The sequence below is a fragment of the Paenibacillus wulumuqiensis genome (assembly GCF_000971965.1).
GTDB lineage: Bacteria > Bacillota > Bacilli > Paenibacillales > Paenibacillaceae > Saccharibacillus > Saccharibacillus wulumuqiensis.
Genome location: NZ_LAQP01000001.1, coordinates 519,043 through 576,713, shown reverse-complemented (window position 1 = coordinate 576,713; position 57,671 = coordinate 519,043). Strand labels below are relative to the sequence as shown.

The 57,671-nt window shown below is 48.5% G+C and carries 45 protein-coding genes and 1 pseudogene (2 of these 46 only partly in view); 33 read left to right on the top strand and 13 right to left on the bottom strand.

Features of this window, described 5'->3' with window-relative positions; translation table 11 throughout:
- Both WH45_RS10610 and trhO read right to left on the bottom strand, forming a co-directional pair.
- On the bottom strand, window positions 1-314 hold the 5' portion of the coding sequence (locus WH45_RS10610; protein ID WP_046214314.1) for a CcdC protein domain-containing protein. The gene continues 169 nt to the left of window position 1, outside the view; 314 of the gene's 483 nt are visible here — the first part of the coding sequence; its start codon is at window positions 312-314; its stop codon lies off the left edge, out of view.
- 314 nt (window positions 315-628) lie between these two features.
- Window positions 629-1,522, bottom strand: a complete 894-nt coding sequence (gene trhO, locus WH45_RS10605) for an oxygen-dependent tRNA uridine(34) hydroxylase TrhO (protein ID WP_046214313.1) — start codon at window positions 1,520-1,522, stop codon at window positions 629-631.
- Between the two features lie 199 nt (window positions 1,523-1,721).
- Between trhO and murB the strand changes: the two genes are divergently transcribed.
- Window positions 1,722-2,744: a UDP-N-acetylmuramate dehydrogenase gene (murB, locus tag WH45_RS10600; RefSeq protein ID WP_046214312.1), complete on the top strand. Its 1,023-nt coding sequence runs from the start codon at window positions 1,722-1,724 to the stop codon at window positions 2,742-2,744.
- Between the two features lie 243 nt (window positions 2,745-2,987).
- Here the strand turns inward: murB and rsgA are convergent, their stop codons facing one another.
- Window positions 2,988-4,052 (bottom strand): ribosome small subunit-dependent GTPase A, encoded by a 1,065-nt coding sequence (gene rsgA / locus WH45_RS10595; RefSeq protein WP_046214311.1) that lies wholly within the window; start codon window positions 4,050-4,052, stop codon window positions 2,988-2,990.
- Between the two features lie 556 nt (window positions 4,053-4,608).
- Between rsgA and WH45_RS10590 the strand changes: the two genes are divergently transcribed.
- A complete protein-coding gene (locus WH45_RS10590) occupies window positions 4,609-6,960 on the top strand; it encodes an AraC family transcriptional regulator (RefSeq protein ID WP_046214310.1) in 2,352 nt (783 codons plus the stop codon).
- 275 nt (window positions 6,961-7,235) lie between these two features.
- Here WH45_RS10590 and WH45_RS10585 read toward each other — a convergent pair whose 3' ends face one another.
- Genes WH45_RS10585 through WH45_RS10575 form a run of 3 tightly spaced genes read right to left on the bottom strand, consistent with a single transcriptional unit; the run spans window position 7,236 to window position 10,849 of the window.
- Window positions 7,236-8,891 (bottom strand): type 2 periplasmic-binding domain-containing protein, encoded by a 1,656-nt coding sequence (locus WH45_RS10585; protein WP_235338341.1) that lies wholly within the window; start codon window positions 8,889-8,891, stop codon window positions 7,236-7,238.
- Between the two features lie 58 nt (window positions 8,892-8,949).
- A complete protein-coding gene (locus tag WH45_RS10580) occupies window positions 8,950-9,861 on the bottom strand; it encodes a carbohydrate ABC transporter permease (RefSeq protein WP_046214309.1) in 912 nt (303 codons plus the stop codon).
- 46 nt (window positions 9,862-9,907) lie between these two features.
- The gene (locus tag WH45_RS10575; protein WP_235338361.1) at window positions 9,908-10,849 is read right to left on the bottom strand and encodes an ABC transporter permease; all 942 of its coding nucleotides are present in this window, start codon (window positions 10,847-10,849) and stop codon (window positions 9,908-9,910) included.
- A gap of 599 nt (window positions 10,850-11,448) precedes the next feature.
- On the opposite strand from WH45_RS10575, the gene WH45_RS10570 reads away from it, so the two are divergent.
- From WH45_RS10570 to WH45_RS10530, 9 genes and pseudogenes are all read left to right on the top strand, one after another.
- Entirely contained in the window at window positions 11,449-11,964 is a 516-nt protein-coding gene (locus tag WH45_RS10570) for a general stress protein (protein WP_046214630.1), read from the top strand.
- Window positions 11,965-12,097: 133 nt separating this feature from the next.
- Complete coding sequence (locus WH45_RS10565; RefSeq protein ID WP_235338340.1) at window positions 12,098-13,330, top strand: YsnF/AvaK domain-containing protein; 1,233 nt, start codon at window positions 12,098-12,100, stop codon at window positions 13,328-13,330.
- A 413-nt stretch (window positions 13,331-13,743) separates the two neighbouring features.
- Window positions 13,744-14,667: a PLP-dependent cysteine synthase family protein gene (locus WH45_RS10560; protein WP_046214308.1), complete on the top strand. Its 924-nt coding sequence runs from the start codon at window positions 13,744-13,746 to the stop codon at window positions 14,665-14,667.
- A gap of 4 nt (window positions 14,668-14,671) precedes the next feature.
- Window positions 14,672-15,808, top strand: a complete 1,137-nt coding sequence (locus WH45_RS10555; RefSeq protein ID WP_046214307.1) for a bifunctional cystathionine gamma-lyase/homocysteine desulfhydrase — start codon at window positions 14,672-14,674, stop codon at window positions 15,806-15,808.
- A 241-nt stretch (window positions 15,809-16,049) separates the two neighbouring features.
- Window positions 16,050-16,757: pseudogene (locus WH45_RS10550) on the top strand (ABC transporter ATP-binding protein); the annotation flags it as partial.
- Between the two features lie 62 nt (window positions 16,758-16,819).
- Window positions 16,820-18,337: an ABC transporter permease/substrate-binding protein gene (locus WH45_RS10545; RefSeq protein ID WP_046214305.1), complete on the top strand. Its 1,518-nt coding sequence runs from the start codon at window positions 16,820-16,822 to the stop codon at window positions 18,335-18,337.
- Between the two features lie 452 nt (window positions 18,338-18,789).
- A complete protein-coding gene (locus WH45_RS10540; RefSeq protein ID WP_046214304.1) occupies window positions 18,790-20,790 on the top strand; it encodes an ATP-dependent DNA helicase in 2,001 nt (666 codons plus the stop codon).
- Between the two features lie 336 nt (window positions 20,791-21,126).
- Window positions 21,127-21,987 (top strand): DL-endopeptidase inhibitor IseA family protein, encoded by an 861-nt coding sequence (locus WH45_RS10535; RefSeq protein ID WP_046214303.1) that lies wholly within the window; start codon window positions 21,127-21,129, stop codon window positions 21,985-21,987.
- Window positions 21,988-22,147: 160 nt separating this feature from the next.
- Window positions 22,148-23,242, top strand: a complete 1,095-nt coding sequence (locus tag WH45_RS10530; protein WP_052723715.1) for an SDR family oxidoreductase — start codon at window positions 22,148-22,150, stop codon at window positions 23,240-23,242.
- A 239-nt stretch (window positions 23,243-23,481) separates the two neighbouring features.
- On the opposite strand, the gene WH45_RS10525 is transcribed toward WH45_RS10530, so the two are convergent.
- Window positions 23,482-24,441: a helix-turn-helix domain-containing protein gene (locus tag WH45_RS10525; protein WP_052723714.1), complete on the bottom strand. Its 960-nt coding sequence runs from the start codon at window positions 24,439-24,441 to the stop codon at window positions 23,482-23,484.
- A gap of 199 nt (window positions 24,442-24,640) precedes the next feature.
- Here WH45_RS10525 and WH45_RS10520 point away from each other — a divergent pair, with 199 nt between their 5' ends.
- The 3 genes from WH45_RS10520 (at window position 24,641) to WH45_RS10510 (ending at window position 28,089) form a co-directional block, all read left to right on the top strand.
- Window positions 24,641-25,678 (top strand): quercetin 2,3-dioxygenase, encoded by a 1,038-nt coding sequence (locus WH45_RS10520; protein ID WP_046214301.1) that lies wholly within the window; start codon window positions 24,641-24,643, stop codon window positions 25,676-25,678.
- A gap of 81 nt (window positions 25,679-25,759) precedes the next feature.
- Window positions 25,760-27,094: an MFS transporter gene (locus tag WH45_RS10515; protein ID WP_046214300.1), complete on the top strand. Its 1,335-nt coding sequence runs from the start codon at window positions 25,760-25,762 to the stop codon at window positions 27,092-27,094.
- Window positions 27,095-27,474: 380 nt separating this feature from the next.
- Window positions 27,475-28,089: a hypothetical protein gene (locus WH45_RS10510; RefSeq protein WP_046214299.1), complete on the top strand. Its 615-nt coding sequence runs from the start codon at window positions 27,475-27,477 to the stop codon at window positions 28,087-28,089.
- A 304-nt stretch (window positions 28,090-28,393) separates the two neighbouring features.
- Here the strand turns inward: WH45_RS10510 and WH45_RS10505 are convergent, their stop codons facing one another.
- Window positions 28,394-29,626: a family 16 glycosylhydrolase gene (locus WH45_RS10505; protein ID WP_052723713.1), complete on the bottom strand. Its 1,233-nt coding sequence runs from the start codon at window positions 29,624-29,626 to the stop codon at window positions 28,394-28,396.
- Between the two features lie 293 nt (window positions 29,627-29,919).
- Here WH45_RS10505 and rhaD point away from each other — a divergent pair, with 293 nt between their 5' ends.
- The 3 genes from rhaD (at window position 29,920) to WH45_RS10490 (ending at window position 35,655) form a co-directional block, all read left to right on the top strand.
- Window positions 29,920-30,774, top strand: coding sequence for a rhamnulose-1-phosphate aldolase (gene rhaD / locus WH45_RS10500; protein WP_046214626.1), 855 nt, complete (start codon window positions 29,920-29,922; stop codon window positions 30,772-30,774).
- Window positions 30,775-31,067: 293 nt separating this feature from the next.
- Entirely contained in the window at window positions 31,068-32,654 is a 1,587-nt protein-coding gene (mbcS, locus tag WH45_RS10495; RefSeq protein ID WP_046214298.1) for an acyl-CoA synthetase MbcS, read from the top strand.
- A gap of 610 nt (window positions 32,655-33,264) precedes the next feature.
- Complete coding sequence (locus WH45_RS10490; RefSeq protein ID WP_046214297.1) at window positions 33,265-35,655, top strand: putative bifunctional diguanylate cyclase/phosphodiesterase; 2,391 nt, start codon at window positions 33,265-33,267, stop codon at window positions 35,653-35,655.
- Window positions 35,656-35,783: 128 nt separating this feature from the next.
- On the opposite strand, the gene WH45_RS10485 is transcribed toward WH45_RS10490, so the two are convergent.
- Window positions 35,784-36,992: an AGE family epimerase/isomerase gene (locus WH45_RS10485; protein WP_046214296.1), complete on the bottom strand. Its 1,209-nt coding sequence runs from the start codon at window positions 36,990-36,992 to the stop codon at window positions 35,784-35,786.
- Window positions 36,993-37,248: 256 nt separating this feature from the next.
- Between WH45_RS10485 and WH45_RS10480 the strand changes: the two genes are divergently transcribed.
- The 5 genes from WH45_RS10480 to WH45_RS10465 all read left to right on the top strand — a co-directional run bounded on the left by WH45_RS10480 (window position 37,249) and on the right by WH45_RS10465 (window position 41,340).
- Window positions 37,249-38,238, top strand: a complete 990-nt coding sequence (locus tag WH45_RS10480; protein ID WP_046214295.1) for an aldo/keto reductase — start codon at window positions 37,249-37,251, stop codon at window positions 38,236-38,238.
- Window positions 38,239-38,251: 13 nt separating this feature from the next.
- Window positions 38,252-38,392, top strand: coding sequence for a hypothetical protein (locus tag WH45_RS23585; protein ID WP_156075156.1), 141 nt, complete (start codon window positions 38,252-38,254; stop codon window positions 38,390-38,392).
- A gap of 145 nt (window positions 38,393-38,537) precedes the next feature.
- Window positions 38,538-39,470: a LysR family transcriptional regulator gene (locus WH45_RS10475; protein ID WP_046214294.1), complete on the top strand. Its 933-nt coding sequence runs from the start codon at window positions 38,538-38,540 to the stop codon at window positions 39,468-39,470.
- Between the two features lie 15 nt (window positions 39,471-39,485).
- Window positions 39,486-40,616 carry a 5-methyltetrahydropteroyltriglutamate--homocysteine S-methyltransferase gene (locus WH45_RS10470; protein ID WP_046214293.1) on the top strand — a complete coding sequence of 377 codons (1,131 nt, stop codon included), beginning with the start codon at window positions 39,486-39,488 and terminating at the stop codon, window positions 40,614-40,616.
- A gap of 196 nt (window positions 40,617-40,812) precedes the next feature.
- Window positions 40,813-41,340 (top strand): hypothetical protein, encoded by a 528-nt coding sequence (locus WH45_RS10465; RefSeq protein WP_152663537.1) that lies wholly within the window; start codon window positions 40,813-40,815, stop codon window positions 41,338-41,340.
- 128 nt (window positions 41,341-41,468) lie between these two features.
- Here the strand turns inward: WH45_RS10465 and WH45_RS10460 are convergent, their stop codons facing one another.
- Entirely contained in the window at window positions 41,469-42,422 is a 954-nt protein-coding gene (locus WH45_RS10460) for an alpha/beta hydrolase (RefSeq protein WP_046214291.1), read from the bottom strand.
- A gap of 411 nt (window positions 42,423-42,833) precedes the next feature.
- On the opposite strand from WH45_RS10460, the gene WH45_RS10455 reads away from it, so the two are divergent.
- The 5 genes from WH45_RS10455 to WH45_RS10435 all read left to right on the top strand — a co-directional run bounded on the left by WH45_RS10455 (window position 42,834) and on the right by WH45_RS10435 (window position 48,739).
- Entirely contained in the window at window positions 42,834-43,841 is a 1,008-nt protein-coding gene (locus tag WH45_RS10455; protein WP_268748568.1) for a tyrosine-type recombinase/integrase, read from the top strand.
- A gap of 364 nt (window positions 43,842-44,205) precedes the next feature.
- A complete protein-coding gene (locus WH45_RS10450) occupies window positions 44,206-45,606 on the top strand; it encodes an amino acid permease (RefSeq protein ID WP_046214290.1) in 1,401 nt (466 codons plus the stop codon).
- A 279-nt stretch (window positions 45,607-45,885) separates the two neighbouring features.
- Complete coding sequence (locus tag WH45_RS10445; protein ID WP_046214624.1) at window positions 45,886-46,599, top strand: GntR family transcriptional regulator; 714 nt, start codon at window positions 45,886-45,888, stop codon at window positions 46,597-46,599.
- A complete protein-coding gene (locus WH45_RS10440) occupies window positions 46,596-47,537 on the top strand; it encodes a DMT family transporter (RefSeq protein WP_046214289.1) in 942 nt (313 codons plus the stop codon). Before WH45_RS10445 ends, WH45_RS10440 begins: the two co-directional genes overlap by 4 nt.
- A gap of 101 nt (window positions 47,538-47,638) precedes the next feature.
- Window positions 47,639-48,739: a DUF3900 domain-containing protein gene (locus WH45_RS10435; protein WP_046214288.1), complete on the top strand. Its 1,101-nt coding sequence runs from the start codon at window positions 47,639-47,641 to the stop codon at window positions 48,737-48,739.
- A 239-nt stretch (window positions 48,740-48,978) separates the two neighbouring features.
- On the opposite strand, the gene WH45_RS10430 is transcribed toward WH45_RS10435, so the two are convergent.
- A complete protein-coding gene (locus WH45_RS10430; RefSeq protein ID WP_046214287.1) occupies window positions 48,979-49,908 on the bottom strand; it encodes an L-lactate dehydrogenase in 930 nt (309 codons plus the stop codon).
- A gap of 341 nt (window positions 49,909-50,249) precedes the next feature.
- Between WH45_RS10430 and WH45_RS10425 the strand changes: the two genes are divergently transcribed.
- From WH45_RS10425 to WH45_RS10420, 3 genes are all read left to right on the top strand, one after another.
- A complete protein-coding gene (locus WH45_RS10425; protein ID WP_152663536.1) occupies window positions 50,250-51,461 on the top strand; it encodes a WD40/YVTN/BNR-like repeat-containing protein in 1,212 nt (403 codons plus the stop codon).
- 212 nt (window positions 51,462-51,673) lie between these two features.
- Window positions 51,674-51,850: a hypothetical protein gene (locus WH45_RS23750; protein ID WP_017812139.1), complete on the top strand. Its 177-nt coding sequence runs from the start codon at window positions 51,674-51,676 to the stop codon at window positions 51,848-51,850.
- Between the two features lie 316 nt (window positions 51,851-52,166).
- On the top strand, window positions 52,167-52,913 hold the full coding sequence (locus WH45_RS10420) for an SDR family NAD(P)-dependent oxidoreductase (protein ID WP_046214285.1): 747 nt from the start codon (window positions 52,167-52,169) through the stop codon (window positions 52,911-52,913).
- Window positions 52,914-53,034: 121 nt separating this feature from the next.
- Here WH45_RS10420 and WH45_RS10415 read toward each other — a convergent pair whose 3' ends face one another.
- Window positions 53,035-54,234: an MFS transporter gene (locus tag WH45_RS10415; RefSeq protein WP_046214284.1), complete on the bottom strand. Its 1,200-nt coding sequence runs from the start codon at window positions 54,232-54,234 to the stop codon at window positions 53,035-53,037.
- A 202-nt stretch (window positions 54,235-54,436) separates the two neighbouring features.
- On the opposite strand from WH45_RS10415, the gene WH45_RS10410 reads away from it, so the two are divergent.
- A complete protein-coding gene (locus tag WH45_RS10410) occupies window positions 54,437-54,991 on the top strand; it encodes a PadR family transcriptional regulator (RefSeq protein WP_046214623.1) in 555 nt (184 codons plus the stop codon).
- 339 nt (window positions 54,992-55,330) lie between these two features.
- On the opposite strand, the gene WH45_RS10405 is transcribed toward WH45_RS10410, so the two are convergent.
- On the bottom strand, window positions 55,331-56,527 hold the full coding sequence (locus tag WH45_RS10405) for an LLM class flavin-dependent oxidoreductase (RefSeq protein ID WP_046214283.1): 1,197 nt from the start codon (window positions 56,525-56,527) through the stop codon (window positions 55,331-55,333).
- 490 nt (window positions 56,528-57,017) lie between these two features.
- Here WH45_RS10405 and WH45_RS10400 point away from each other — a divergent pair, with 490 nt between their 5' ends.
- Window positions 57,018-57,482: a MerR family transcriptional regulator gene (locus tag WH45_RS10400; protein WP_152663535.1), complete on the top strand. Its 465-nt coding sequence runs from the start codon at window positions 57,018-57,020 to the stop codon at window positions 57,480-57,482.
- Window positions 57,483-57,611: 129 nt separating this feature from the next.
- Window positions 57,612-57,671, top strand: the 5' end (the start) of a protein-coding gene (locus WH45_RS10395) for an SDR family NAD(P)-dependent oxidoreductase (RefSeq protein ID WP_046214281.1). Its footprint extends 912 nt past the window's final position; only the first 60 of its 972 coding nucleotides appear in the window; it begins with the start codon at window positions 57,612-57,614; its stop codon lies beyond the right edge, outside the window.

The following is a 57,671-nucleotide window of genomic DNA, read 5'->3' as shown; positions in this document are numbered from 1 at the left end:
ACAATCAGCACAAGAACAATGATCATGCTGGTAATAGAAGATTGCGTTACAATTTTACCATTTATAGGGTCCTGATGAACAGTGTGGTATCGGGAACGGAGCCAACCGATCATGGCCCCGATGCTAATGCTGACAAATAGGATGATTTCCATTACCAGCCCCCCTGACAGCATGGGCTGAATCTGGGGAGAGACCGTATACAGGAGGATAGCCGGCAGCAGGAACAACTGGATGGGACGAACTTCCTTGATTCTGGCCATAGGATCACTCGCTTTCTGTAGATGGGAGAGGAAGCTTATTAGCCGTTTGTACATATACTTCTCCCGCCAATCATGAGGTTACTTCCAGTATAGTTATTTGCAGCAATTCCTTCATCAGTGTGCCGATGGATTTGGCGGCAGGCATTCTCCATCTCCAGATGGAGAGCAGACACTGTAATATTCAGGATACGGGGCTGTAGTAGAGAAGATTTTTCCTGTGCGGGCATTTCTGAAGGGGAGAGGTATGGCAAAGCTGCAGACCATGACATAATAAAAAGGAACAAACACTGCCTGACAGCAGGAGTTTGTTCCTTTTTTGTACTTTACAGCGAATCGATGGAGATCATCCATCGATCACGTGGGTGGTGTTACTGGGCTGCTACAGCCTGAACCTGCTCACGGCAGGCATCCGAGCAGAAGTGCTCATGCTCGTCTTCACAGCTGTCGCACACGATATGCTGCAGATTGCAGACCGGGCAGTTGATATAATGGTCGGTTGGCTCTTCGCAGTGGAAGCATTTGCCGACGATTACATCTTCATCGGTATGGTTGATCGGCACCGAGATGCGCTCATCAAATACATAGCATTTACCGTCAAACAGACGTCCCTGTACTTCAGGGTCTTTGCTGTATGTTACGATACCGCCGTCCAGCTGGGCGACGTCGTTGAAGCCTTCCTTCATCAGGAAGCCGGACAGTTTCTCACAGCGTACGCCGCCTGTGCAGTAGGTAAGAATCTTTTTGTCCTTGTACTCGCTCAGGTTCTCCCGAATCCATTCCGGGAACTCTCTGGATGATTCCACGCCAGGACGGATCGCACCGCGGAAATGACCGATATCATATTCGTAGTCATTGCGTCCGTCAATAACGATGACATCTTCCTGCTGCAGCTGCTCGTAGAATTCTTTTGGCGAGAGGTGCTTGCCGGTGATCTCGTTCGGGTTCACATCATCTTCGAGACGGAACGTTACGAGCTCTTTTTTGTGACGCACAAACATTTTTTTGAAGGCATGGCCTTCAGATTCATCAATTTTGAATACCATATCGGCAAAACGGGCATCCGCGCGCAGATCGTTCATGTATTTCTCGGTCTGCTCCCATGTACCGGAAAGGGTACCATTGATACCTTCTGGCGCAATCAGAATCCGGCCTTTGATACCAAGATCTTTGCAGTACTGCAAATGCTCGGCAGTCAGTGTCTCGGGATCTTCAATATTGACAAATTTATAAAACAGTAAAATCCGGTATGGATCGTTGGACATATTCATCACCTATTATCTTATTAAAATTATCGCAATTTAAAATTTTACGCCTCTTTACATCCTTAGTCAATGAATATGTATAAAAAGATGCTGAAAATGAGAAAAATATTATTTTTTTATGCTTGGGTTTTCAGTAAATGCTATCTATAATAGATAAGATGTTACTTACATGAATGCCAGCGCAAGCAGAGGAGTTACGATGAATTTGAATACATTACATTTTGATCAATTATGCAGCATGAATACGAGTCTGGCTCCATATTCAACATATGAAATTGGAGGAACAGCCAGACACCTGGCTCTGCCTGCCACTACCGAAGAGATTATCGCTCTGCTGGAAGGAAGTCAGCACAAAGGACTGGATGTAAAATGGTTCGGCATGGGATCGAATATTCTGTTCCCGGATCAGCCGCAGGACGAGACCCTGTTCCTCTCCATGAAAAAACATGTGGAATTGAAATTCTCCCAGGGCAAGCTGTTCGTCTCGGCTGGAGTGCCGATGACCTGGTTGTCGCTGATCGGAGTCTATACGGGAATACAGGGAATGGAATTCACCTACCTGCTGCCGGGTACGATGGGCGCGGGCATTTATATGAATGCCAAATACTTTAACCATGAAATCAGTGATCTGCTGGATAAAGTGTATTATATCGACGCCCGGCATCCGGAGCGTGGTCTGCAGACGATCGGTGTAGAGCAGTGCAATTACGCCTACAAGCAGTCTATTTTCCAGCAGAATCCGTGGATTATCGTTGGAGCGGATCTGAATATTGGGGAATATACGCTTCCCGAGCAGCATTCATGGGACGCGATTATGCGGGAGATGGTCACAGCGAGTACGGCGTCTTCCAGTCTGCCGCAGTATTTCCAGTATTACCGGAACTGGATTCCGCGTCTGGAAGAGCAGGGATATGAAGTGCCGGAGATGTTCCGGATCGTGATCGAAGACAGAGGAGGCAAGCGGCATTTTGATCATGCTTGCTGCGGCTCGGTGTTCAAAAACAATTATGATTTCGGTCAGCCGACCGGCAAGCTGGTCGATCAGCTCGGACTGCGCGGTACGATGCATGGACAGGCCCGCATCTCGCCGTATCACGGTAACTTTATCCAGAATACCGGCGGAGCGACAGCGGCGGATATTCTGTATCTGATCCAGATGGTACAGGATGCGATCAACAACCGGTTTGGCTTTGTGCCGGAGCCGGAAGTTGTTATTTTGTAATTGAGTATTACAGCTCTGGCGGAACATATGATGTAATGCCGGAAGGAAATATAAAAGCAAATCAAAAAAGGTACTACAGCGCTGTCTGACGAATATCGTCGGTGGACAGGTTGCAGTACCTTTTTTTACATGCACGATACAGGGAGCAGAGTATGGGAAGATCTGATATGTTTCTGCGTCCCAGCGGCTTTTCGATTGTTCATTTTGCGACTATAGCAGTCTTATATTGTCTGCAGCAGAAGGTTATACTTTTTTCTTGGGCTTTGCCCGATGCTGCTTGCTGATCGTTTTCCACTGCTGTTTGTCCTGGCGCATCAGCAGAATATTGTTTTTGCGCTCATTATAGGCCAGTTCTTTGCGGAGCTTTTCCCAGTTGGCATAATGCTTGCGTGCCAGCGTACCATCCTGCAGCGCGATCTGTACGGCGCAGCCCGGTTCGTTACGATGAGAACAATCTCCGAATCGGCACTCCTGGGCAATCGTCTCGATATCCTGAAAAGTCTCTTCCAGTCCTGCTGCGGCATTGCCGATACCGAGTCCGCGCATCCCGGGCGTATCGATGACGATAATACCGCTTGGCAGCAGATGCATCTCCCGGTGAGTCGTAGTATGTCTGCCGCGGGCATCATCTTCACGAATACCACTCGTCTTCATCCGTTCTTCGCCTGCCAGTGCATTGACAAGAGAAGACTTGCCGACACCGGATGAACCGAGCAGTACAATCGTCTCGCCGGGTGACAGCAGACTACGCAGTTCATCGAGTCCTGTTCCGCTGATGCTGTCCACCGCGAATACCGGTACACCGAACGCTGCTGCATTCAGCTGATCCATATAATAGGACAGTCGGTCAGACAGATCCGCCTTGGTCAGCACAATGACCGGATTGGCACCACTGTTCCAGGCAACGGTCAAATAACGCTCCAGACGGTTGATATTAAAATCGTCATTGGCCGAGTTGACCAGAAAGCAGTAATCAAAATTCGCTGCCACGACCTGCGGTGGCATATCCGGGTCAGGATCATCGCGCAGGAAAATGCTTTTGCGTTCCATTACATGGTGGATCAGCGAAGTATCTGACGGATGGCTCTCCAGTGCGACAAAGTCTCCAATCGCCGGCCAGTCCGTACGGATAGCATCGCGGAATGAGGAAGACTTGGTCTTGGCGAGATGTTCACCGTCAGCCGAGGCGACGCGCATCACATGCTTGAACACAGCTGTTACCCGGCCGGGAATAAGCTGCTCGGGCAGCTCCAGCGCCGCAAATTGTGCAGCAAAAAAATCATTATATCCATATTCTTTTAAATTCAATGTAAGTTAGCTCCTTTGGGTATACGGGAGCCAATGATCGATTATCCGTTCACTACTCCCGATTTGAAGTTGGTCATATACGGCTTGTAGCTGCGAAAAAACTGATAAGTCACCATAATTCATCATCCTTTCTATTCGGGATTTCTCATTCAGTATAGCAGATATGGGAGAAAAAGGAACCCAACAATACGGAGAATGAATATTGCATGCAGCAGATCGTCTACAGATGAATACAAAAGCAACAAATTTTTACGATACTTCTTACGCAGGAATACCGAAAGATGTAAACCCTGCGTAAAGCAAGGGTGATCAAAAAGAACTATATTTGTCATAAATATAAAGTTAAGCCTTTTCAGGTAGCGAAAATAAGCTACAATTGATGTATTCATGCTTTGGATATTAACGTTTTGTAAATCAGTACTCTCTCTCTCGATTAATAACCACTGCTAATCCATACTCGCTTGCAAACTTCTTATCATTTCATCATTTCTACGTTGTTACGTGTTCCATAATCCATACATGCTGTATAAGATCAGTGCAGCCAAGGAGGAGACGGATGAAATTAAAACGTAAAGGTTCACGCTTACTGCGAAGTTATGTAGTTTCCTACCTGTTGATTTTTTGGATTCCCCTTATTGTGATTACCCTTCTGATCTACCATAGTGCAGTGAACAGTCTGCGCAGTGAAATTGAGCAGTCTAATGTGAATCAGCTCAATCATGTCCGGACGACGATTGATGGACGGATGACCGAGCTGCGGGATATTGCCATTCGTATGAGCTATGATAATAATCTGACTCCCTATATGGTCAGACATCCCTATTACAGCAGCGAAGCGATCAAGACGCTGGACCGTTACCGGGCGAACAGTTCGATTATCGATGATCTGTTTTTGTATTTTCACGATGACTCGATCATTTACTCTTCTCAGGGACTGAGCAGTCTGAATGTGGTATTTGACAAGACCTATAAATTTGACGGATGGAGTACAGCCGCTATCCAGCGTGATTTGAACAAGATTCGTTATCCGATGACGCGTCCTGCCGAGCAGGTTAATGTGAATTCGCGGCCATCTTCGATGCTGGTACATATGGTGCCGGTCAAGCCGACAGATGCGTACCCTTATGCAACAGTCGTGTATCTGATCGACGAATCCCGGCTGACCGGGATGATGGATTCCATTCTGAGCGACTTCAAGGGCAACAGTTATATTTTTGATAACCATGGACAGGTACTGACGTCGAATAATCATGATAAGGCAGTCAGTGCAGATGAGCTCGGTACGCTGGCCGGTCTTACACCGGGCATTCATAATATGGAGCTGAATGGGAAGCAGCAGTCTGTCGTTGCCGTGCATTCGGAGGAGAATGGCTGGACGTACATTACAACGATGCCGAGCGACCAGTTCTTCAGCCGGATTTTCCATATTCAGACACTGATTGTACTTATATTTGCCATGATTGCACTGGCAGGCATACCGGTGGCGCTGCTGCTCGCGAGACGTCAATATGGGCCGCTGCGTGATCTGGTGGAATTTGCCCAGTCCAATGACAGGGATTCCTCCATTCAGCCGCCGGTATCGGCTTCACACAATGAATGGGCCTGGATTCGGCAGACATTGCATGATTATCGCGATCGGATGGATATGCAGGAGCCGTATGTACGGCATCAGTGCCTGCTGATGCTGATGAAGCATGGGCAGCCCGAAGATGCAGAGACGCTGCGGCTGATTGATACGCTCGGTCTGCGCGGAGAAGGGCGGCAGTATTTTGTAATGATCATCTCGGGAGATTCGCTCGTTGCGAATAACGCATCTTCTTCTGCGGAGCAGCATGCCAATGTGGAGCTGCTGGATGAGATGATCAGCCCGTATCCAAATCTGCCCGAGCTTCTGGCTGAATTGGAACTGGATGCGCTGCAAGCGCATATTTATGGTGTCGAATATTCCTCGAGCAACCGGCTGGCACTGGCCGTATGCTGGAGACCGGGAGAGGTAGAGGACTACGATACTCAGATGACCGGGATTGTCGAGGCGGTGCGCGGTATTGTATATGATCATTATCGCTCCCTGCCGACTGTTGGTGTCGGTACAAGCTATGCACAGCTGACCGAGATCAACCAGTCCTTTATCGAGGCAGCGACAGCGATGGAATATCGGGTTATCAGCGAGCAGGCCAGTGTCACTTATTTCTGCCAGCTGCATGAAGAGACAGGCGGAAGTAGCGGAGAGCAGTACTGGATCAGTCCGGAATCCCTGCTCAAGCTGTCCCAGAGTCTCAAGCAGGGCAATATACAGGTGGCTTCGCATATGATCCACAGCATTACTGCGAGCGTACACGATCATTCGCTGGCACTGCCTCTGATGCGCTGCATATTGTTCGATCTGCTGAATACGGTACTGCGCGCCGCTTCGGAAGCGGGACTGCTGAACAGTCTGCGCGATATGCCGCAGCTGTCCGGCTTCGAGACGGCCGAGGAGCTGGAACAGCGTCTGCAGCTGCTGGCCGTGCGGATCTGTGAATGCGCCGAGCACAAGCAGGAGACCGAGCAGGTCTCCATGATGGATCAGGTGGTCACTTATGTAAATGAACATTATTGCGATTATGCACTCAGTCTGGAAGGACTGGCCCAGCAGTTTTCCATTTCCAGCTCGTATCTGAGCCGTACGTTCAAGGAGAAGACCGGGCAGACGTTCTCCCAGTATATCTGGCAGCTGCGCCGTGATGAGGTCATTCGTCAGATTACGGGTACGGCTGATCCGCTCAAGGATATTATTGTACGCGTCGGTTATCTGGATACCGCCAACTTTATCCGCAAATTCAAAAAAGAAATGGGATGCACGCCAGGGCAGTATCGCAAGCTTCATTCGGAAGAAGAGGCTACTGATCGCAAAGATTCCATCTCCTGATCCAATTACGAATGAATGCGGTTACATTTGAGCTGAGAATAGAGATCAACAGCAAATGAACAAAAAATGAACAGCAAATAAACCGTTCCGGCAGATTCGGGACGGTTTATTTGCTGTCATTCTAAAACGCTAATATTATCATTCTAAAACGTTAATACTGTCGTTCTACGATAATGCTGCTGTGTTTCTAATACTGCACTTTCTCATTCATGCCATGCATTTCCTCATCCATCCTGATACCACTGCTGGCCAAATTGGAGCACCATCCAGCAGGTTTAGCTGGATTTCCAGCGGTCATACGCGGTCTGGTAAATCTCGATCATGCGGTCACTACCCATTTGCTTGACCGTAGCCAGATAGTTGTCCCAACCGCTGAGCGGCTCCTGACCGGTAACAAATTTGGCTTCCATCTGCTGCACATACGTATCCATATCCGAGCGCAGGCTGGAGATCTCGGCCTGTTCTTCCGGTGTCAGATACAGAATCGGGAATGGAGGCTGTGGATCATAGGCCAGGATTTTCTCTTCATTTTGCTTATCGACCCAGACATCGAATTCTTCTTTGAGTCCCTTTTGCAGATCAGTGCTCAGCAGGGTAGGAGCAGGTGTACCGTAGTTGGGTGTCAGCGTACCGCGATAATCTTCACGGCTGTTGAATTTGTCGGGAAGAGGCAGCCACTTTTTGGTATGATCCTCTGCATTGACGGTCTCGTACATCAGACCTTCAGGTCCTTTGTCAAACAGCATCGCACCTTCATAACCATACATATAATCCACCCAGCGGATCGAGGCTTCCGGCGCCGGATTGCTTTCTGTAATGGCAAATGAACCTGTGGATAATCCCGGATGAATAGCGACAGCCGGTTGATCTACACTATCGCTTTTGACAGGAACAAACATCGGATCATTGGTGGTTGGTTCTCCGCCATGTGTAAAGTAGGCATGCCAGTCCTGGAACAATCCGACCTGATTATTGGCACCTTTGGCTTTTTTCTGTTCCGGTGTCTGGGAGAAAGTCTCGTGATCCAGCAGATTCTCTTTCCACAGACGGTTCATATAAGTCAGGAATTCACGGTATCCATCTTCGGTACGGGCAAAGTGTACTTTGCCGTTGGCATCGTTATAAATATCCTCACCATAGATTCCCCATGCACCCAGCAGCCATGAACGAACATCATCCAGTTTAACCGACACGAGCGGAATTTCATCTTTTTTGCCATTGCCGTTCGGATCTTCATCACGGAAGCGAACGAGGAGATCGTACAGTTCCTCTGTCGTTTTTGGCAGTTTGTCTTCGCTGACCTTGAGCGCATCCAGGAACTCGCCGTTGTACCACATCGGGCTGCGATACCAGATGCTCTGCTGATTGATAACCGGCAGGGAATAGATATGACCGTCCGGTGTCGTAATCGATTTGCGGATCTCTGGGTTGTCGTCCAGAATTTTCTTCAGATTGGGTGCGTAATTGTCAATCAGATCTTCCAGTGGGAGCAGAATGCCCTGGCTTCCATAGTTGACTTCATCCGCCTGGGTCAGCGAAGCGGCGTAGAAAATATCCGGATATTCACCGCTGGCAAAGGTCAGATTTTTTTTGGTCTCAAAGCTGTCTAGTGGAGGATTATCAAACTGGAAGGAGATGCCGCTCTTTTTTTCCATTTCCTGAAAAGCCGGCATATCCGCCCACTTTTGTACGCCTACATCAGGTCCCATCATGCGCAAAGTAACCTTTTCTTTGACGATCGGGAATCCTTCTTTATTCACATTGGCTGCCGACTCCTGGCTGCCGGCTTTCGGCTCAGCGGAATCCGAACAGCCGGCCAGCAGGGATGCGCCGAGTACAAATGACAGAACCACTGCTGCGGCTTTGGGTGCTCTGAAGCGGGTGAATCCGGATTTGGACGAATTGGAGCGAGAAGATGTGGAATGAGTCATAATAATCCTCCTTTAAATTCGTGGATAGGGTGCAGACAGCCTTGATGACACACTGTAATCAGCCTTTGACCGAACCAATCATGACGCCCTGGACAAAATAACGCTGCAAAAATGGATAGATCGCAATAATCGGCAGCGTCGAGATGATAATGACAGCATATTTGAGCAGGGCAGCTACATCAGCACGAGCATTCATCGCCATCGCCGTTTCACCGCTGGTAGCGGTTCCAATTCTACTGCTGTTCATCTCCTGCAGGACAAGAATCTGCCGCAGTACCATTTGCAGGGGATATTTGGCTTCGTCATTCAGATAGACCAGCGCGTTAAAGTAGCTGTTCCAGTGACCCACCCCATAGAACAAGGCCATAACGGCAATAATCGGCGAGGAAAGGGGGAGAACGATTTTCCAGAACAGACGCAGATTGGTACAGCCATCAATATGGGCCGCTTCCTGCAATTCTTTGGGAATCGTGGATTGGAAAAAGGTCCGGGCTACGATAATATTCCACACAGAAGCAGCTCCAGGCAGAATCAAAGCCCACATCGAGTTGATCAGTCCCAGCTGCTTGACCAGCAGGTACGTCGGAATCAGACCGCCGCCGAAGAACATGGTGACCAGAAACATTCCCATAAAAAATCCGCGACCCACAAAATCGGAACGACTCAGTGCATACGCAGCCGGAATCGTAACCAGCAGATTCACCAGCGTACCGACAACCGTATACAGGATCGTATTGGCATAGCCGCGCCAGATGGCCTGATTCTCAAATACACGCTGGTATCCTTCAAAGGTAATACCTTTGGGCAGCAGCCACATTTCGCCTGAATTCACATACGTAGGTGAGCTGATCGACGCACTGACAATGTATACCAGCGGATACAATACACAGAGCAGGGCAATTCCCAGGAACAGATACGTGAACAGCAGGAAGATGCGGTCTGTCTTGCTTTCCTTGATAACAGCAGCCATGGTGAAGTGCCTCCTTAGTTAGGATTCGGACATCGGTGCCTCCCGGTTACCAGAGGCTGTTTTCACTTGTTTTCCGTGCGATCTGGTTGACAGCAATCAGCAAAATGGCATTGATCACCGAGTTGAACAGACCGACTGCCGTCGAGAAGCTGTATTGTACATTTAATAGACCGGTACGGTAGACAAAGGTATCAATTACATCCGAGGAACTCATATTCAGCGGATTTTGCAGCAGCAGTATTTTCTCGAAACCAACGCCCAGAATGCTGCCCACATTGAGAATCAGCAAAATGGTAATGGTCGGAATAATCGTCGGAATATTAATATGAATAATCCGGCGCCAGCGGCTCGCTCCGTCCATGATCGCCGCTTCATGCAGCTGCGGATCAACCGCTGACAGTGCCGCCAGATAAATGATCGTTCCCCAGCCGGTACTCTGCCATACGCCGGATAATACGTACATCGTCTTGAACCATGCCGGATCCGTCAAAAAGGCAGGTGCGCTAAAACCAAGCCATTCGATAATATTGATAATGATACCGGTGGACGGAGACAGGAATGTCACGATAATACCAGCCATAACGACCACCGAGATAAAGTGAGGCGCATAGGTGACTGTCTGTACCGTACGCTTGAACCAGCCATTCTTAATCTCGTTAAAAGCCAGTGCCAGCAGGATCGGCAGCGGGAAGCCCACGATCAGCTGATAAAGGGAGATCGTCAGCGTATTGCGGATCAGATCCCAGAAATAATAAGAGTTAAAGAAGCGGATAAAATGATCCAATCCGACCCACGGACTGTCCGTAATCCCCCGGGCAGGCAAAAAGTTTTTGAACGCGATCTGAATGCCATACATGGGTCCGTAATGGAAAATAAGGAAGTAGAGGAAAGCGGGAGCAATCAGCAGGTAAAGCTCCCAGTTACGCGAGATTCGTTTCCTAAGACTATGTCTCCTGCTGCGTATCGAAGGTGCAGAGACCCCATCCATCTGAACTGTATCTGCCATATTTTTTGGCATCCTATTCCTCCTTTCTGGATAAAAAGCATGAACATGAATGCAATAGTGAGGTCGGTCGATACATTGAATGGTCTATACATTGCTTGTGATGTTCCCAGTGTAAAAAACAGCCTGGACTACGTAAATATGTGGAATGTGCAATACAGATCTCTATAGAAGAAAACGGAAAAAGTACAGTATGCTCTTTCCAAGTAATGGTATGCACTCTTTTGGAAGATGCTGATCATGTCTGTTCTGGCAATATGTAAAATATGATGTCATATCAAGCCTATTATGTTTCTTTTTTGTAGTGCACAGACCTATTGAAAACCCTCTCATATCAATAAAAATGCTTTTGGTGAATATATGTTAGTTGTATGCGCTTACATATGTCAGGTAAAACGCAAAATTAGTTATTTGCTTTCATAACGATCGCGCAGCTCGCAAACAAAGCCGGATTGCAGGTTAAATCCCTTCTTATTAGGGATAACAATGACATATTAGTGAAGGATTCGAGGATAACAGTTTAGCCACCCCTGCTTTGCGTCTAATAGAGAGAGAAGACAATAAATCGAATGAAGGTGATCCTGATGAGCGATTATCATAATAAAGTAATGGAAAAGATTGTCGGTGTATTCAAGGATGAGCCGCAGGCAGTTCATACCATCCGTGATCTCAAAGCTGCAGGTTTTGAAGAGCGGGATATTTCCATTCTGGCCAAAAATCCGGAAGACGCCAAAGCGATTGAGCGGGAGACCGGCGTTGATATTGAATATGAAAAGGAATCCAGCATGTCCGAGACGACCATCTTCGGAGGACTGGCCGGTATGCTGGCGGGTATTGGTACATTCGCTATTCCTGGAGTAGGTCCTATTCTGGCGGCAGGCCCGATTGTCGGTATGTTCACCGGTGCATTATTTGGGGCAGGAGCTGGCGGTCTGATCGGTGCATTGATCGGATATGGAATATCGGAAGAAGAAGCCAATCACTACAATGATCAGTTAGAGGATGGCAATATTCTCGTTCTCGTAGCAGAAGCGACCGGCAGAACAGAAGAAGTATATCGTATATTTCGTACGAATCACGCTGCTAATTTATTTGACTAATTGGATAGTTAATCAGAGTGGATGGAAAAATTACCCTGTTTAACATTGCATCAGGTGGTTAAGAATAGAACAGGTTGAACAAAGCATGTAAGAATCCAGAACAACTATTTATCTACTACCAAGGAGGATGAAAATGATGATGAACAACCAAAACAATGAAAACAACCGTAACATGGACCTGAACAATGAGACTCGTAAAATCGTAGGTGTATTCACAAACGAAAACGAAGCGAGCAACGCGATCCAGCAATTGAAGGATGCAGGCTTCTCGACAGATGATATCTCTGTAGTCAGCAAAAATCGCAAAGATGTTAAACACATAAATGAAGAAACAGGTACCAAAGCTCCTGAAGGTCTGGCTACCGGCGCAGCAACAGGCGGCGTGGTCGGCGGTGTAGCTGGACTGCTGGCAGGTCTGGGTCTTGCAGCCATTCCGGTATTCGGACCGATTATGGCAGCTGGCCCAATCGCAGTAACTCTGGCAGGTGCAGCAGCAGGTGCCGGTGCAGGCGGACTGGTTGGCGGTCTGATCGGGCTGGGTATTCCGGAAGAAGAAGCTCGTGAATATGAGACTAACGTAAATGAAGGTAACATTCTGGTTATGGTCGACAGTGCAGCAGGCAACCGCAACCGCATCTACGACATTTTCCGTGCCAATAATGCGACTAACAGCCGTTACTATGATAACGAGACTACAATTCCGGATACTACAGCTACCAATACTACGCCTACACCATCCACTACGGTAAACGGCGCACCAGGAACATCCGCTACAGCGGCTACTGCAGCCAATATGGATGGCGTATTCGATTCCGGTGAAGACGAGCAAAGCCTGCGTCTGCGTGAAGAACGACTGGACGTAAGCAAAGATAATGTACGCACAGGTGAAGTAGAGATCCGCAAAGAAGTAGTGGAAGAGCAAAAAACGATCAATGTACCGGTTAACCATGAAGAAGTGGTTATCGAGCGCAGAGCGATCAACAATGAAGTGACCAATGAACCGGTCGGTCAAAGCGAACAAATCCGTATCCCTGTGAGTGAAGAGCAAGTTCATGTGGACAAACATAACGTCGTAACCGGCGAAGTGGAAGTGCACAAGCAGACTGTTCAAAATACAGAGCAGGTACAGGATACAGTGAAACGCGAAGAAGCGCGTATCAACCAGACTGGACAGCCGATTGTAAGTGGTGACCAGACTCGTACCACTACTACTGGAACTGCAGGAGTAACCGGTACGCCGGGTACTACCACTGGAGCAGCCGGCACAACCGGACGTGTAGACAACACACACGACGAGTCCCTCAAAGAACGCGGTAAAGATATGTTGGAGAACGGTAAAGATGCGATTAATCGCATGAAGCACTAATTTGTTCTTCAGCGATGAATAAATAGATATAAAGTCAAAAGCCTGCCGAGTATATACTCGGCAGGCTTTTTTCTGTGCAAATCAGACGGTTTTTAGAGCGGGAAAATAACGAAGTATCGGTTATGCTGGCATTTGCAGGAAATAGCTGTAATTCTCTTGTTAATTGCAATTATAAGTAATCAAAGCTGCACAAAGGGAAGTTAGACGTATCTTTTTCCCATTTCAGAAAAAAGTAAATAAACCTTTGACGCTCCGGGCAAACGACATTATACTCAAATTATTGTTTATATACAATTCCTATGAGTTTAATAGGTTATAGCTATGGAGAGAAATAAAATCCGGCAGCTGCGAGCTGCTGGCTAACATTTTTAATTTATTGACCAACGGTCAAAGTGAAGAACAGGAGCATGAACATGACATTATACAGCAATACGATGGAACTGATTGGCAATACGCCGTTGGTCGAGATTAACGCTTATCATCTGCCGCGTGGCATCCGGCTGTTCGCCAAGCTGGAATTCATGAATCCGGGGGGCAGTGTCAAGGATCGGGTAGGTCGAGCCCTCGTCCAAGAAGCACTAGCGAGCGGCAAGCTGAAGCGCGGCGGTACACTGGTCGAAGCGACAGCAGGCAATGCGGGTATTGGTCTTGCTATGGCGGCGATTCATGAAGGCATCCGCGTTGTTTTCGCGGTACCCGAGAAGTTCAGTATCGAGAAACAGATTCTAATGAAAGCACTCGGTGCAGAAATCGTCCATACTCCGACTGCGCTCGGCATGCGCGGAGCGATTGACAAAGCGCGGGAGCTGGAACAGCAGATTCCGGATGCCTATTGTCCCGGACAGTTCAGCAATCCGGCTAATCCACAGGCCTATTACGAGACGATGGGACCGGAGATCTGGACCGATCTCGATGGCAAAGTGGACGTATTCGTCGCTGGAGCAGGATCGGGTGGCACATTTATGGGCACTTCGCGGTATTTAAAGGAACAAAATCCACAGCTCAAGACCGTAATTGTTGAACCGGAAGGGTCCATTCTGAACGGTGGACCATCAGGTTCGCACAAAACTGAAGGGATCGGCATGGAGATGATTCCTGATTTTATCGACAAGTCCTACTTTAATGCAATTCATACAATTAGTGATGAAGATGCATTCAACCGGGTCAGTGAGCTGGCACGGCTGGAAGGGCTGCTTATCGGCAGTTCGGCCGGCTCTGCACTTCATGCCGCACTGCTGGAAGCGGAGCAGGCGCCGGATGGAGCGCATATCGTAACCATTTTCCCTGATAGCAGTGAACGTTATCTGAGCAAGCACATTTATGAAGGAGGCATTTGATCTTATGAGACGCAAAACCAAACTGATCCACGCTGGCATTGCCGGCGATCCCAATACAGGTGCAGTGAGTGTACCGGTATATCAGGTCAGCACCTACAAGCAGGAAAGTATCGGCGTGCATCAAGGCTACGAATATTCCCGTACCGGCAATCCAACCCGGTTTGCCCTGGAAGAACTGATCAAGGATCTGGAAGAAGGAGAGCGTGGATTTGCCTTTGGTTCCGGAATGGCTGCCATCCATGCGGTATTTACCCTGTTTAACAGTGGGGATCATGTACTGCTGACCGATGATGTATACGGCGGTACCTATCGTATTTTCACCAAAGTATTGAGCCGCCTCGGTCTGGAATCGACCTTTGTGGATACAACCGATGCGGAAGCAGTCAAAGCGGCGATCCAGCCCAATACACGTGCGATCTATATTGAGACGCCGACCAATCCGCTGCTGAAAGTAACGGATATTCGTGCCATGGCGGACATCGGACATGAGCATGATCTGCTGGTTATCGTCGACAATACATTTGCCACGCCATACTGGCAGAACCCGTTGACACTTGGCGCGGACATCGTGCTTCATTCGGCGACCAAGTATCTGGGCGGACACAGCGATCTGGTCGCCGGTCTGGCTGTAGTGAACAGCGAGAAGCTTGCCGATGAACTGCACTTTATCCAGAATGCGGTTGGCGGTATTCTCGGTCCGCAGGATTCATGGCTGCTGATCCGTGGCATCAAGACGCTCGGTCTGCGGATGGAAGCGATCGAACGCAATGCACACGAGATTGTGAACTTCCTGGCACAGCATGACAAAGTAACCAAAGTCCATTATCCGGGTCTGGAGCAGCATCCTCAGCATGAACTGGCTTCCCGGCAGACCGGCGGTTACGGCGGTATCATTTCCTTTGATGTGGGCAGTAATGAAGCGGCCGAGCTGCTGCTGAGCCGTCTGCATTACTTTACCCTTGCTGAGAGTCTGGGCGCGGTGGAGAGCCTGATCTCTGTGCCGGCACGTATGACACATGCCTCCATTCCGGAAGAACGCCGTGCTGAACTCGGTATCACGCCCGGGCTGGTGCGCATCTCTGTTGGTATAGAAGATGTGGAAGATTTGATCGAGGATCTGAAGGCAGCGCTGGAAGGCTGAACGTATTATTCTCGGCAGGCATAAAATCAATACATGGTTAAATGAATAAATAACAGCAATCCGGCATGATCCGATGTGGATGCTGTAGGACACAAGAGGCGGCTATCTACAAGCGATGGCTGCCTTTTTGGTGTAGACTGCCTTAATGTGGAGGATTGACGGTCGAATATGTCACTGGGTAAGTCGCTTGCAGGTTGGGTAATAGCAGAGTAGCAGATAACAACGATTCAGGAGGTTATGAATGATTACATTTAAACAGGTATCCAAGCGATATGAGGACGGTACAACTGCCGTTCAGCCGCTGGATCTTCATATTGAACAAGGAGAGTTTTTCGTGCTGGTCGGCCCAAGCGGATGCGGCAAGACGACCACCCTCAAAATGATCAATCGGCTGATCGAGCCGACCGGGGGCAGCATTTATGTGAACGGAACCGACAACAACACGATTCAAGTACATAAGCTTCGTCAGCAAATTGGCTATGTTCTGCAGCAAATTGCTTTATTCCCACATATGACGGTAGAAGAGAATATCGCGGTTACTCCGGATCTGCTGCACTGGGACCGCAGCCGAACTTCCAAACGGATCGATGAACTGCTGCATATGGTAGGCATGGACCCTGCCGTGTTCCGCAGCCGCCGCCCGGATGAGCTGTCGGGCGGGCAGCAGCAGCGGATTGGTGTTATACGTGCTCTGGCGGCAGATCCGCCGGTGATTCTGATGGATGAACCGTTCAGCGCACTTGATCCGATTGCCAGGGAGCGGCTGCAGAATGATCTGCTGCAGCTGCAGCAGACAATCCGCAAGACCATTGTATTTGTCACCCATGATATTCAGGAGGCGGTCAAGCTGGGCGACCGGATTGCCATTATGAATGAGGGTACGATTATACAGGTGGATACCCCGCAGCGGCTGCTGCAGCAGCCGGCGAATTCTTTTGTGGAGCAATTTTTCCAGTCGATCCGTCAGGATGGAATGTCTATATCCACCGTTTCCGGAAATGAGGGAACTATATGAATACCAGTATCATAGACGTATTCCGCCAGCGCCAGGATCAGCTCTGGCAGGCGCTGACCGAGCATCTGGTCATTTCCTTTACCTCTCTGCTGATCGCACTTCTTATTGCCATTCCGCTGGGGATCTTTATTGCCCGGCATCTGAAAATATCCGAAGGCGTACTCGGTGTTACCGCTGTGCTGCAGACTATTCCGTCGCTTGCCCTGCTCGGACTGCTGATTCCGCTGCTTGGTATCGGTACAGTTCCTGCAGTTGTCGCGATTGTCATCTACGCGCTGCTGCCGATTCTGCGTAACACGTATACCGGCATCCGCAAAGTCGATCCTTCACTGCTGGAAGCCGCCGATGCGATGGGCATGACCCGCAGCCGCAGACTGTTCAAAGTCGAACTGCCACTGGCGATGCCGGTCATTATGGCCGGTATCCGTACCGCAATGGTACTGATTATCGGGACCACCACACTGGCTGCCCTGATCGGTGCAGGTGGTCTCGGTGACATTATTCTGCTCGGGATCGACCGTAATGATACGGCATTGATCGTACTGGGAGCTGTGCCTGCTGCACTGCTGGCGATCGTATTTGACCTGCTGCTGCGGATTATCGAGAAAACATCGTTCCGTCGTTCGATCTGGCTGATGTCGGCTGCGGTAGTCATTATTCTCGGTTTTACTGTTGTGCCGCTATTTAACCAGTCGCAAAAAGATCTGGTCATCGCCGGCAAGCTGGGCGCAGAGCCGGAGATTCTGATCAATATGTATCAGGAACTGATTGAGCAGAATACGAATCTCAAGGTCGAGCTGAAGCCGGGCCTCGGCAAAACGTCATTCCTGTTCAATGCGCTCAAGGGCGGCGATGTGGACATTTACCCGGAATTCACCGGTACGGTGATCTCGGAGTTCCTCCATGAAGATGCAGTCAGCACCGATAGCGCACAGGTATATGAGCAGGCCCGCGATGGCATGCAGCAGCGGTTCGGCATGCAGATGCTGGCACCGATGCAGTACAACAATACGTATGCGCTGGCCGTCCCGGAAGACTATGCTGAGCAGCATGATCTGAAGACCATCTCCGATCTGAGCAAAGTGTCGTCTCAGATCAAGGTCGGATTCACCCGTGAATTCGCTGACCGCAACGATGGTTATGTCGGTCTGGCCAAACTGTACGGCTTCAAATTTGCCAATCTGACCACCATGGAACCCAAGCTGCGCTACAGCGCCATCCAGTCGGGAGATATCCAACTGATCGATGCCTACTCTACAGACAGCGAGCTGGCCCAGTACAAGCTGCGTGTACTGGAAGACGACAAAGGACTGTTCCCACCTTATCAGGGAGCCCCGCTGCTGCGCGCCGACACATCTGCACAGTACCCGGAAGTGACCGAAGCGCTCAACCAGCTGTCCGGTAAGATTACCGATGATGAGATGCGGCAAATGAACTACCAGGTCAACGTCGAAGGCAAACCCGCTGCCGAAGTGGCACGCACTTATTTGCAGCAAAAAGGATTACTAAAATAACGCTTCTCCCCTATCTGCTCAATCCATATTTATAATTTGAGCAGAGCAGAGCAGAGCAGAGCAGAGCAGAACAGAACAGAGCAGTAAAAAAAACCGGCCTCCCATCGGGGATAGCCGGTTTTTCCTTATTACCCACACCTCAAACAAGTACTGAAAATGACTCTCCGCACAGAGCGTAGGCAAGGGAATAGAGCAAAGGACGACCTTTAAGCCTGGAAATCCCCATTACTTCCCATAATAAAGGATCTCCAGGCTTAACCGGAGGACGCGCCCTATCCCTTGCCGGAGCGTTCTCTGCTAAAGACATCCATTTTCAGCCTCTCCACCAAAAGATTAAATTTAATTTGCCCATTCCGCATCCCGGCTAATTGCGGTATAATGAAATGATGCAATTCAGCAGATACTATAGCTATCAAGGATTGTACTTTTAACCGGGTGGGGGAACAATTGGATTGAATACGTATCCTTTTACATTTGATCCGTCCCGTCCATTCATCCAGCAAGCAGGAGAATGGATTGCGGACGTGTTTTACGATATTTTGCCGGAAGCTGGTCTGGAGCTTCGTGACGAACAGATTTACATGGCGTTTCAACTGGAAAAGGCCTATGCCGAAAAGAAAACCATTTTTGCCGAAGCGGGAGTAGGTACAGGGAAGACGCTCGTTTACCTGCTTTATGCGATCGCTTATGCACGTTATACCCGTCGTCCGGCGATTATCGCCTGTGCGGATGAATCTCTGATTGAGCAGTTGGTGAAGCCGGAAGGGGATATTCACAAGCTGGCCCGTTATCTGGACCTGAACGTGGATGCCCGTCTCGGCAAATCGCCGGATCAGTACATTTGCCTCAACAAGCTGGATGTAGTGAGAGCAGAACCGTCGGAACATGATATGTACCGCGACATCTATACGGATCTGCCGGAGTTTGTCCATTATGCGGATACGATGCAGTCTTTTCGTCCATATGGCAACCGTAAGGATTATCCGGCCTTGGATGATGAGCAGTGGAGCAAGATTGGCTGGGATGTATTCCAGGATTGTCTGGTATGTCCTCAGCGTCATCGCTGCGGTCAGACGCTGTCACGGGATCATTACCGCAAAGCAACCGATATTATCATCTGTTCGCATGACTTCTATATGGAGCATGTATGGACGTATGAAGCGCGCAAGCGTGAAGGACAGCTGCCGCTGCTGCCGGAACACAGTTCCGTTGTATTTGATGAAGGCCATCTGCTGGAGACAGCAGCGCAGAACGCACTGACCTACAAGCTGAAGCAGGCGCTGTTCGAGAGCATTGTTACCCGTCTGCTGGATGGTGAAGTGCGCGAGACACTGGCGGTAGCCGTGGAAGAAGTCATCGTGCAGAGCGATATGCTGTTCGAGCTGCTGGCTCGTTACAGCAAGCCGGTTCCGGGTTCGGACCGCAAGGATATTCACTGGAACAGCGAACTGCTGGCCCAGATTGCCCGGGTCAAGCAGCATATTGATGTGATCGAGGAAGAACTGGTATTTGAGAGCGGATTGTTCACGCTGGACGATTACCAGCTCAAGATTGTCGAAGAGCATCTGGAAATGATTCAGCTGGCTCTGGGACTTTGTCGTCAGCAGGATCAGTTGATCTCCTGGGTAACCGGTGAAGATGAAGATCTGACTCTGGTCATTATGCCCAAGCAGGTCAAGGAAGTGCTGGGTGAGATGGTATTTGCCCGTAAAATGCCGGTAATCTTCTCTTCCGCGACATTGTCGGTCGACGGTTCGTTTGGCTATATTGCCGACAGCCTCGGCATTGAGCAGTATCTGTCCTTTTCCGTGGCTTCGCCATATGATTACAAGGAACAGATGCAGGCGGAGTTGATTACCGATCTGTACAGTCTAAGCAGCATACAGCCGGTCAGTGATCCGACCGGCAAGCATGTGTCCATCAGTACAACCGGTATGCAGGGAGTCAGCGAACAGGAGATTCGTCAGCAGACCGAGCGGGTGATGAGCCTGATCGAACAGAGCGGAGGACGTTCGCTGCTGCTGTTCTCCTCGATGCAGGAACTGGCTGCTTTCCGTCAGACAGTAGAAGAGATGGGGGTAACTCTGCCTTATCGGATGCTCTATGAAGGTACTGCCGAGATCAGTCATCTAATCTCCGAGTTCCAACAGGAAGAGACGAGTGTACTGTGTGCCGTTACATTATGGGAAGGACTGGATATTCCAGGACCGTCATTGTCCCATGTCATTATCTGGTCACTGCCATTCCCTCCAAATGATCCGGTGTTCGCTTCACGTCGACAGGAATCGAAGGATGCATTCCATGAAGTGGATATGCCGTACATGATGCTGCGTCTGCGCCAGGGAATCGGCCGACTCATTCGTTCGCGCGATGACAGCGGCCGGGTATCCATCTTTGGTCGTGAACTGCTGCAGGAGGATGTACGTCATGCGGTCGAGCAGCTGCTGCCTTAAAGGCTTAAGCGACTGTTCAGCACGGTAGCGCAATTTAAGCGGATTTACAGTATCGACAGCGCCATATACAGGATAAGCTGCCCGCTCACATTTTAAATATGCGACTTATTTTAGACAGTTATCAGATCATTATTTCTATAAAAGACACCGGAATGTGCTTCAGACAGGTTCCGGTGTCTCTTTTTTGTCGGAATCTTCTTGTGGTGAGCGAGCATAACCGGCTTGTACCGCGAAAGTGGCATATCTATCCCAGACCTGTCATAATGAATAAAGAGTAGCCATACTATTTAAATCGAACATTACCTATCTCCGGAAACGAAAGGATCGAACTCAACCATGAACTGGACCAAACCAACAGCAACTGCATTATTGATGACCGCCGTCGTATCCGCTTCCCTATATTCGGGAGCGCCGGCTTCGGCAGCTTCAACTACAACTGCGCCGGCAGCCAAATCAAGCACAGCTGCACAGGCAGGCACAACAAACAGCAATTCATCCAAAAGCAGTACATCTGCTTCCAGTCAAACAGCCCAAAAAGATCAGACCAACAGCACCAAGTCCGGCGCAAACAGCAGTTCAAAAACCACTGCTGCAGACAAAGCCAAAACGGATCAAAAAGACAAAAAATCCAATTCCAATTCTGCAGCTGCGAGCCCATCCAGTAAAAGCAGCACCAAATCAGCTGCATCCGCTGCCGGTGCCACGACGGCTACAGCATCTACATATGCAGCCTGGACCGGTGTCAGCAAATTAAATCACGAGACCGTTATCCCGCTCGTCGTGGAAGCACAGAAAAGATATACCTATACCACTTCCGGTGGAGCATCGGGTACAGCAGCGGGCACATTTACGCTGAGCGGCCAGAAATACCGTTATCTGTCCCAGGATATCGGCACCCGCAGCAAGCTGCTCTCCTATCTGATGGAGACGTATACCAAGCAGGCCAGCGAGACCTTTATCCAGAAGTATTTTGTCCAGAATAACGGTAAAATGGCTCAGCTGGAAGCGGATGGAGGCAGTCTGCTGGAGTTCGACCGCGCCACAGCCAAAATGATCAGCATGACAGACACTTCCCGTGTATATCGACTGACCGTTCCTTATGTGGACAATGCCCAGCCGGTTGAGCGCGTGATGGTGAAGTTTGCGCTGGTAGACGGACAATGGAAAATTAACACTGCACCACATGTATTGTTCTAAGTAACATTTCGGTTCGAAAAGTACACATCAGGAGCCTGACGCAGCGTGGTCAGGCTTCTTTTTTCTAACTTTCCAATCCGGCGAAAACGGTATCAGGGATTGGGCTTCCATGTCTGCGGGTAAATTGTTGTTGAGACTATTTCGAGGAGGGATCACCATCATGGCAGTATCACTTAAAAAACTAAAAGATCAGGTAATCGTAATTACGGGTGCATCAAGTGGAATAGGTCTGGTGACAGCGAGAATGGCAGCAGCAAGAGGAGCCAAAGTTGTTCTGGCTGCACGTAATGAAGAGGCGATTATCCAGCTGGCGGCAGAACTGCGCGGCAAAGGTTATCCCGCGACCTGGGTGACCGCGGATGTTGGGAAAGAAGAAGATGTGAAACGGATCGCCGAGACAGCGATACGCACATTCGGCCGATTTGACACATGGGTGAATAATGCAGGTGTCTCCATTTTCGGTAAAGCGACCGAAGTGAGCATTGATGATATGAAGCGCATGTTCGATACCGTCTACTGGGGTGTCGTGTATGGCTCCCGTGCAGCGGTGAAGCATTTCAAGGAGCGCCGTGTACCGGGTGCGCTGATCAATATCGGCAGTATTTTCGGCGACCGTGGTGTAGTGATACAGTCCACCTATTCTTCGGCCAAGTTCGCCGTACATGGCTGGACCGAGAATCTGCGCATGGAACTGGAAAAGGAAAAAGCGCCGGTCTCCGTCACACTGGTTCATCCGGGACGTATCGATACGCCATATAACGAACATGCCCGCAGCTATCTGGACAAGCAGCCGGCCCACAGAGGAATGATCTACCCGCCGGAAGCGGTGGCAAAGGCTATTCTGTATGCAGCCGAGCATCCGAAACGGGATATGTTTGTCGGTTCCCAGGCAAGACTGGGGGCACTGTTCGGCAACTTTGTACCACGTGTGACCGATCTGATCTTCGAAGCGGTCATGTTCCGCGGCCAGCAGTCCAAGGACCGACCATCCAATCCGCCGGAAGCGAGTGCTCTGTACCATGCTGGATATGGAATGCATGAACGTGGTACCCATGAAGGACATATCCGTAAGGGCAGCCTGTATGTGGAAGCGACCAAGCATCCGATTATTACAACGCTGGCACTTGCCGGATTGACGACGCTGATCTGTGCATACTCCAAGCGGGGATCGGATCATGATTCACTGCCGGCACCTGTTGCGGCTGCCCCACTGGCTCTGGAAGCTGCGCGTGAGCATCGCACAGAGCAGCAGTAAGCAAGTTCATTACAGACCGATGCATAACAGCATCGACCGGGATAACAATTGAATAGGAAATAAAAACACAAAAGCCGGAGGGAAAATATCCCTCCGGCTTTTATGCGTGAAGATGATCCAAGGCTACTCTGTTCCTAATATCAGATGATGTTCGATATCCTGCATCATTCGGGTCGGAAGTAATCCTCGATATCCTGCTTTGTTTTGGGTTCGGGAATATCGTCAGTCTGCCCATTCGTTCACAGTTTGGAACTGTCGTCGGTATATTTTTGTGAATTTGGTCGTGGATTGCTTTCGGTATGCGGCTGTCCTCCCGCTTCCCGAGTACCGCCGGTATGCTGCTTGCGGAACTGGGAAGGGGTCAGACCGCAGCGGGATTTGAATATCCGGTAAAAGTACTTCATATCGTGCACACCGACTTCGACAGCGATCGTCTGCACGCTCCAATCGGTCTCGATCAGCAGCTCACAGCTTTGCATAACACGCACATTTTGCAGCAGTTGGATAAACGTCTGACCGGTCGCCTGTTTTAGCTTGCGCTGGAGGTGACGCGGGCTGATGGATATCCACTGGCAGAGCTCTTCCAGCTTGAGCGGATCACGGTAATGGGTCTGTACATAATTGGTGGTAAAAGTCACCGGATCTTCGATCTTCATCGGAGCCGCCGGATAGCTGAACTGGCTGTGCATATGCATCGTATGCAGCAGCTCCAGCAGTGAGAGGTACAGCTTATATCGATAGCCGGGAGTTGCATTCATCTGATTGAGATGCATGGAATACATAATCCGGGCAAATTCATTATTTTGCTCCCGGTACCCCAGCCAGCGCTCGGTCCTGCGGAAAAATCCGGCAATCTCCTGAAATTCTTCATCCCATGCCAGATTTTCCTGGGTATCACTTGTCATTAGCACTTCCGGCAAAAACATGCAGTTCATAATCTGCAGCTGAGCCGGCTGCTTGTTGTCCTGTCGGTAGAACATATGATGAATACCAATCGGAATAAAGAACAGATCGCCCTCAGATACTTCCAGTGATTCCTTATCGATGAACAGCAGTCCTCTGCCTTCTGACACATAGATGATTTCATAGAACGGATGCGCATGCTGCTGGTAGGATTGCATAACGTCGATCGTCAGGAAAGAGAGCGGATTATTATTTTCAAAAGGATGGTCTACTATTTTTAGTTCAGATGTGGTCATTAGGTGTTCTCCTGGATTCATGTCGTAATTGCCCATAACTCTGTCGTCTTTAACTATATTTCAAATTTATGATGTTGGCTACAATAAATAAGTAAGGTTTTGAGCATCACTGCACTGTTAAAGGTCTGGACAGGATGAATCAGCATACCTTCAGCGTAAATAACATTCTCATTTATTGCATACCTACAGGAGGATTATTATGACAACAACCAAGCTTATTACCCATTTACCTCAGGAAAAGATGCCTTATCTGCTGCGCAGAGGGGACGGAGACCGTTATCTGTTCGGCAATCAGGTCGCCACGATTATTGCCAACGCAGAGAGCACAGGTGATATTTTCTCCGCAGCAGTTATCGGCGGACCCAAAGGCGAGAGCTTCCCGATGCACAGTCATCCGAATACGTATGAATCCATCTATGTGATGGAAGGACGTGTACAGTTCGTAATTGACGGACAGAGCCATCTGCTGCTGCCGGGTGACTATGCACATATTACTCCGGGTACCGAGCATGCGTATCAGCTGCTTGGACACCGTAACAGCTTCATCTCGTACTCGATCTCCGGCGATATTACCAAAGTCTATCCGGCTCTTGGTCAATCGTACGAGCATATCGAATATCCGCCATTTACGGATCATGCCTATTCCGAGGAGCACCGCCGTCAGGCTGAGCAGAATGCGGATATCGTATTCTCTGCTGGCAGCACCGAATTCCCGGCATATGAGCTGGTCAGTAATCACATCGTACCGGAAGAAGTGGGCAATTATGTACTGGAGAGCGGCGAAGGTATCCGCCTGCTGACCGGTGACCAGGTACACCGTCTGCTCGCTACCCAGAAGACGACTGATGGTGCCTATATCGTCGTTGCCAGTGATGGTCCAAAAGGGGATGAGATCGTATCCCACTACCATGATCATCATACCGAGACATTCTTCTGCACACAGGGCCGTATGACCATGTGGGCGAATGATGAAGAGATTCAGCTGTTCCCGGGCGACTTCCTGCATGTACCTGCCGGTACGGTTCACTCCTACCGTCTGGATGATCACTTTACCAAAGTCGTGGGGCTGCTCGTCAGCGGATTGTTCGAACCGTTCTTCCGTCTGCTGGGTGACGAATACGAACATTACATGTTCCCGAACAACCCGGGACCAGCGCGTATTGACCGTCTGATGGCGAACATCGAGACACTGGATCTGAATGTCGTAGGACCGCCGAACTCTCACCAGAAGAAATAATTCAATAAAGGATAAGAGGACATATACAGGGTATAGGGCTGGTCTCTATATCCTGTAATATCATTCAAGGGTGCATTTAACATGAAAATCATTTTTGTACTGGCATTTGCCATGGTTCTGTCTGTAATGAACTCCACAATGTTCAATGTGGCGCTGCCTGCGCTGCGTGCAGACTTTGATTTATCCAGCTCACAGGTCAGCTGGGTTGTGACTTCATACATTATTATCTATGCGATTGGCTCGGTTACCTACGGGAAGCTGGCTGACCGTTACAAACTGAAAAATTTGCTTACCTTCGGACTCTGTCTGTTTGCTGTCGGTTCGGTGCTGGGCTTTATCTCGTCGAGCTTCTGGATGGTTATTGTCGGACGTATTCTGCAGTCGGCAGGTGCTTCCGTGATTCCGGCGTCTTCGATGGTGATTCCGATCCGTTATGTATCTGCCGAGAAGCGGGGCAGAGCACTGGGAATTACCTCGTCGGGGATGGCACTGGGTACCGCAGTGGGACCAATTGTTGCCGGACTGATTACCAGCTTTGCGGACTGGCGTTATCTGTTTGCGATCAGCTTGCTGTCGCTGGTGACCATTCCATTTTTCCGTAAATACCTGGACAAGGATCAGACGCATCCATCCCGGATCGATCTGGTCGGTGGTGTGCTGCTGGCCGGTACGGTTACCCTGCTGCTGCTGGCAATTACCTATACGAGCGGACTGCTCAGTCTGCTGACGATTATCGTGCTGGCTGTATTTATACTGTATATCCGTAGAGCCAAACAGCCATTTCTGGACCCGGCGATCTTCCGTAATGGCGCCTATACGATGACGATGATTATTGCCTGTCTGGTGCTGATCTTCAATCTGTGCGTGCCGTACCTGATCCCGCAATTGCTGAGCAGTGTAAATGGATTGACTTCGTTTACTACCGGACTGGTAATGTTCCCAGGTGCTCTGATCGCTGCGATCTTCGGTATTATTGGCGGTCGTATTGCCGACAGCAAGGGCAATTCGTTCCTGCTCGGTATTGCCTTTAGCCTTCAGCTGCTGACCTATGTGCTGATCTCGCTGTTTACCGGCGGATCGTATCTGATCATCATGCTGCTGCTTGTTATTGGCAATACAGGGCTGACATTTGCCCAGGTTGGACTGGCCAATACGGTATCCCGTACTCTGTCAGGACCACAGGTAGGGGTAGGCATGGGCATGTATATGATGCTGAGCTTTATCTCCGGGGCGATCGGTACGACCATACTCGGTCTGATTCTGGATCAGGCGCATATCGGCTGGTCTCCGAGTGTATTGCTGGGCAGCGGACAGCCAAGCGTGTTTAGCTTGATTTTCCTTGTATTTGCGATCTGGATACTGATCATCTTTGCAGGCTGCTTCCGTTTTCTGCAGCGGGGAGAACGCCAATCCTGATTGTATTTCACCTGTAATAACAGGAACTTAGTTTTTATCAAATTCTACAATTACCGGAGTAGGCAGAGCGAAAGAGCACTCCTATTCAAATATAATCCGTAACAGAAAGAGCCAGGTGACTGGCTCTTTTTTGTTTATTGCTTGGGATCTTCGACTTATATTATCTGTGGTAAATCAGGTAAAAATTGGTATACGTACAGAACGATTATTTACTTTGACCAAGTTCTACTTGGAAATCTCCATTCAAATTGGGTCATAAAACCTAATTTGTAGTATACTTGTTAAAGAGTCGGCGCATAGTTGCGTAACGAATCATGTCCTAATACCCAATTCGTACAGAAAAGATTGGAGTATGATCTACAGGTGATTGGAGAATGAACATGAACACATCAGGAGCATTTCTAAAAGTATTTCAGCAGCCCATGAAAGAATTTAAAATGGCTGCGATTGAACATCATTGCCCGCATTGCCAGGAAGTCCTGATCCGGGTAGAGCCGGATCCAAAGGCTGGCAACAAGCAGCAGGTGCATATTTATCCCGGATTGCCGGAGCTTGAGGATCGTTATGTATATATGGATAGCGATATGATTACAGGAATACGAAGCAGTATTCTGGGCAGTGACTGGTATGATACGTCCTATGCGTGTGGAGAATGCCAGAAGTGCCAGGGGATATTTTGGACAGCTGCTGTCTATGTGGCTTCACGGCCGGTACGTAATCTGATAGTGGAGGATGAACATCATTTTATTCTCCAGAACGATCCCGAAGCGGATTATGCCGAGTTTTACGGAATGGAAGACTATGCCTGTTATCACCGGATTTTTTATCAGGATGCCTTTGTAGAAGGAGACCGGACCGGTGCACCTCTGCATATTAATGAGTATGTATTGGGGCCTTTTATTTTTGAGGAAGGCAATGAAGAAGCTGCCGGCGAATTGGCAGAACACATCCTGCTGGTCGCAAAGGAAGCAATGGGCTGCCGTTCTAAATTCTGAACAGTGCGCCGGATAACTGTATTCCAGACCGCAGAGCAGTTGAAGATGCAGATTAGCTGCAGTACAAAGCAAAAAGAGCTTAACCCCCATAAGCGGTTAAGCTCTTTTTGCTTTGTTTTTCTTTGCTCCATTTCATTTGTTCATCTAACTTACTTTATTTAACGTTATATTGGGTTGGATCAGCAAACCGTGCATAATAATGGTAGTGGCTGGATGTTCATTTTCTTCCGGATGCAGCACGTACAAGGATCTTCCGGTTACCGTAATTGCCAAAGAAAAATCTACAGTTGTACCAAGCCATCAGCTATTGCTTTACCACTTCAAAAGCCTCCCAGGCGCCGCCGACCGTTGTACGGTTGGCAATGAGTGGACTGCTGCCTGTATTGTCAGCCGTAACGTATTTGTTATTAGCCAGCGACTTGAGCGTTCGCTTGCCATCTGGGGTTGTCCCGATCTGAAACGTCTCCCATGTACCGATGGATGTCTTATTGGCGATTAATGGGCTGGTTCCATTGTTATCAGCGGATACATACTTGCCGTTGATCATGGAGCGCAGGGCTACACGGCTGCTGCCCAGATCGATCAGTTCAAAACGCTCCCATGTGCTAACATTGTCCGAACGGGCGATCAGAGCCCCTCTGCCGTAATCTTCAGCTACAACATACTTACCATTGGCTCCGGCTTTGAGTGCGACGATATTGTAGCCGCCCTCACGCTGGAACACATGGACATAATCGACGAGCAGCTTCTGCGGAAAAGCGGTGCTGGCATCCGGATAGCCCGGCCAGTTGCCGCCGACAGCCAGATTGAGCAGCAGGAAGAATGGCTTGTCATACGCCCAGGTGTTGTCGCCTACATCTGCAGGAGTACGGGTATGATACAGATTACCGTCTACATACCAGCGAATAACGCCAGGTTCCCATTCTACCGTATAGTTGTGGAACCCGTTGCTGAACGGCTCACCGATCGTATAGGCAGCCGACAGCCCTTTATCACCGGAATAACCGGGACCATGAATTGTTCCATAGACAGTATTTGGTGCTGGCGGTCCAATATATTCCATAACATCGATCTCACCGCTGCCCGGCCATGGATTGCTGGCGATATCGCTGCCCAGCATCCAGGCGGCAGGCCAGATTCCTTTACCATAAGGAACTTTGGCACGGATATCGATTTTGCCGTATTTCATATCAAATTTGTTGGCGGTAGTCAGACGGGCGGAGGTGTACTGGGAGCCCTGATAATTCTCCTTGAGCGCCTGAATAACCAGATTGCCGTTCTCCATATAAGAGTTATTGGTGCGGTTGGTGTAGTACTGCAGCTCGTTGTTGCCCCAGCCGTTATTGTTGCCGATCTCCTGATTCCACTTGGACGTATCTACGCCGCTGCCATTGGGTCCATTAAAATCATCCGCCCATACCGGCACCCAGCCACTGGACGAAGAGGCCTCCGCAGTCTGTGGATTGGCATTCCATGGGATGACTAATCCAGCGGCGCATACTGTAGATAATAAGAGGGAGAAAAGCTGTTTCTTCATTAAACACAACCACCTTTTAAATAGGATAATTTCCAATATATTCTAATGTGTAAATGCTTACAAAACTAGCTCTATTTCCTGACTGCGTAGAAATGCACATACTCTTCGATAAAACACTATCTGTAACCGGTTATTTTCAATCCATTATTTCTAATGTGCAATAAAACAAATATAAATAAACATTATAATTTTTATTTATATTTGTTTTTATCCGTTTATTATTGACTTGCAACATGCAGAAGATTAGAATAAAGGAGTAGAACTTATTCGGATAACCAGGGGAGAGAACTATGATGTATACGACGATGCCTGATCAACAGCCGATTCGGATTCAAGCAGAACAGATTCCATTTATACGCGAGATGGCGAAGATTACCCGTAATATGTGGCGTTTTGGCTGGGATGAACGTAATGGTGGGAATGTCAGCTGTATTCTGGATGAGCAGCAGGTGGCTCAGTATCTGGATATCCATCATGTCATTCGGCGCTTTGAACCTGCTTTTCCGGTTCATGAGCTGGCTGGTCGCTATTTTATCGTCACCGGATCAGGCAAATATTTTAAAAACGTCATCGATGACCCTGAAGGAAACCTTGGTGTGCTGCGTGTATCCGAGAATGGAGAACAGCTGGAACTGCTGTGGGGACTGAGTAACGGGGCTGTGCCGACGAGCGAGCTGCCGGCTCATTTTATGAGTCATATCGAGCGTCTCAAGATCGATCCGCAGCATCGCGTTGTCATGCACAATCATGCGACCCATACGCTGGCGATGACTTTTGTTCATACGCTGGATGAGAATGCATTTACCCGCACGCTGTGGGAAATGTGCACGGAATGTATCGTTGTGTTTTCCGATGGAATCGGCGTGATTCCGTGGATGGTTCCGGGTTCCAGTGAAATCGGACGTGCGACTGCACAGAAAATGAAAGAACACCGCGCTGTCCTGTGGCCGCAGCATGGAATCTTCGGTGCGGGGGCAACGATTGATGAAGCATTCGGTCTGATTGAGACGATCGAAAAGGCAGCCCAGATCTATATGAAAATTGCTCATCTGCCGATCCAACAACGTATTACCGAGCAGCAGCTGACAGATCTCGCTCAGGCATTCGGAGTCACTCCAAGACCTGGGATTTTAAAAGCAACGATATAAGAAAAGCGGTATGCTCAGACTATATAATATGAAGATTATGTGAAAAAGAGACTCAGAGATCAGCCTGCACAGACGCAGGCTGATCTTTTTTTGATGAGGTACAAGGAGCGGCCGACAGGGCTTTTACAGCAATTATTCGAGAAAATCGCGAAAACTTCATTTTCCTTTTTTGCTCGAATAAGCACGAATCATGTAAGCGTAATCGCCAATTAGTATTAGAACCTGGTCTTAAGACATGCTATACTGAAGTGAATCATCAGTATTCATTTTGCAGCATAAAGGGGAAATTAATTATGAAATATCAGGAATGGACTGCACCTCAGCAATACAACCTAACCTCCGAAATGGAGAAACATAATCCCGCCAAAACAGCGCTCAAATGGCTGAATGACAAGGGAGATACACAGGAAATCTCGTATGGCGAATTGTTGAAGCAGGCCAATCGGCTGGCTAACGGACTGCTCAAGCTTGGACTTCAGCAGGGCGATCGCGTACTGGTCATGGTACCAAGACAGATTACCGCCTATATTATATATCTGGCCTGTCTCAAAAGCGGACTGGTCATTATCCCGTCTTCGGAAATGCTGCGTGCCAAGGATCTGGCTTACCGGCTGCGTCATTCGGAAGCTCGTGCGGTCATCGCCTGGTCAACGGTCACCAGTGAAGTGGACAATATCGATGAGGAACTGCCTGCCTGGGCATTCCGCATCTCTGTCGCTGCCGATCAGTCAGAACTGGCCGAAGGCTGGCTGGATCTGAAGCAGTTGATGAAGAACGAAGAAGAACAGTTCGAAGCTGTGGCTACGAACCGTGACGATATGGCGATCCTCGCCTACACGTCCGGAACAACCGGCAACCCAAAAGGTGTCGTTCACAGTCATGGCTGGGCATATGCTCATCTGCGCATCACCGGTCCTTGGCTGGATATTCGTGAAGATGATATCGTCTGGGCGACTGCTGCCCCGGGCTGGCAAAAATGGATCTGGAGTCCGTTCCTGTCGGTTCTCGGCCGCGGAGCAACCGGTCTGGTCTATAATGGATCGTTCCAGCCGCATAAGTACCTGGAGCTGATCCAGCAGTATGGCGTACAGGTATTGTGCTGTACACCGACCGAGTACCGTCTGATGGCCAAGCTTGAAGATCTGGGCAGCTATGATCTGTCCAGCCTGCGCAGCGCCGTATCGGCAGGAGAGCCGCTGAATCAGGAAGTGATTCATACCTTTAACCGAGAATTCGGTTTGACGATCCGCGACGGATACGGCCAAACCGAAAGCACACTGCTGATCGGTAACCTGACGAATACAGAGATTCGCCTTGGCGCAATGGGACAGTCAATGTCTCCGGGACTCGTCGAGATCATTAATGAAGAAGGCCAGCCCGTACCAGCGGGAGAAGTTGGTAATATCGCGGTACGTACCGATATGCCGGCTCTGTTCCAAACCTATTATATGGACCCGGAACGCAAAGCCGAGAATGTTAGCGGCGACTACTTTATTACCGGCGACCGGGCACGCAAGGATGAAGACGGCTACTTCTGGTTTGAAGGGCGCGGCGACGACATTATTATCAGCTCCGGTTACACAATCGGTCCGTTTGAAGTGGAAGAAGCGCTGATGAAGCATCCCGCTGTCAAGGAATGCGCCGCTGTAGCCAGTCCGGATGAGATTCGCGGTCATGTCGTTAAAGCATTTATCGTATTAAAAGATGGGATAGAAGGCACACCGGAACTGGCGAGAGAGCTGCAAAATCATGTCAAGCAGTGGACAGCTCCTTACAAATACCCGCGTAAAGTCGAATTCATCACCGATCTGCCCAAAACCAGCTCCGGCAAAATCCGCCGCATCGAACTGCGTGAACAGGAGAAAAAAGCGAACAGCTAATCTTATGAACATATTGTTCGTTAAACCGGCCGATAACATTTCATATTAATGTTTATCAGACAGAGAATGAATAGAAGTCCAATTTCCCATACAAAACCAAGCAGCCCAGTGGGCTGCTTTTTTGCTTTTGCTCACTGTTTTCTTGCTTGTATCTCCTCTTGTTTTACCCTCCGTGTGTCTGTAACGTATGGCTGTGCACCTTTGTATAACAAGCAATCACCTGCAGACCAGCAGGGTAACTTCGCAGTTTTTACTTATTTGGAGTAAATGGTATCTAATTAGGTCTATATACCTGTATAGGCTTGCGAAAAAAACCTGACTTGTATATAAAATCTTCAGCAACAGCCTTTTTCTCTGCAAATATTAATTATAATAATTCAATAAGTGAAAAATTCATAATAATGAAAAAAAGTTCATCTTCCTCGCATCACGCTCCTAAAATAAATCACAAGACGCATCGTATAAAACGTAAAATAGTTCTAAAGACATTTGTCAATACATTATACACAAATATATTTTTCGCCATTAAGACAGTTGGCTATTTAAAATGTCTTTAATTCGTGCGATATTAGTAGTATGTGTATTCAGGTATGTATGGGGGTCAAAAGTCATGTATAGCTTTTTAATTAGCTTTGTAATATCGTTTATACCATTTATGCTGCTGGGTGCACTTGCCATTGAGATATTGATGCGGCATCCGGATAGCTCACTTCATCGGCTGACTACGATCCTGATTGGTGCACTTTCCTTTATATTTTTGTCTGATTTTCTCACACAGGCACTGGATTATGAATTTGCGAGCTGGGTTAATCCACGTCTTACCTATGATCTGACTTTTATTGCGATTACCATTCTTACCTATTACTTTGCCATATTGAGCCGGATTCAACTGCCGTTCTGGCTGCTTCATCCTTTTGCGGGTGTTCCATTGACAGGAATCGTGATGATTCATGGTTGGCCGGATATCTTTCAATTGTATCTGGCGAAGGGTCAACACTGGCGGATGGAAATTCATAATGAAATCTTTGACTTGATGTTTGTTACCATTACATTCTATTCGCTTTCCTTCCTGCTGCTGATTATGTTCATTGGTTACCGCAAGCTCAAGAGCAGCCGCGCCTATGAGCGGGAGCAGCAGATGATGCTGACGATTATCCGTGGGAGTGCCGTCGCATCGATTTGGCTGGTTTTCTTTTTTGCACTGAGTCAGATTTTCCCGGAGATTCCGCTTGTGCCGGTAGACAGTCTGCCCACGTATGCAGCGATCATCCTGGCGTATACGCTGCGTCTGGCAATGCACAAGCATAATTTCCTCGCGACCGCAGAGCAGCGCTACAAGCTGCTTTTTACCCTTTCAAGCAGTGGTGTGGCGCTGATGAACTCACGGGGCATTGTAACAGAGTCCAATCCGGCCTTTCGTGCGATTACCGGGATATCCGAGAGTGAAGGGGATATCGATATTTTGTCGATTTTGCCGGACACGGATAAAAGTGGATACCTGAGCGTGATTGAGAAGGCGTTCCGCGAACGTGCTTTTCCGCAGCAGATGCAGATGGAGATTATGAGCCGTTCGGGACTGCGTTATATGGTAGAAGTGAACAGCGACTTTCTGCAGATAGAGGGGGAGCTTCATTGCTATTTGCTGGTACGGGATATTACCGCTCAGCAGCGCAATGAGCAGCAGCTGCTCGAACTTGCTTTTACCGATTCCCTTACAGGTCTGGCGAACCGATACCAGTTCAATATGAAACTGCAGGAAGCGGTGGAACGGGCGCACCATACCGGCACACGAGTGGTGGTGATGCAGATGGATCTGGATCATTTTAAATGGATTAATGATACGATGGGCCATTCGGCAGGCGATATTTTGCTGTACAATGTAGCTGATTTGATCCGTCAGCATACACCGTTTGGCAGTATAGTGGCGCGTACCGGCGGCGATGAATTCGCCTTGCTGGCTGAACTGGAGAGCTGGCAGAGTGAAGAGACCGCAGCAGAGATGGCCAATACGATTCTGCATGCTTTTGCCAAACAGGTCGTACTCGGGGAAAAGTATTATCATGTCTCCTGCAGTATCGGTGTCTGTCTCGCGCTTAGAGACGGAGAAGATCCGGAGACCCTGCTGCGCAATGCAGATATCGCCATGTATGCCGCCAAGCGTCTCGGCCGCAATCAGTATCATCTGTTCAATGATCAGCTGAAAAGTGAAGCAAAGCGGGAGCTGCTGATGCAGCAGGGACTGGAAACTGCTCTGCTGCGCAATGAATTCTCGCTTGTCTATCAGCCTCAGGTGGACAGTCATACCGGTATTATGTTTGGAGTAGAAGCGTTGCTGCGCTGGCATTCAGCCGAATTGGGCTTTGTATCCCCGCAGGATTTTGTACCGGTAGCCGAGCAGAATGGAACGATCCGGCAGATTGGCGAATGGGTGATGCAGGAGGCTGCCGAGCAGGCCGTACGCTGGCTGGAAGAAGGATATCCGGAGATGCAGATGTCGGTCAATGTATCGGCCAGCCAGCTGAGTGATCCGTATTTTGCCCGTAAAGTCGAGAAGGTGCTGATGCAGACCGGACTGCCGGCACATCTGCTCTGTCTGGAGTTTACGGAGAGTGCGGCGATTCGTGAAGAGGAGCAGATTATGCAGATCTGCGAAGAGATTGTCGGTATGGGTGTGACGCTGGCTGTTGATGATTTTGGGACCGGTTATTCGTCCATGAAGACAGTGACCAGCTTTCCGTTCCAGTTTATCAAAATCGACCGTTCGCTGATCTTTGATATTGATGTGAATCCGCGTAATGTAGCGGTTGTCCGCTCGGTGCTTGCACTCGCGGAACAGCTCAATATGAAAGTGCTGGCCGAAGGCGTGGAATCACGGCAGCATGTTGAACTGCTGCAGCAGCTGGGCTGCTATCATATTCAGGGCTATTATTATGGCCGTCCGATGAAGGTGCATGATCTGGAAGCGTGGATGAGCACCAGTCCGGTCAGCAAATCATCCTGATCCATTACTCTAAAAAAAGGTAAATGAAAAAGCAGCTCTATCCCTGTAGGGAAAAGCTGCTTTTTTCTGCGAAAGAACAACGAAAAAACAACGAAAGAACAACTTGTTTCTATTTGAAGGATAGGAAACTATGACTCAAATCCAGCAAACGACTGGATCGCGGTCAAGCAGTTGGTGACCGGATGATAATCCGCTTTGGGCGGAGGACTCTTGATATTGCTCTGCTTGTGGTTATCAACGCTGAGCTGCTGGTACCAGCCTCCATGCTCCCGATCGATCAGATGGTCCCAGCAGTAGGCGAACAGCCGGTCATAGAATTCCAGATAGACGGATGGATCATCCGGGGTTCTGGCACTCAGTATGGCCGCGGCGCCCAGTCCCTCGGTCATCACCCAGTACAGTTTGTCCGGCGCAATCATCTCTCCATCGGTATCCATAATATAGTAGAGACCACCATGCTCGGGATCGGCAGCCTTGTCTGCAGCATGGGTGAACAGGTTCACGGCACACGGATACATCCAGGATTCGGGACGGTGCTGTTCCAGCCGCAGCAGCAGTTTGCTCCATTCGATCGAATGACCGAGTATATGACCGTATGGTCGGATCTCATCCGAGGTATCTTTATAATTGAATGTCCAGTCAATCTGCCAGTTCTGGTCATAATGTTCCCAGATCAAGTCACCGGATTGCGGCAGCAGGTCGAACATGACCTTGCGGGCAATAGAATAGGCCCGATCAAGGTAATGGGATTCACCGGTAGCTTCATAGGCAGCCATCATCGCTTCGCATGTATGCATGTTGCCGTTCTGACCGCGATACGAAGAGACTTCCTGCCAGTCTGCACTCATCTGATCGACATAGATTCCATCCTCTTCGCGCCAGAAATGCTGTTCGAGCACTGTGTAGATATCTGCCAGCATATCGGCTGCCATCGGGATGCCCGCCTGATGAGTGGTAGCGGCGGCCAGCAGGGCAAAAGCATGTCCATACAGCTGCTTGCTGGAATCCTGGACCTGATGATTCTCCAGAATCCAGTAGTAACCGCCATGCTGCTGATCCCGCTGATACTCCTGCAAAAAGCGCAGACCATGCTCTGCCAGCTCACGGTATACCGGATCATCACTCAGCATGGCCGCCGTGCTGAACACATAGACAAAACGAGATTGCCCGACAAGGTGCCGGGTAGGATCATCACATAACGTACCATCATCAAAAAAGCAGTGATGATAACCGCCAACCTCATCATCTCTGCATTGGGGTACATAAAAGTTGACCGTATCCATAATATGCTGCTTCAAAAAATCAGGTGAACGAAAATCAGGATAAGTGGAAGACATACGAATAAACCTCCTTGCAAGCTGTAATGAATATCTCCATAACGACAGAGGATGTTCTGGAACGCCGGGTAGATGCCTGTATTCATTCCATGGCTATATGATTACCCTGATTGGCAGAAGGGCTAACGAATTTGGGGTTATTCCTTGATTGGATTATAATAAAAGAGAAATGTAGGCGTTTTCGCCGAAAGGTTTTACCCATTTCAATATGATCGGCAGCGTCTGCATCACCACACTCGATAGAGGAGGCAGTATAATGGATTATGGATATATGGGGCGCAGCGGTCTGCAGGTATCGCGGCTGTGTCTCGGTACGATGACGTATGGGGATTGGGATATGGATGAACAGAGTTCGCTGTCCATACTGGATCGGATTCTGGATTCGGGTATTAATTTTCTGGATACGGCAGATACATACGGGAAGGGAACGAGCGAAGAGATTATTGGCAAAGCACTCAAAGGGCGCCGTGACCAGTTTATCGTCGCTACCAAGTTCAAGGTACGTACTGCCGAAGGACCCAATGGGGAAGGGGCAAGCCGCTACCGGATTATGCGCCAGGTGGAAGCCAGTCTCAAGCGGCTCGGCACCGACTATATTGATCTGTATCAGATTCACCGTCCGGACCCGCATACTCCGATCGATGAGACGCTGCGGGCGCTCGACGATCTGGTGGCTCAGGGGAAAGTACGCTATATCGGATGCTCCAACTTTGAAGCATGGCGGATGGTGGAATCGCTGTGGACGAGTGAGAAGATGAATCTGGAGCGCTTTGTGACCAATCAGCTGTCCTACAGTCTGCTCAATCGCTATAGCGAGCAGGAGATCCTGCCTGCCGCCGAGCGTCATGGACTCGCCATTATGGCCTATTCGCCTCTGGCTGGCGGCTGGTTATCCGGCAAATACCGCAAAAATCAGCCGCTCCCGGCAGGATCGCGTGGGGAGCAGATGGATCTAAGCACACCGGGCAATCAGCATAAGCTGAATGTAGTGGAACAGCTGGCTGAACTTGCTGATGCAAGAGGAGTCTCCCTGAGCCAGTTCTCGCTCGCCTGGCTGCTGCGCCGTCCGAATGTTATTCCGATTGTCGGTATTCGTAACGAGCAGCAGCTGGCTGATAACCTTGGAGCCCTGGAAATCCAATTGTCCGAGGAAGAGATTCAGCGGATTGATGAGATCATTCCGAGTCCATATCAGGATTTCTCGAGAGATGGCAGTTTTACCATTTCCAAAATTGCCATGAGATAGAGGAGACAGCGGGATGGCCGGAAGTGCGGTGGATTTCGCAACCATGAACATTGCTTTCTATTATGCAGCACGCCTTGCCAGCCGAAAGTTCAACCTGCTGGCAAGGTGTGCTGTTTTCATTTTACTGAAGAATGGCCGGGCTGCCCTGTTATAGGAAATAACTATTTCAGCCGGTATGGCTTGGATTCGACAGACTATTTATGCTACGATAACTCCGATTAGTCCAAAAACCGATCTGCCTTCAGGGCAGATCCTGAACGGCAGCAGGAGAAGACGGAGCGTTCGAAGGGGGAAAGGTATTGACACTACAGCAGCTGCGGTATGCCATTGAAATTGCGAACTGCGGTTCCATGAATGAGGCGGCAAAGCGGCTTTTTATTTCGCAGCCGAGCCTTTCAAATGCCATCAAGGAACTGGAAAGTGAATTGGGAATTTCCATTTTTGACCGAACCAACCGGGGGATCAGCATTTCTGTAGAGGGAATGGAGTTTCTTGGCTATGCCCGCCAGATTATCGAGCAGGCGGAATTGATCGAGAATCGGTACCATGGCAGCAAGCGCAATCTGGTTCATTTCTCCGTATCGACACAGCATTACGCTTTTGTGGCGGATGCTTTTGTGAAGCTGATGGAGCAGACGGATATCAACGAATATAATCTCCATCTGCGGGAGACACAGACGTACAATATTATCGAAGATGTGAAGACACTGCGCAGTGATATCGGCATTTTGTATATTAACGAGCGCAATTTTAAAGTCATGAATAAGCTGTTCAGCGACGGTAACCTGATGTTCACGCCGCTGTTCAATACGAGCCCGCATATTTTTATCCGGGCAGCCCATCCGCTGGCTCAAAAGGAAATGGTCACCACCCAGGATCTGAGCATGTATCCGTATATTACCTTTGATCAGGGGGCGAATAACTCGCTGCATTTCTCGGAGGAGATGATTACTTTCTCCTCGACAGCCAAAAGCATCAAGGTACATGACCGGGCGACACTCGCCAATCTGCTGTCCGGCACGAACGGTTATACCGTAGGAACCGGCATTCTGGTGTCCCAGTTCAATTATGAACAGCTGGTCGCCGTACCGCTGCAGACGAATGAAGACTTTACGGTCGGCTGGATCGCACACAAGGATCGCAAGCCGAGCGAAGTGGCTTCCCAGTATATTGATATACTCAACGATCTGGTGTCCAACAGCTATCTGAATATGAATCAATTTCTATTATAAGTACAGGAGGAGCCTATGCAGAGTCCAATTACAGGAACCAAACGAAACACGCCTCCTTTCCGCTGCGATATTGTGGGCAGCTATCTGCGTCCGGAATCGATCCGGGATGCGCGATTCCAGTATGAGAGCGGTGAAATGACTGCCGAGCAGCTGCGAGCGGTAGAAGATGAAGAGATCACTAGGCTGGTACAAAAGCAGAAAAGTATGGGACTGCAGACGATCACCGATGGGGAGTTCCGCCGTACCTGGTGGCATCTGGACTTTTTCCTCGGTATTCGGGGGACCCAGAAGATCGGTCTGCCTACAGCCGGCATTGATAACCGTAACCGGGCCGAGAGCTTCCGCATCGTGGATAAGATTTCGTTTGGCAACCATCCGATGGTAGAGCATTTTCGTTATTTGCAGCAGCTTGCCGGTGATCGCACTGCCAAGATGACCATCCCTTCGCCAGCACTTTTTCATTTTGTGGAAAATTATAATGGCAATGACGTATACAGCGATCAGGAAGAACTATACCGGGACATTATTCATGTGTACCAGACAGCGATTCGTGCATTCTACGATGCGGGCTGCCGTTATCTGCAGCTGGATGATACGACATGGGGGACGCTCTGCAGCAGCAGACACCGGATGCTGCTTCGCAACCGCGGTCAGGACCCCGATCAGCTGGCCAGTGATTATGTGCGTCTGATCAATGAGAGCATTGAGAACTGTCCGGAAGATATGACGATTGCGCTGCATGTATGCCGGGGCAATTTCCGTTCAACCTGGTTCGCGGCAGGCGGTTATGAGCCGGTCGCCGAAGAGCTGTTTGGCAAGACCCAGGTAGATGCCTTTTTCCTGGAATATGACAATGAACGCGCAGGAGATTTCCAGCCGCTGCGTCATATCAAAAACCAGTTTGTGGTACTGGGACTCGTCACGACCAAGCATGGTGGACTGGAGAGCAAGGAAGTACTCAAGGAACGGATCGCCGAAGCTGCACAGTATGTGCCTCTGGATCAGCTCTGCTTGAGCACCCAGTGCGGCTTTGCTTCGACCGAAGAGGGCAATATGCTGACCGAGGAAGAGCAGAGGAACAAGATTCGATTGGTTATCGATACGGCAAATGAAGTATGGACCCAATCCCCTGCGGCATTGTTATAGGCCAGGGCTATAGCAGGCAGATATCTTGTGTGTATCAGGTATCTCGTGTATATGACATATCAGGATACTAGGTTCAGGATGATTGAAGGAATCATGGCTCTGTAAAAACAGCTCGTTATGTAAGGGGCTGTTTTTACAGAAATGCTTCATCTCTGGATTTTAATATATTAGGATGGATGACAGTGAGGTAATCGTAATGAAGAAAATGATAGTGGCTTTAATTGTAGTCATAATTATAGGTATATATATAAGTCAAAGTACATACCAACGAGTGGATGATGAAAGTATTCAGACAATCGTACAGAAAGAAAATCTAGTTTTATTGGATTCTAAAATAATGGATACAGACTCTTCTTCATTTGCAGTAATTTATTATCAGGATCAAAATCAGCTTGGTACGGGAATTATTACAATATCCGGTAAGACACCAAAATTGGCAAAAGAATTGGAAATTGCAGAGCAGCATGATCAGCCGGTTCAATATCTGGGAACAAAAAGCGGCTATCCTTATGTAGGAATAACTATTCATGATAAAGAAATCTTGAAATATGCAAAAACGATTACGTTGAAATTGCCGGATCAAAAACCACAGGTGAAAAATGTACAAAAACCTCAAAGCTCTTTTCTATTTGTAGGAACAAAGTCATTGCAAAACTCGTCTAACCATCTACAGTATGAAATCAAAAATGATACAGGTGAAATTTTGTATGAAAAGAATTATTGATTGGATGGTTAAATAGGAAAGTGAAAAGCAATATACACAAAAGCCAGCCTGGTATATCCCGGGCTGGCTTTTGAATATGCGATATATCTATTTTTAGGATCGGTTGGTGTTAACTGGGTTCAGAACAATTACAGACCTTCACGCAAGAAGGCATTTGCCAGTTTCATGGCGCCTTTTTTGGCCTGTGTCTCTGCCAGCACGTTCAGCATCACAAAGTCATGAATAATACCCTGGAAACGAACAGCTGTTACCGGTACGCCAGCTTCACGCAGTTTGTTGGCATACGCTTCGCCTTCATCGCGCAGCACATCGGCTTCACCGGTAATGACGAGTGCTTCCGGTAGGCCCTGAAGCTGCTCGGTCGTAGCACGCAGCGGGGAAGCGGTGATCTGGGCACGATCATTCGGATCGGTCGTGTACTGATCCCAGAACCACTGCATTCCTTCACGGGCGAGGAAGTAACCTTCTGCAAACTGGTGATATGATTCCGTATCGAAGCTGGCATCCGTTACCGGATAGAACAGCAGCTGTTTATGAATGGTCGGGCCGCTGCGTTCTTTGGCCATCAGGGTGATTGCTGCCGTCATATTACCGCCGACACTGTCGCCACCTACATACAATTTGGATGTATCAAAGCCTTGGGCGCTGCCCTGCTCGGCAATCCACTGCAGTACAGCATAGATCTCTTCGATGGCTGTCGGATATTTGGCTTCCGGAGACAGGCTGTATTCCGGGAAGACAACCGCTACTCCGGCACCAACGGCCAATTCGCGAATCAGACGGTCGTGGGTATGCGAATTGCCGAATACCCAGCCAGCACCGTGAATGTATAGCAGTACCGGCAGCTCGGCAGGAGCACCCGGAGGTCGTACAATACGGATCGCAACTTCGCCATCCGGACCGCCTGGAATTTTCAGATCCTCGATATCCACTTCAGGCTTGGCAATATCGCCGGATTGAACTTCGTTTACCGTCTCGCGTCCTTTTTCCGGTCCCAGATCGAACAGGAAAGGTGGCTTGGAATTATCATCGGCAAATTTCTGTGCAGCAGGTTCCAGGTATACTTTTTTCTCGGTAGTCATGGGAAAGCCTCCTCAGGTTAATGTACTGGTTTGCATAAAGTTATATCGTTTGTCGTATATCTTGTTGTCAAAGCGACTAAGCTGTCTATCAGTAATGGTACCATTCAGCCAAAAAATATGTACATCAGCCGCTTTGTTATTGCCTTCGCAATTACTATAACAAAATTTAATTGTGCAATTGCTTCTATAAGGAACGTAAACGTAAAAGAAGCTGATGAAACATAATCTGAGCGGGCTTACCAGCTGTCGGCCTCTGAATACACTTATATGATGAGCCGGACAATAACTTGGATAGAACCAGTTGCAACAGAAGGTCATAGGGAATTGGACAGAAGGTAGGTAGTTGCTGCGAACTGCTGTATAATGAAGGAAAGATTCAGACCGAACGTTGGAGAAAGGAACATTCATATCATGAACAGACGTAACTATACCCTGCCGGATGACCGGAACGAACAGCATGAACCATGGGATGAAGATACAGGCAGCCCGTATGCCGAAGAGCTGGAAGCCTTTCTCGACTGGATGAAAGATGCAGGTTATACCGGGTATACCCGCAAAGCTTATCTTGGGGATGTACATGAATTTCTGGAATCCCATTCCGTAAAAGGCAAGCCGCTCGATGATATCAAAAAGCGTCATGTGCTGTCCTACTTGAGCGGCGCACGTTCAAGAGGCGTTAGTGATTCGACACGTAATCGCAAACATGCAGCAGTCAGCTGCTTTTTCAAGGCATTGATGGAACTGGAGATGGCAGGTGCCAATCCTGCAGCGGGTATCAAAAAGGCCAAAACCGAACAGAACAAGGAACCCGTCTATCTGGATGAATCCAGACTGAGCGGCTTTTTGCAATCGGTAGAAGGCAAGTATCGTACGCGTAATCTGACTGTATTTCTGCTCATGGCCTATATGGGTCTGCGCGTAGGTGAAGTCCATCTGCTGAATATACAGGACTATAACGAAGAGCGCGGTACGCTGCAGGTATTCGGTAAAGGGCGGAAATGGCGTACACTTCCGGTGCCATCAGCAGTAGCCGACTTTCTGAAGCTGGCAATCCAGGAAAGACTTACCCCGTGGCGGGATGGGGAAAATGCACTTTTTATCTCGCAAAAGGGGACCCGGCTATCGATCCGCAACATCCAGCAGATTGCAGCAGACACCTTTGACAAGTTTCAGGAAGATGTAGAGCCAGGACAGCGTCTGCCATATTCCAGTCATAAGCTGAGACACTCCTTTGCCACAATGCTGCTGCGGCAGGGCACCGATCTGCGGACCGTACAGGAGCTGCTTGGTCACTCTTCGATTCAGACGACGATTATCTATACCCACGTCAGCAGCCGGGAAAAGCAGGAAGCCATTTCACGGCTTGATATCCAGCTGCCCGTACCGCTGCGCAGTGATCGGGAAGAGGCGGCAGAATAGCCCTACCATTGGGCAGCCGTTGTGGGTCCGATTATATATGCTCTGGCTGACCAGATGGAATAGGCTGGGAATAAGAGGGCTTCGGTACTGCTGTTTAGTATCTGAATCAAGAGAAATACATAGCTTGCTTGCCCTTCTCATCAGATGAAAAGAAGGATATGGAAAGCGATAACCAACTGTGGTGCATCAACCTAGATCGGTTTAGTAGGCGAAATATTGATCGTGGGAGCTATTGTATCACTTTCTCGAAAAAATTTTCAATAATTCAACGCGTTGAAGTGTAGTATTGCGTAGTTTTCTGTAGGTACCATTTAGTATTAGTGAATAAATGTGAATATACCTTACAGAAGAAAGGATTTCGTCTATGAGTAACCTTAAAGACAATACTTCATTATTCCGACGCAAACCGATTGCAGCAAGAGACAGCCAACTCAAACCTGTGCTCGGTGCGCTTGATCTAACCACTTTGGGGATCGGTGCCATTATCGGTACAGGCATTTTTGTACTTACCGGGGTAGCGGCTGCCAATTATGCAGGACCAGGAATCGTGCTATCCTTCCTATTGGCCGGAATTGTGTGTGCTTTTGCAGCACTTTGTTATGCGGAATTTGCTTCTTCCGTGCCTGCATCCGGTAGTGCGTATACGTATAGCTACACTACATTTGGTGAGATTATCGCCTGGATTCTTGGATGGGATCTCATTCTGGAATATGGCTTTGCCAGTGCTGCGGTAGCGAGCGGATGGTCAGGGTATTTCCAGAGCCTGCTGTCCGGAGTGGGAATTGAGCTGCCCAAAGCATTAACCAGTGCTTTTAATCCTGCTAATGGAACATATTTTAACATAACCGCTTCGATCATTACCTTGGTCATTGCGCTTCTGCTGACACGCGGAGTTAAAGAAGCTACTCGTGCTAATGGCATTATGGTTGCCATCAAGCTAATCGTTGTACTTATTTTTATCGGTGTAGGTGTGTTCTATGTGCAGCCGGACAACTGGACTCCATTCTTGCCGTTTGGCTGGTCCGGGGTAACTGCCGGTGCAGCAACCGTCTTTTTTGCCTATATCGGATTTGATGCCGTATCTACTGCTGCGGAGGAAGTAAAACGGCCGCAGCGTGACCTGCCGATCGGTATCATTACTTCGCTTGCCGTATGTACCGTTCTGTATATCGTTGTATCGCTGATCCTGACAGGGATTGTTCCTTACAAAATGCTGGACGTAAGTCATCCGGTAGCCTTTGCACTGGAATTTGTACATCTGAATGGAATGGCCTGGATCGTATCTCTTGGTGCGATTACAGGTATTACGACTGTACTGCTCGTTATGATGTATGGACAGAGCCGTCTGCTGTACTCCATGTCCCGTGATGGTCTGCTGTCCCCTGTCTTCTCCAAAGTCAGTGGCAAAAGCCAGACGCCTGCAGTAGGCACATGGATTGCCAGTGTGATCATTGCCTTTTTTGCCGGCTTTATCCCGCTGGGCAGCCTGGCGGAATTGACTAATATCGGCACACTGTTCGCCTTTACCGTAGTCAGTATCGGTGTAATTGTACTGCGTCGTACCCAGCCGAATCTGCAAAGAGGATTCCGTGTACCGCTGGTACCACTGATCCCGATTCTGAGTGCAATCGGATGTGTATATCTGATGCTGCAGCTAAAAGGAATGACTTGGCTGGTATTCTTTGGCTGGCTGCTGATCGGCCTGGTTATTTACTTCCTGTACGGCAAAAGCCGCAGTCTGCTGAATCCGAACCGCCGTTCCTAATAAATCTGCAAGTGAACCATTGCTGAGTCGCTATCACGCTTTCAGCCTTTAATTTCACTGCAAGAATGTATGCATTGTAAATGTCTTCTATAAAAGAGCATCTTCCGCCTGATTCAGGAGAAGGTGCTCTTTTGCTGTTAAAGGTCTTTGGGAATAGTGGCTAATCATGATCCGGAAAATAATAATCTGCCAAATTTCAAAAAAATATTTATTCACAATCATTATCGGAAAGCTGACATTTCTATTGTTTTCTAAATTAATATGCAATATATTGGTTTCATGAATACACCTCACTATCCCAAATTAAACCGTTTGTCACTACGTGATCAAGTCTATAACATGCTTAAGCAAGGCATTATTGCCCTGGAGCTGTCTCCCGGTCAGAAACTGAATGATATGGAGTTGGCCGGCCAGTTCGGAGTTAGCCGTACACCGGTTCGGGAAGCACTCAAACGACTGGAGGATGAAGGGCTCGTTGAATCCTTTCCAGGAGCCGTTACTCGTGTAGCTCCACTGCAGGAAGAGGCGGCAGCTCATGCTTTTGTTGTTGCTGCTGCCCTGCATAGTCTTGCTGCGCGGCTGTCTGCAGACCAGTTGACTGACGAAGATTACGAGCAACTGGAAGCCGCCAATATGGAATTGACAGCAGCACTTCAGCAGCAGGATGCAGAGAGAGCAATCGCTGCAGATGATCGTTTCCATGATCTATTCCTGATGAGGGCCGCCAATCCCGAGATTAACGGGGCTCTACATAGCATTATGCCCAAAATCCGCAGGCTGGAATATGCCAAATTTAGCGAGGCCAGCCGGGAGCAATCCCCTGCTGATCATATGCAGATTATTGCAGCCTGTCGTCAGCATAATACGGCAGAGGCTGTACGGCTGATGGAGCAGAACTGGCTGAGTCTGGGACAGTGGCTGACTGTACAGCATTCTGATTCTGCTTCAGCCCTTGCCACCGCTCTATCGGCAGAAGAGGAGGACAAGGGATGAAGGCGGTATTGATCGGTGTGATGGCAGCTTTCTTTTTCGCCTCCAGTTTTGTATTGAACCGATCAATGGAGGTAGGCGGGGGACACTGGATCTGGAGCAGTGCACTGCGTTATTTTTTCATGGTGCCGCTGCTTGTCATACTGGTACTGCTGCGCGGCAATCTAACACCGATCTGGAAGGAAATGCGGCGTCAGCCTGGCCGCTGGCTGCTGTGGAGTACAGTGGGCTTTGGGCTGTTCTATGCGCCGCTCTGTGCTTCGGCGGTATACTCGCCTGCCTGGCTGACGGCAGCGGGCTTTCAGACGACAATTCTGGCAGGTATGCTGCTGTCACCGCTGTTCTTTTTCGTCCATCAGACACCCGATGGGCTTGTACGCGAGAGAGGACGGATACCACGCAGTGTGCTGCTGATTGCGATCATGATGTTATTGGGCATTGGACTGATGCAGCTGGGACAAATACATAACAGTCCCGCCCAGGCGAGCTGGCAGGGCATTGCGCTGATTCTGATCGGGGCGATCGCTTATCCGCTGGGCAACCGCAAGATGATGGAAGTATGTGATGGCAGGCTGGATGCATTTCAGCGTACGCTGGGGATGAGCATTGCCAGTCTGCCATTTTGGATACTGCTGTCTGTAATCGGACTGCTGCAGCATGGTCCGCCAGCCGGGGGTCAGACCTTTCAGGCTTTGCTGGTTGCCCTGTTCTCGGGAGTCATTGCGACGGTGCTCTTTTTCGGAGCGACCGATCGGGTCCGTCATCATCCAGCCCGGCTGGCAGCAGTGGAGGCGACCCAGTCCCTGGAAGTGGTGTTTACCCTGCTGGGAGAATGGCTGCTGCTCGGCGTGATCCTGACATCCCTGGGAATGTGGACCGGCATGGTACTGGTCATCGGCGGCATGGTCGTGAATGCCTGGCTATCGGCACGTTCAAATTAAACTTACATTTCTGCTCAAATTCAAGTATAGTGATAGGCAGACTATTTTGGCCTGCTGCATGGAAGCGGCGGGCTGCATCCGTAATAACAAAGGAGTATACCATGCGATTTAATGTTCAATTCCTATCCTTTTTCGTTCTGCAGGTCGAAGGCAAAGAAGGCCAGACCTCCAAGAACTATAAACATTACCAGACGCTTGATGAAGACGAATATGAACTGAGCGAAATCAAGAATTTCCTGCATGCCGAATTCACACGTACCGCCAAGCGCAAAGTCGAGAAAAACCCATCCAGTGAGCAGCCGCCGACCAAGATTGGAACATTCCTCGTGGAACCGGGGCATGAACTGACCAGCAATCCCAATTTCAATCTGTTTGCCCGCTTGCGGACTGTAGATAACAAGGAAGATTTTAAAAATGCCGGCGATGATCTGGTACGCAGCTATCTGGATACCAGTTCCGTACGCGGCGGTGCCCTGATTGTATCCCAGGTCAAGATGGATACACACTTTGATGATCCATTTGTATTTGTCATGAAATGTGATTTTGAAAAGCAGATTGCCCGTATTTCCGATGAGCGCAGTCTGATCAGTGAAGTGGAGATGGCGATCAGCGCTCGCAACATGAAGTCGATCCAGTACCCGCATATGCCCGAGGAAGGCATGATCGAAGAATGGGAGCTCAAAGTGCACCAGTCTTCCCATGCCCGCTATTTTGAGGATTTTCTGAAATTCGTCACTTATGAGCAATCCATTCCCGAGATTGTAAATGAGCGGGTGATGGATTATGTACAGACCTATGTAGAGGAAAAGTGGCCGGATGCGAGCAATGAAGAGCGGCAGCGGGAAGAGCATGATCTGGAGCTGTGGGCAGCCAGTGACAAGCGTGATTTGCAGGAGAAGTGGGAACCGCAGCAGGTGATTGAAGCGGCTGAGCGGATTGTAGAGATCAAGCCGGAGATTGAGATTCGCGTCAAACTGGGCGATACGAGTGTAAGGGGATTGCTGGCGGATTTTGGCTTCCGGATGCATATTGCCAAGCTGGGTGATCATTATGCGATGGTAATCGAAGGCGAGTCATTTACCTTTGAAAAAGGCTTCTCGCCGGTAGAACTGCTGCAGCCGGATACGTTCGAGAATCTGTCGAGACAGCTAATAGAACGTGCGAATCAGCCGCAGGAACCGGATAACGATATTCCGTATTAAATCAAAGATTTGCTTGTCAGATGATTGCAGCAAATAGAATACAAACTTCAGTATATAACGAACGCCGCCTTTCCCAATGGAAAGACGGCGTTTTTTGTCAATTTCCGCATAGCACTGTATAATAACGTAGGATATAATCGCTATGAACAGCGGGTCAGTTACATCGCAGAACCATATTCATATAAGCCACTGCTTCATCAGGAAGCATGTAAGCCCTTGCCTAAAATTTAAAATACAGGCTAAATATTTAACTGGGCAATCTGGCCTTTAAGCTTGGCTGCCGAAGCGCGCAGCAGTTCTTCTTCTTTTGGATTAAGAGGAATCTGCAGCTTCTCACGGATCCCTTCTCTGCCGACAATCGCCGGTACCCCGAGATACACATCGGAGATGCCATGATAGTCATCCAGCAGGGAGGAGACGTTCAGTACAGCATGTTCATTTTGCAGAATAGCCGCCACAATCCGGTCGAGTGCCAGGGCGATCGCATAGGAAGTGGAGCCTTTGGCGTTGATAATTTCGTAAGCGGCATTTTTGGTGCTGTTGAAAATGTCATCCTGCTCGGCTTCATCAAAGGCAATACCTGCGCCTGCCACATTGGCCAGACTCCATACCGGCAGTTCGGAATCGCCATGCTCACCAATGATATGGGCATGTATACTGCGCGGATCGATTTCTTTGTGCTTACCGATCAGATAACGAAAGCGTGCGCTGTCGAGCAGTGTACCCGAGCCGATTACGCGGTTAGCCGGCCAGCCGCTTTTTTTCCAGGATACATAGCTGAGAATGTCTACCGGGTTGGTAGCGACCAGCAGAATACCATGATCATTATACTTGGTAATATTTTTGATAATGTCGTCGAAAATGGCGGCATTTCTATTCAAAAGATCTATGCGCGTCTCACCGGGACGCTGATTGGAACCCGCCGCGATGATAATAATATCTGCATCTTTGCAATCAGAGTAGTCGCCGGCCCATAATTTGACACCGCCTATAAATGGCAGACCGTGATTCATATCAAGTGCTTCACCCAGTGCTTTGTCCTTGTTGGCGTCGATAAATACCAGTTCGGACATCCGGTTACGGAGAAGTAGAGTGTAAGCGGTTGTGGAACCAACTGCTCCTGTGCCGATAACGACTACGCGGTTAGGTTTGGATACGGATTCAGACATTAATTATCATCTCCTTATATTTGTATTACAGATTCGCTACTATTGTAGCGGAAAGCTTTCACAAAGTAAAAAGGTGTTCTATTATCTATAACCGCAAACGCGTTCTTTTAGTATCGAAAATCCAGAAAACTGTAATCGCTTGTAACTTTTCTGTAAACTACCTTTTTTAAAATTAGTTTACTCTTATATAGGTCGTGAAAAATCGAAACGCTTTAGCATCAGGTAAGTGTGTGGAAGGAGAATAATAGATGAAGTGGAGCACGAGTAAATCGCTTCTTATATGGATATCCCTGGTTTTCCTTCTGTCCGCCTGTTCATCAGCAGGCAGCGATAACGCTCTTATGAGTGAGGCTGTACGTGAGCAGCTTCAGAATTCCAAAGAAGATCAGGGTCAGACCATTACCCTCAAAAAAACAACCGATTCAAACATAGATCAGCGTGCAGGTGGAAGACCTGACGCTTCGGAATATCAGATTCAGACGAGACTTACCGATTTCCAGCTGCTCAGCGCGAGCTCAGGCGTGGCCTGGGGGCTGACCCGCAATGAACTGCGTATCTATGTGACGCAGAGCAACGGCAAAACCTGGGACAATGTATCCCCTGCCAAGACGGTTTCTTTCTCGGAGCCGCCGGTCTATGGCAGCAGCATTTTCTTTTTGAACCAGAAAAATGGCTGGGTGGCCCGTAATGCCAATGGTGTGGGTCAGACACTGATCCTGCATACGATGGACGGTGGCCAGAACTGGAATGTAGCTACATTTAACGATAATGGAACCGTGCTCGGCATGTACTTTATCAATGAGAAAACCGGCTGGGTGATGACGTCCACAGACGAATCGGACCACCAGCAGGGCAAGGCCTTTTACCGTACGGAGGATGGCGGAGACAGCTGGACACGGCTGATGCAAAATTCGACCTATCTGAATGCCTCCAAACAGACAGCCAATGAGCTTCCGCAGAGCGGTACACTGATCGGTATGTCTTTCCGGGATGACAAACATGGCTTCGTCACTCTGGAACAGAATGGACGACCAAGCCTGTACACGACAGCTGACAGCGGCAAAACCTGGACTGCCAGCGCCCGGTTCCTCAGTAAAGAAGTGGAGAGTTGTGACCGAATTACGACTGGCAAACCGCAATTTTACGGTACAAGCAAGACGAGCGGCTGGATGAATATCGGCTGTGTCAAGGGAACCGAAACCAGTTACTCCGGCTATTTCACCGAAGATGGCGGGAAAAACTGGACACATGTAGCTTATACCCTGAAGCCGCAGACAGGAATAAATCAGGCGATGGGACCGACTTTCCTGAGTCGCAAGCAGGGCTGGTCACTGATCGATGGCATTGTATATACTACGCAGGATCAGGGTCACACCTGGAAGGCACTGCCGCCCAATGATACTCTGCAAAAGACGCTCGCCAATTATCCTGAAATGGCGAAACTGCAATTCTTTTCCAAAGATGTAGGCTGGCTGCTGGTCGCCAAAAATGAAGAACGCCGCTCGCTGCTCATGCAGACAACCGACGGAGGCAAAAGCTGGCATGTGCTGTAATATACTTTAATAGTTGTTTTGCATTTCCTTCCATTTGAATATACGGAGTTACCTCGGTCTGTTGAATAACAGAAAGGTAACTCCTTTTTTAATATTCTTAAAAGAAAAATAAAAAATAATCTAAAATTTCAGATCTTTTGTGAAAAAAATCACATAATAAGTGCAGAGGATCAGTTATGATTGGGGTGTAGAAAAACAAGGAGATGATTGAGATGAAAGCCAACGTCCAAGAAAACTTTACCCACTATTACATGACCCTTTGTTACAACTGTGAAGAAGCTGCCAAATGCCAGGATGAAGAAACTTGTCTCGCATGCTGGGCAGACCAGGGCTTATTCGATGGAGAGAAAGATGATACACAGGAAATGCTGCAAGCCTACTATGCATAACCATCTGGCTGGTATTCTCCAGATCAGGCGTCAGCAAGATAACATCCTTTTAGAGAAATGGAATCCATATCCCGGCAGCTCCTAAACCTCCACACTTCCAAAGTTAGCGAAGTGTGGAGGTTTTTGCGTTGGACAGCCGTAGGCTGACAAGGGGCGACAGAATTGCGTATATTGAAGAATGGAAAGAACCCATGTTTCGGGTGCGGTTCAATCGTTGAATAGTGCAGTAGAGGGCAGAGTGTTACGCTGTCTATCCATCATGGACGAACATTATGCAGCTATTTATGCCAATTCGCAATAATGGAGGAGATCAATCATGAAATATACATCAAGCACAGTAATTATAACCGGCGCAGCCCAGGGGATCGGCAAGGCAGTAGCAGAAGGGTACGCTGCAGAAGGGGCAACCGTATTTCTGAGCGATGTACAGGAAGCAGAGGGGGCAGCGACGGCGGCCAGGATTCGCGAGCAGGGAGGACAGGCACACTTTTTACCCTGTAATGTACGCAGCGAAGCGGATGTACAGGCTTTGATCCAGGAAGTGGTCAAGACGACAGGTCAGATTGATGTGCTGATCAATAATGCCGGAATTAGCCATTGGAAATCACCTTATGAACTGACGGTAGATGAGTGGGATGAAGTGATGAATACGAATGTAAGAGCATGCTTCCTCATGTCACGGGAAGCTGCCAAGGTGATGCGGGATCGTGAAGGGGGAGCGATCGTCAATATCTCTTCTACCCGGGCACATATGTCCGAGCCCAATTCCGAAGCCTATGCCGCTTCCAAAGGAGGCATCACCGCGCTCACGCATGCGCTGGCTGTATCTCTGGGACCCGATCATATCCGGGTCAATTCCATTAGTCCCGGATGGATCGAGAATGGCGACTATACTGCACTCAAGCCGGAAGATCACACTCAGCACCCGGCACAAAGGGTCGGCAAACCGGATGATATCGCCAGAGCCTGTCTGTTCCTGACGTCCAAGGACAATTCCTTTATTACCGGTGCGGAGCTGGTGATCGATGGAGGTATGACCCGGAAAATGATCTATATCGAGTAGTCGGCAGATAATGAATACTAATAACGCCTCAAATCAAATGACGTCATGAAAATCTGACATTCATTTATTTGAGGCGTTATTTGCGTTAATCCTGTATACAGTATGAAGTAATAGAGACTGATTATTTATTTTGTGGTTGATTGGCTTTGAAAGAGCTTCGACTCATGCTTAGCAACAAAAAAGCCATATATAGGAGTGCTACACAGCCTATAATTAGATAAGAAGAAGTTAAACCAATCCGATCTGTAAGAATACTGCTGCTAATAGGACCCAACATCATACCAATTGAATAGGCCGTATTATATACCGCAAAGGTAACACCGTAAGAGGGAACTCCACTATTTTCAGAGAGACTGGCCAACTCTGGAAGACAAGGCGCAAGTACCATCCCCATACTGACCCCGAGAAGAGCCAGAGCTGCCGCCTGCATCCACATGGAATCGGGCAAGGATGCCAAAGGAAGACTGATGGAGACCATCAATAACCCAATCATCAAAGCCCGCTTGTTGCCGATTTTACTGGAAAGGGCTCCGATTAAAGGAGTTGTTAATCCATAAGCTAATGTCGGAACAATAAACAGAAGGCCGATAAATCCAGGCTGTGCTTGAAACTTTTCTTGCAAATGAAGTGGAAGAGTAGGTTCCAGAACGCTCGGTACTGCAGCGCCGATTACAATAACACCAGCAATTACTAAAATGCTGCGGTTGCGAAGAAGACCAAAAGGGGAGAGAAAGTTGCCTGATTTCGTTTCCGGGAAATCACGTAACAACACAAGGCGTAGAATACCGTCAATAAGGGCAAGGGCAGCAGCGAATAAAAATGGAAGCTGATAGCCCCCTAATTGATAAAGCCATCCGCCAATAGCCGGACCTAATAAAATACCAGCTGCCTGACCGGACAAAGCCAATCCCATCGCTTTCCCCCGTTCCTGGGAAGGGTAAAGATCCGCGAGAATAGCAAGTCCTGCAGTCCAAGTAATGGCTGCTGCTAATCCCTGCAGAGATCTAGCCACTACGAGCATCCAGAAGCTGGTTGAAAAGGCAAACAGTAAAGTAGCTGCTGCCAACCCCAACAATCCCCATAACATGGGTCCCCGGCGTCCAATACGGTCCGATAAAGCCCCAAAAATAGGTGTAGCTATAAATAAAACAATTGCATAACTACCAAAAAGCAGACCAATTTCCGTTTGGGATGCTCCCAAAGAAGAAGCATATCTCGGCAGAATGGGTACAACCAGTCCATAAATTAACATATCCAAAAAAATAGCTAATCCTACAACCAATAAAGCTGCTTTTTGTTTTGATTTTAGTGATGAGTCCACTATAATACCTCCTATATGTTTACTATTAAATATTTAGTACTAAACATTTACTATTGATATGTTTGCATTATAACAAGCTCTCTAAAAACTGTAAAGTAGAAAGATCAAGCTAAAATAGCTTTATGGTTGACATGTAGATTTACTGCTTGAAAAGTACTATAATTTTAGTAATTCAAAAATAATACTGGAGGATGCATTAATGATGACTATAGTAATGGTTCTTGGACTTTTGCTAAAATATGGACCTATGTCCGGCTATGAAATTCAACAAAAAATGCAATCAGCGAAAACGGATAAATGGGCCTATGTCCAGCCAGCCTCCATTTATCATGCTTTGAGAAAGTTGGATAAGGAAGAATTGATTACTCTGCAAACACTGGAACAGACAGGTAATCGATCCAAGGCCATTTACTCGATTACTTCTAAAGGGAAATCAGAATTTGACACGATGCTCATTAATTCGTTCAAAAAAGCTTCTGTTGTATTTCCTACTGCTTTGTATACTGTACTAACTTTTATGGATGAAGCATCCAAAGATGCTCTTATTGAGGCATTAAATGTTCAGCAACAAGCGATTCAAGAAACCTATAATGAGATGAGAGAAGGACAATTGGAAAAAGAAAAGTATTCTGAAGTGCCCAAAAACGTTTTATTTATTTTTCAGAATATTTATGAACAGTGTGAACTTCAGTTGAAATTTTTGGAAGAATTGAAACAAGATTTATTAAAGGAAGAGGAGTCTTCCACTAACAATTAACAGACTTATACTATAAGTTAAAGGCTACTATTTCACTTTGAATAGTAGACTTTTTGTGTATAGAATATAATGTAATTAAAGGTATATTAATCAGCCAAGCCATTTTTTCATAAATGAACATATGGAGCAGATTGTTGAGTTGATCCATCAAGCCAGAGCTTGAGAATGGACAGGGTGTCAATGTCGGACAATATTACGCAAAAGAAATGGTTTGGATTTTTATATTAAAACAGGCCCGTAGTTCGTTGGTTCTCCCAATGAACTGCGGGCCTGTTTCATATTCAAAGCAGACTATATAAGCGGATGATATTTATTTTTTTAATAAAGAGGGGCCTATTTTTAACGCACCGAAGAGGCAAAACGCTGTGCCCATTTTTCCTTGAACAGCGGCAGTGTGCTGTCTCCAAAGATCTGTGCTTCTTCCAGATGTGGATAGCTGGAGAGGATGAATGAAGTCACACCTGCCTCCGCATATTCCATGAGACGGTCCGATACCTGATCCGGAGTACCGACAAACATCAGCGCGCCGCCGGAGCGTACATTGGACAGTCCTGCCCACAGATTCGGTCCTACCATAAAGTCATTGTCTGCGGCCGCATCACGAATCTGATTTTGGCGGTTCTGACCGGTCGCACCGGTTTTGCTAAAGGCAGCTTTGGCACGTTCAATCGTCTCGGGATCGATATCCTTGATCAGATTGCGTGCAGCTTCCCATGCCTCCTCTTCGGTATCACGCACAAGCACCTGCGCGCGCATGCCAAGACGCAGAGGGCGGACGCTGCCATGCTGGTCCGCGTACTGCTGCTGCACTTTCTGAATCTCGACGATTTGTTCCTTGATCATCTCCAAGGGTTCTGACCACATCAGGAACACATCTGCGTATTCGGCGCCGACGCTTTTGGCCATCGGAGAGCTGCCGCCAAAGTAAATCGGAAGCCCGGGCTTCTGTACGGTATCCGGACGGCTAACACCGCCGTTTACTTCATAATAATCACCTTTGAAATATACCTTGTTATCCTGAATGGAAGCATCATCACTGGAGCCAAACTCGGTAGAAGCGAGTCCGGATGCCTGGGACCATACGCCTTTGATAATATCCAGATATTCGCGGGTTCGTGCATATTTCTCATCATGAGCCCGTGCCAGCGGATCGCCCAGTTCTTCCAGATCATCCGGGGAGCTGCCGGTTACGATATTGATCCGCGCTCTGCCCTCGGACAGTGTATCCAGTGCAGCAGCCATACGTGCAGTCAGTACAGGAGCGATCAATCCGGGTCTTACGGCTACGAGAGGCTTGAGCGTCTTGGTAGCTCCAACAATGGCAGAACCGACCACCCAGGAATCGAGACAGGCACCGCCCGTAGGAATAAGAACAAATTCAAAACCGGACTGCTCTGCAGTCTGTGCTACTTTGGTCAAATATTCGAGTGTCGGCTTGCGCTCGGACTCGCGCCCAAGGCTGGTTCCGTCTCCCATCGTAGGCATAAACCAGCCAAATTCTACTTCATCCCGTTGAATATGATCAGATACTGACATAGTAATAGCTCCTTTAAAAGGTATATTTGGAAAGTGATAGTCCTTCTAACTTCATCACTTTGCTTAGTAAACTAATCCGACAAGCATACTTGGTATAAATGATACTAGCATTTTCGTCATAATGTGTCAATTGGTTTGTAAGGTACGGTTGGTAACAGTATAACGTGTCGTACAGAACGGCTGAACCATCTTTTAGATAAGGAATATCTGGCTGTTTGTTGACTACTGCTGGTTGTTCGTCAAGTAATGTTCGAGAAATGCTGCTCGGGAAATCTGGAAATTGGACAGATCAGTACTGGTGGTGAAGGAACGGCCTTTGCGATAAGATAGAAAGCAAATATAAAGGTACGATAATCATCTGTTTATTCATTTATGTCAGTTTTCAATTTACGCTAGCTTTCAATGAGTGATGACAATATCCAATATCATCATGATCAAATGTAAATAACAAACACCGGAGTGATCCGGGTGAGCAAAGGGGATGGAGATAATGAATACGAATATACAGCAGAAAGAACAGCTCAGTATTGGTGAAGTGGCGGAGCGTTCGGGTCTCAGTGTGCATTCGCTTCGATTTTATGAACGAGAAGGGCTGCTGTTATCGACACGCATTACCCGGGATGGAGGTGGCCGGCGGCGTTACAGTGAATCCGATGTGGAGTGGTTATACATTTGCACCCGGCTGCGTGCTTCCGGCATGCCGATTGCCCAGATTCGCCGTTTTGCCGAATTGGTGCGCAGCGGTCCGGGCAATGAATATGAGCGGCTGGCTATCTTGAAGGAACATCAGCAGCAGGTCATCAACCAGATGGAAGAGCTGAACGACTGCCTGAAAGTGATTACTTTCAAAGCGAATGTGTATGAGCAGCATCTAAATCGCAATGAACCGGAACAGACCTGGGAAAATCAGCGCTTTAGCGCTCTGAACACAGATGGTGAAAAATTATCCGAGTAATTCCATTCTTTGGCACAGGTATAGAGCGGCAAATGCAGAACAGCAAAAAAATCATAAAATCACACTTGACCTAGAGTGAACTCTAGCTTGTACAGTTATACTATCATCCACGAAAGGGGAGAATGAATAATGCAGCAATCGTATACACCAACACCACAGCACAAGCTCGGTTCAGGATTTGGACATGAC

Excerpts from the sequence above, each read along its gene's own strand:
- WH45_RS10440 (WP_046214289.1), top strand. The coding sequence starts at position 46,596 with ATGAAGGCGGTATTGATCGGTGTGATGGCAGCTTTCTTTTTCGCCTCC.
- murB (WP_046214312.1), top strand. The coding sequence starts at position 1,722 with ATGAATTTGAATACATTACATTTTGATCAATTATGCAGCATGAATACG.
- WH45_RS10555 (WP_046214307.1), top strand. The coding sequence starts at position 14,672 with ATGAGACGCAAAACCAAACTGATCCACGCTGGCATTGCCGGCGATCCC.
- WH45_RS10485 (WP_046214296.1), bottom strand. The coding sequence starts at position 36,992 with ATGTCTTCCACTTATCCTGATTTTCGTTCACCTGATTTTTTGAAGCAG.
- WH45_RS10570 (WP_046214630.1), top strand. The coding sequence starts at position 11,449 with ATGAGCGATTATCATAATAAAGTAATGGAAAAGATTGTCGGTGTATTC.
- WH45_RS10400 (WP_152663535.1), top strand. The coding sequence starts at position 57,018 with ATGAATACGAATATACAGCAGAAAGAACAGCTCAGTATTGGTGAAGTG.
- WH45_RS10565 (WP_235338340.1), top strand. The coding sequence starts at position 12,098 with ATGATGATGAACAACCAAAACAATGAAAACAACCGTAACATGGACCTG.
- WH45_RS10510 (WP_046214299.1), top strand. The coding sequence starts at position 27,475 with ATGAACACATCAGGAGCATTTCTAAAAGTATTTCAGCAGCCCATGAAA.
- WH45_RS10405 (WP_046214283.1), bottom strand. The coding sequence starts at position 56,527 with ATGTCAGTATCTGATCATATTCAACGGGATGAAGTAGAATTTGGCTGG.
- WH45_RS10435 (WP_046214288.1), top strand. The coding sequence starts at position 47,639 with ATGCGATTTAATGTTCAATTCCTATCCTTTTTCGTTCTGCAGGTCGAA.
- trhO (WP_046214313.1), bottom strand. The coding sequence starts at position 1,522 with ATGTCCAACGATCCATACCGGATTTTACTGTTTTATAAATTTGTCAAT.
- WH45_RS10490 (WP_046214297.1), top strand. The coding sequence starts at position 33,265 with ATGTATAGCTTTTTAATTAGCTTTGTAATATCGTTTATACCATTTATG.
- WH45_RS23750 (WP_017812139.1), top strand. The coding sequence starts at position 51,674 with ATGAAAGCCAACGTCCAAGAAAACTTTACCCACTATTACATGACCCTT.
- WH45_RS10445 (WP_046214624.1), top strand. The coding sequence starts at position 45,886 with ATGAATACACCTCACTATCCCAAATTAAACCGTTTGTCACTACGTGAT.
- WH45_RS10460 (WP_046214291.1), bottom strand. The coding sequence starts at position 42,422 with ATGACTACCGAGAAAAAAGTATACCTGGAACCTGCTGCACAGAAATTT.
- WH45_RS10410 (WP_046214623.1), top strand. The coding sequence starts at position 54,437 with ATGACTATAGTAATGGTTCTTGGACTTTTGCTAAAATATGGACCTATG.
- rhaD (WP_046214626.1), top strand. The coding sequence starts at position 29,920 with ATGTATACGACGATGCCTGATCAACAGCCGATTCGGATTCAAGCAGAA.
- WH45_RS10520 (WP_046214301.1), top strand. The coding sequence starts at position 24,641 with ATGACAACAACCAAGCTTATTACCCATTTACCTCAGGAAAAGATGCCT.
- WH45_RS10530 (WP_052723715.1), top strand. The coding sequence starts at position 22,148 with ATGGCAGTATCACTTAAAAAACTAAAAGATCAGGTAATCGTAATTACG.
- WH45_RS23585 (WP_156075156.1), top strand. The coding sequence starts at position 38,252 with ATGGCCGGAAGTGCGGTGGATTTCGCAACCATGAACATTGCTTTCTAT.
- mbcS (WP_046214298.1), top strand. The coding sequence starts at position 31,068 with ATGAAATATCAGGAATGGACTGCACCTCAGCAATACAACCTAACCTCC.
- WH45_RS10575 (WP_235338361.1), bottom strand. The coding sequence starts at position 10,849 with ATGGATGGGGTCTCTGCACCTTCGATACGCAGCAGGAGACATAGTCTT.
- WH45_RS10545 (WP_046214305.1), top strand. The coding sequence starts at position 16,820 with ATGAATACCAGTATCATAGACGTATTCCGCCAGCGCCAGGATCAGCTC.
- WH45_RS10590 (WP_046214310.1), top strand. The coding sequence starts at position 4,609 with ATGAAATTAAAACGTAAAGGTTCACGCTTACTGCGAAGTTATGTAGTT.
- WH45_RS10505 (WP_052723713.1), bottom strand. The coding sequence starts at position 29,626 with ATGAAGAAACAGCTTTTCTCCCTCTTATTATCTACAGTATGCGCCGCT.
- WH45_RS10585 (WP_235338341.1), bottom strand. The coding sequence starts at position 8,891 with ATGACTCATTCCACATCTTCTCGCTCCAATTCGTCCAAATCCGGATTC.
- WH45_RS10515 (WP_046214300.1), top strand. The coding sequence starts at position 25,760 with ATGAAAATCATTTTTGTACTGGCATTTGCCATGGTTCTGTCTGTAATG.
- WH45_RS10535 (WP_046214303.1), top strand. The coding sequence starts at position 21,127 with ATGAACTGGACCAAACCAACAGCAACTGCATTATTGATGACCGCCGTC.
- WH45_RS10525 (WP_052723714.1), bottom strand. The coding sequence starts at position 24,441 with ATGACCACATCTGAACTAAAAATAGTAGACCATCCTTTTGAAAATAAT.
- WH45_RS10450 (WP_046214290.1), top strand. The coding sequence starts at position 44,206 with ATGAGTAACCTTAAAGACAATACTTCATTATTCCGACGCAAACCGATT.
- WH45_RS10560 (WP_046214308.1), top strand. The coding sequence starts at position 13,744 with ATGACATTATACAGCAATACGATGGAACTGATTGGCAATACGCCGTTG.
- WH45_RS10425 (WP_152663536.1), top strand. The coding sequence starts at position 50,250 with ATGAGTGAGGCTGTACGTGAGCAGCTTCAGAATTCCAAAGAAGATCAG.
- WH45_RS10480 (WP_046214295.1), top strand. The coding sequence starts at position 37,249 with ATGGATTATGGATATATGGGGCGCAGCGGTCTGCAGGTATCGCGGCTG.
- WH45_RS10455 (WP_268748568.1), top strand. The coding sequence starts at position 42,834 with ATGAACAGACGTAACTATACCCTGCCGGATGACCGGAACGAACAGCAT.
- WH45_RS10465 (WP_152663537.1), top strand. The coding sequence starts at position 40,813 with ATGAAGAAAATGATAGTGGCTTTAATTGTAGTCATAATTATAGGTATA.
- WH45_RS10580 (WP_046214309.1), bottom strand. The coding sequence starts at position 9,861 with ATGGCTGCTGTTATCAAGGAAAGCAAGACAGACCGCATCTTCCTGCTG.
- WH45_RS10420 (WP_046214285.1), top strand. The coding sequence starts at position 52,167 with ATGAAATATACATCAAGCACAGTAATTATAACCGGCGCAGCCCAGGGG.
- WH45_RS10470 (WP_046214293.1), top strand. The coding sequence starts at position 39,486 with ATGCAGAGTCCAATTACAGGAACCAAACGAAACACGCCTCCTTTCCGC.
- WH45_RS10430 (WP_046214287.1), bottom strand. The coding sequence starts at position 49,908 with ATGTCTGAATCCGTATCCAAACCTAACCGCGTAGTCGTTATCGGCACA.